The organism is Ruegeria sp. YTSC106 (genome assembly GCF_059609765.1).
In genome coordinates this window covers 54,879-109,167 of record NZ_JBXWMI010000012.1, presented here as the reverse complement: position 1 = coordinate 109,167, position 54,289 = coordinate 54,879, and the positions used below count along the sequence as shown (strand labels likewise).

Here is a 54,289-nt window from a genome sequence, read left to right as displayed (position 1 = left end):
TCCGCTGGCCTTTCTGGTCACTGACATCATGAACCGCGTCTATGGTGTGGGCCCGGCCCGCAAGGTCGTTTTCGCGGGCTTCGTCACCGGGGTGATCTGCTCTCTGATCGGCAGCCAGATCATGCTTCAGGGCGACGGCTTTACCTATGCTGCCGTGCCGCTGCGCATCGCCGTGGCCTCGGGCACCGCCTTCCTGATTGCGCAGCTGACCGACGTCACCGTGTTCAACGCCATGCGTGGCGGTCAATGGTGGCGCGCGCCGCTGGTATCGACTCTGGTAGGTTCAGCGCTGGATACCGCTTTGTTCTTCACCATCGCCTTCTCTGCCTCGGTCACCTTCTTTGGCGCCGATGCGGATGCTGCCATCAACTGGGCGTGGGAGCCCGTGCCCTTCATGCTGTCGGGTCCCGAGGCACCGCTGTGGGTGACGCTGGCCTTTGCCGACTGGTTGGTGAAACTGTCGCTGGCCCTGATCGCGCTGATCCCGTTCAAGGTGATCGTTGCGCGACTGACCGCTGCACAGCCTGCGTAAAAAAGTGCTTTGAGAATGGCGCATCTTGTGTCACGCTTCTTTCTAACCGCAACAGATAGAAAAGGAGGTGATCCAGTGTCAAGAAAGAGATTGGAGAGAGGTGTCGGAACAACCGGGGGGACCGCCTGCTAGGGCAGCCTTTGGCGGAGTGTTCGCTCCGGCTGGTCGATTGATCTAACCGACCCGACCTCCTGAACTTTCGAAGGGCCGTCCCGCCGGGGCGGCCCTTTCTGTTTTCACCCGTGCCAGTTATGGTCGAACCTATGTTGCGCATTACCGACGATATCACTCTGCAAGACTGGGAAATGACCGAGAGCTTTGTCCGCTCTTCCGGCCCTGGCGGGCAGAATGTGAACAAGGTCTCGACCGCCGTTGAGCTGAGGTTCGAGGCCGCGCGCTCCCCTTCTTTACCCGATCCGGTCAAGAACAGGCTGAAACGGTTGGCCGGGCGCCGCTGGACCAAGGATGGCGCGATCATCATCCAGTGTGAAGAAACACGGTCGCAAGCCCGCAATCGGGAAATCGCACGTACAAGGCTGGCCGAACTGATCACGCGTGCGCTGGTCCAACCCAAGCGGCGCATCGCAACAAAACCTACCTATGGCTCGGTCAAACGCAGGCTTGCGACGAAAAAGGCACGGGGTGACGTTAAGGCATTGCGAGGCAAGGTGTCCGAAGATTGATCTGGCATCTTGTCGGGGCGTTGATAGTCTGACCTTCAAAAGGTGCAGGAGAGTAACGCCATGAGGCTGGAGGGAAAAACCGCAATCGTCACTGGCGGAGCATCCGGGTTTGGTGCGGGGATCGTAAGGAAGTTCCAGGCCGAAGGTGCGCGCGTCATGATTGCTGACATCAATGGCGATGCTGCCCATGAGCTTGCTGGGCAGCTTGGTTCCGAAGCGGTTGCTCAGCAGGTCGATGTAAGCGCCGGTGCTTCGGTCCAAAAGATGGCGGATGCGGCTTTCTCAACTTTCGGCCATTTGGATATCCTGGTGAACAATGCCGGTGTGACTCACCTTCCGACGCCGCTCGAGGAGGTCAGCGAAGAAGATTTCGACCGTGTTTTCTGCGTGAACATGAAATCCGTCTATCTGACTGCCCGCGCGTTGGTGCCTCATATGAAGGCACGCGGGGCGGGTTCAGTGCTGAACGTGGCTTCAACCGCGGGCCTGTCGCCGCGCCCGAACCTGAACTGGTATAACGCCTCCAAGGGTTGGATGATCACCGCAACCAAAACGATGGCGGTCGAGCTTGCACCGTCCGGGCTGCGGGTGAATGCGATCTGCCCGGTCGCTGGGGAAACGCCATTGCTGAAATCTTTCATGGGTGAAGACACACCCGAAATCCGTGCCAAATTCCTGTCGACCATCCCCTTGGGCCGCTTTTCAACCCCTGAAGATATGGCTAATGCCGCCTGTTTCCTGTGTTCGAACGAGGCCAGCATGATCACCGGCACTGCGCTTGAGGTCGACGGCGGCCGATGCATCTGATCCGCTCTTCATCTGGCCAAAAATATCCCCGCCGGAGGCAGCGCGCGCCAGCGCGCTTTCCCGCTCAACCGCCGAGACTTACATGATCCCCGGACCAAGAAACCTGATCACGGATGTTCCCGGCCTGATAGTCGGCAACGCTCAGGACGGCGCTTTGAAATCCGGCACGACTGTCCTGACCGCCGCAGAACCGTTCGTGGCATCGGTCCACATTATGGGCGGTGCGCCGGGCACGCGCGAGACTGAACTTCTTGCTCCTGACAAGACGGTAACGCATGTGGATGCGATATCGCTGTCCGGCGGATCGGCGTTCGGGCTGGATGCCTGTTCCGGTGTCTCGGATGCATTGCGCCAGTTGGGTAAGGGTTTTCCGGTTGGTGATGTTGTGGTGCCAATCGTACCAGGTGCGATCCTGTTTGATCTACTGAATGGCGGCGACAAGACCTGGGATGTAAATCCCTATCGTGCCTTGGGGCGTGCTGCGTTCGAATCCGCGTCGGACAAGTTCGAACTCGGAACCGCAGGTGCAGGAACCGGGGCTCTGACCGCGATGCACAAGGGTGGGTTGGGCTCAGCCTCGCTTGTTCTGGACAACGGTGTCACCGTGGGAGCACTTGTTGCGGTCAATCCGCTGGGAAGTGTCACCACGCCGGGTGACACGCATTTCTGGGCTGCCCCATTTGAAGTGGACGATGAGTTTGGCGGATTTGGGCCTGATCCCAGTGCTGGACTTGGCTATCCAACGGTCAGTCGAAAAGCGCAGGTGATGCAGCCGGCGAATCCGGACAAGGCCAATACCACGATTGCCATCGTTGCGACTGATGCTGCCCTGACCAAACCGCAGTGCCAGAGGTTGGCCGTTGCTGCCCATGACGGTATTGCCCGCGCCATTGTGCCCGCCCACACGCCCGGCGATGGTGATCTGGTGTTCGGGGTCAGCACCGGCGCGCGGGTGATCACCTCTGATGCCGAACCAGGTGTCATCGGGCACGCGGCTTCGCTTTGCCTGGCGCGGGCCATTGCGCGCGCCGTTTTTCTGGCGACTCCGGCAGCAGGCGACTTATTGCCGTGCTGGTCCGGGGTACATGACAAAAGTTAAGGACACCCTATTTGTCGCAGTGGCACAGTGAGCGCGCGCGGCAATCTGCGCGTTGACTCTTTTTTGCGCCGACGGTCCATTCGGCGCAGCCATATTGTATCGGAGCAAAAGCTATGAATCGCATCCTCGCTACCGCAATCGTCGGTCTTCTGGCCCTTCCTGCTTATGCTGAAGGCGACGCTGAGGCGGGCAAGAAAACCTTCAACAAGTGCAAGTCCTGCCACATGATCGCTGACCCGGCAGGCGAAGTGATCGTCAAGGGTGGCAAAACCGGCCCCAACCTCTATGGAATCGCTGGCCGCACCGCCGGTACCGTTGAGGGTTTCAAATATGGAGACAGCATCGTTGCTGCGGGTGAGAATGGCCTGGTTTGGGACGAAACTACATTTGTCGAGTATGCTCAGGACCCGAAGGCATTTCTGAAATCCTATTTGGATGACACGTCTGCCAAGTCGAAAATGACATTCAAACTGAAAAAGGGAGGCGAAGACGTCTATGCCTATATCGCAAGTGTATCGGGTGAATAACGTCTGATACTGCGCACCTATACCCAAGGACCAAAGGCCGCAGCCCCTGCGGCCTTTGGTGCGATTGATAACATTGTAGAACAGCGACACTCTGATATCAGACGGCGTATCGCGAAAAAACGCCGCAACGCCACGCCGACCCGGCAACAGCTATGTTCAAAATCAGCGCCCGTCAGGCGGATTGGCAGCAGGAGAGGACAGATGGGTATCATGATCCCAGCTTGGGTCAATGGTGAGTTGAACCCTGTAGACAAGCTTGAAGTTCACGAAAAGGGACTCAAGCACAAGGCCGTATCGGTGTTTGTCGTTCGGGGTACCGAGATCCTGTTGCAGCGCCGGGCGCTCGGTAAATATCATACACCGGGCCTTTGGGCGAATACCTGTTGTACCCACCCGGATTGGGACGAAAGCTCGTCCACCTGTGCCGTGCGCCGCCTGCATGAAGAGCTTGGCATCACAGGTCTTTATCCTGAATACCGACACCGTCTGGAATACCACGCCGATGTGGGCAACAGTATGGTGGAAAATGAGGTTGTCGACGTCTTTCTGGCCCATGTTCGCGGCCCACTGAAAATCGCGCCCAACCCGGATGAAGTCATGGATATCCGTTGGGTCGATTACCACGATCTGTTGGCCGAAGTGGCACGTCATCCCGACCGGTTTACGCCCTGGTTGAAGATATACCTTCACAACCACGCCGACACGATTTTTGGCCCGGATCTGATCATTTCTGCCAAATCCTGACCGCAGTGGTAAATCCCTGCCTTGCAAGGGCGGCTCAGGCCGCCTAAATCAACGCGTTATGGCCAAACAGAAGACAGACCCGAATTACAAGGTAATTGCCGAAAACCGGCGCGCCCGCTTCGATTATGCAATCGAAGAGGACATCGAATGCGGTATCGTTCTGCAAGGGTCCGAAGTCAAATCCCTGCGCGCGGGCGGCTCCAACATCGCCGAAAGCTATGCCATCGTCGATGACGGAGAGTTGTGGCTGGTCAACAGCTACATCGCGCCGTATGAGCAGGCCAAAGTGTTCAAGCATGAAGAGCGCCGCCGTCGCAAGCTGCTGGTGTCCCGCAAACAGATGTCCGATTTGTGGAATGCAACGCAGCGCAAGGGCATGACGCTGGTGCCGTTGGTTTTGTATTTCAACCACAAGGGGCTGGCCAAGATTAAGATCGGCATCGCCAAGGGTAAGAAAACCCATGACAAGCGCGAAACCCAGGCCAAGCGCGATTGGTCACGGCAGAAACAACGCTTGTTGAAAGACCACAGCTAGAACGCCATCGCCGCCTGTACCGCGCGTTGCCAACGGTCATAGGCCGCATCGCGGTCGGCTTGGTCCTGCGTTGGCTCGAACCGGCGATCCAGCGCCCATGTTTCCGCAAACCCGGCCTGATCCGGGTAAATCCCGGCTTTCATGCCTGCCAGCCATGCGGCGCCAAGGGCTGTCGTCTCCTGCATTACGGGGCGGTCCACAGGCGCGCCAAGACAGTTCGACAGGCCTTGCATGGTCCAGTCAGACGCGCTCATCCCGCCATCGACACGCAGGATGACGTCGGCGTCGGCGCCCCAGTCTCCCTGCATGGCGTGCCACAGGTCGCGGGTCTGGAAGGCGATGCTTTCCAGCGTGGCGCGGGCGATCTCTGCCCGGCCTGAATTGCGTGTCAGCCCGAACATCGCGCCGCGGCAATCGGGTTTCCAGTAGGGTGCGCCAAGGCCGGTGAAGGCTGGCACAAGCACCACATGCTGGTTTGGATCGGCCTGAGCCGCAAGTTCGCCACTTTGCGGAGCTGAATCAATGATCTGCAACGCGTCACGCAGCCATTGCACGGCGGCCCCTGCGATAAAGATCGACCCCTCCAGCGCATAGGTTCGCTGGCCGTCCAGCTGGTAAGCGATCGTCGTCAGCAGGCGGTTTTTCGACTGAACCGGCTGTGCGCCTGTGTTCAGCAGCGCAAAGCAGCCCGTGCCATAGGTTGATTTCATCATACCGGGCCGAAAACAGGCCTGCCCGATGGTCGCGGCTTGCTGGTCGCCTGCTACGCCCAGAATAGGAATGTCGCCCCCGAACAAAGTGGTGGTTCCGAAATCCGAGGCGCAATCCTTCACTTCGGGCAAAAGGTTCATAGGTACATCCAGCAGATCGCAAATCTCGGCGCTCCATGCGCCCTTGTGAATGTCGAACAGCAAAGTACGCGCGGCGTTGGTGGCATCGGTTGCGTGAACACGGCCTTCGGTCAGCCGCCAGATCAGGAAGCTGTCGATCGTACCGAACAGCAATTCTCCGGCTTCTGCCCGCGCGCGGGCACCCGAAACGGTATCCAGCAGCCATTTGACCTTGGTGCCCGAGAAATAGGGATCCAGCAGCAGACCGGTCTGAGCGGTGACGTCATCCTCGCACCCGGCTTGCTTATAGCGGGCACAGATATCGGCGGTGCGGCGGTCCTGCCAGACGATGGCATTGTGGATGGCCTTACCGGTTTCTCTATCCCAGACAACCGTCGTTTCGCGCTGGTTGGTGATGCCTATACCGGCGATCTGATCCGCTGAAACACCGGTGGTTTCCATCACCTCACGGCACACATGCAAAACGCTGGACCAGATATCCTCGGGGTCGTGTTCAACCCAGCCTTCCTGCGGAAAGTGCTGAGGAAATTCCTGCTGGGCGGTGCCCACAGGCCGCATCTGCGTGTCAAACAGAATGGCGCGCGAGGATGTGGTGCCTTGATCGATTGCCAGAATATGGGTCATTTCCGCTCTCCCCCGGTATCGTTTTGCCGGACTTTAGCGCAAACAATGGCGCAGGGGCCAGTACAGAAATCAGGCCGGATTGACCGGAATATTGTCGATCAGGCGGACGCCGTCTGTCCAGGCCGTGACGAACAGGCGGGCTGGCTGGGTGGCGGTGGACAGGCTTTCCAGCGTCTCAGCACAGCGGAGGTCGATATACTCGACTTCGGTGAAACCGACATTCAGCAAAGTTTCCTTGGCATCCTGCGCCAGCAAGGCAAAGTCTGCTCCCTCGGCCAGATCGTCGGCCACCTGCCGCATAACGCTGTTCATTTGTTCTGCGATCCTCAACCCTTGGGGGGAAAGAAGAAGGTTGCGCGACGACATCGCCAGGCCCGACGGTTCTCGTACGGTCGGGCAGCCGATCACCTCGATTGGGATATTCAGATCGCGCGCCATCCGGCGGACAACCAGCAGCTGTTGATAGTCTTTTTCCCCGAAATAGGCTCGATCCGCTCGTGTTTGCAGGAACAGCTTGGCGACCACCGTGGCCACGCCTTCGAAATGTCCGGGGCGGAAAGAGCCTTCCATCACGTCGGTCAGACCGGCGACCGATACCGTCGTCGAAAACCCTTCCGGATAGACTTCCTGCGGGTCCGGCACATAGACCGCATCGACTCCGTACGGGGCAAGCTTTCGGGCGTCCTCATGTTCGGTGCGGGGGTAATTTGCCAGGTCTTCGGGGTTATTGAACTGCTTGGGGTTCACAAAGATCGTCACGATCACCCGGTCGCAGCCCTGTTTCGCGGCCTGTGCCAGTGACAAATGCCCCTCGTGCAAAGCGCCCATGGTCGGAACCACGCCGATGGTCTCACCGTTTCGATGCCAAGTGGTGGTTTTGGCACGCAGCTCGGCCAGAGAGCGCAAAATCGGTGCGGTCATGTCTTTTGCCCTTTGGCCGGAGCCTGATCGGCAAAGACGTGTTCGTCTGCCGGGAAGGTCCGCGCGCGGACTTCGGCGGCGTATTCCGCAATGGCCGTTTCTGCCAACGGACCCAGCTCGGCATAGCGTTTGACGAATTTGGGTTTGAAGGCGGTGAAAAAGCCCACCATGTCGTCCACGACCAAAATCTGCCCGTCACAGCCCGCAGATGCACCGATGCCGATGGTCGGGATCGCAATCTCTTCGGTGATCTGGTTCGCCAGACCTTGCGGTACTTTCTCCAGAACGACCGAGAACGCGCCAGCCTCGGTCACGGCGCGGGCGTCTGCCATGACGGCTTCGGCCTGCTCGTCACGGCCCTGCACCTTATAGCCGCCCAGCGTGTTGATCGATTGCGGCGTCAATCCGATATGAGCCATCACCGGGATGCCTCGTTTCACCAGAAAGCGGATGGTTTCAGCCATTTCGACCCCGCCTTCCAGTTTGACCGCGCCTGCACTTGTGTCCGCCATCAAGCGTGCGGCGTTACGAAAGGCTTGTGTCGGGCTTTCCTCATAGCTTCCGAAAGGCATGTCGATGACCATCATCGCCCTGTCCAGGCCGCGAGACACGGCTTGACCGTGCAGGATCATCATCTCCATCGTGACCCCCAGCGTGGAGTCCAGCCCGTGCAGCACCATACCAACGCTGTCACCGACCAGAACAAAGTCGCAATGCGCGTCCATCAGGCGCGCCATTGGCGTGGTATAGGCGGTCAATGAGACCAGCGGCTCGCCACCTTTTCGGGCGCGAATATCCTCGGCGTTCGGGGCTTTTTTGCGGGCGGTGGCGCTCATGGATCGCTCCTGCAGTATTATGTTGCAGTGCGGCATAGCAGATCGGACGGGGCCGAAGAAACCCCGGTTGCGCGAACATTCCCTTGATTGACCTCAGGTTTACAGGAAGACTGTCGGTAAAACGGCCCTGAAAACAAGGGCACAACCAGTTTCAGTAGGAAGAGTTCACATGACCAAATTCATGTTTCGGACATTTGCATCGACCCTGGCCGTAGGGGCCAGCCTGCTTGCCACGCAGGCTTTGGCCAAGTCGGACATCACTATCGCGATGCAGCTTGAACCCCCGCATATGGATCCGACAAGCGCCGCAGCGCAAGCCATCGATTCGGTGGTCTATACTAATGTTTTCGAAGGCTTGACCCGCTTCATGGGCGATGGTTCGGTTGTGCCCGGCCTTGCCGAAAGCTGGGAGATATCCGAGGACGGTACGGTCTACACCTTCAAACTGCACGACGGGGTGACTTTCCATGACGGCACGACCATGGATGCAGAGGATGTCAAATTCAGCCTTGATCGCGCGACCGCCGAAGACAGCGCGAATGCACAGAAGGCCCTGTTTGCCGGTATTGAAAACGTGGAAGCGACGGACCCGCTGACCGTCAAAGTCACCCTATCAGAGCCAAACGGAAATTTCCTGTTCAACCTGGCTTGGGGCGACGCAGTAATCGTCGCGCCCGAGAGCATTGAAAGCATCAAGACCAATCCAGTTGGCACTGGCGCCTATACCTTTGGCAACTGGGTGCAGGGTGACAGCATCACGCTGAACCGAAACCCCAATTATTGGGGCGAACAACCTGCATTAGAGACTGCAACCTTCAAGTTCATCTCGGACCCAACTGCCGCTTTTGCCGCCATGATGGCCGAGGATGTCGACGTATTTGACAACTTCCCCGCGCCAGAAAACCTGCCTCAGTTCGAGGCCGATCCGCGCTTTCAGGTTTTGGTCGGTTCGACCGAAGGCGAAACGATCCTGTCCACCAACAACAAGCAACCTCCGTTTGACAGTATTTTGGTTCGGCAGGCACTGGCACATGCCATCGACCGGCAGGCCATCATCGACGGCGCGATGTTCGGCTATGGTACCCCGATCGGAACCCATTTTGCGCCGCATCATCCGGCGTATGTCGATCTGACTGGCAATTCGGCTTACGACCCTGAAAAAGCAAAGGCGTTGCTGGCAGAGGCAGGATTCGAAAACGGGTTTGAGACCACGTTGCATCTGCCGCCGCCGTCTTATGCCCGCCGTGGGGGCGAAATCATAGCGGCGCAGTTGGCCGAGGTCGGCATCACTGCCGAGATCATCAATGTGGAATGGGCGCAATGGTTGGAAACGGTGTTCAAGGGCAAGGAGTTCGGCCTGACCATTGTCAGCCACACGGAGCCTATGGATATCGGCATTTATGCGCGCCCTGATTATTACTTCCAGTATGACAGCACGGACTTTCAGGCGCTGATGGACACGCTGAACACCACCACCGACCCCGAAGAACGCACCCGTTTGCTGGGTGAGGTACAGCGCCTTATTTCAAGCGACTATGTCAATGGGTACCTATTCCAGTTGGCCAAGCTGGGCGTTGCGAAAGTCGGAGTTCAGGGCCTTTGGGAGAACGCGCCCACCGCCGCAATCGATCTGACTCAGATCAGCTGGTCTGAGTAACAGTACAGCCCGCGCCGCGCTGGGCGGCCCGGGCCTTCCATTGTGTCAGGGTGTTCTCACTCATGTTCTTGCTCCGTGCCATTCCCATCCTGGTTTTAGGTGTTTTCCTGGTGTTCAGTTCTTCGGTCGCCGCCACGGCTCAGAATGTGTTGGGTGGGCGGCTGGATGCCCTGTCCGGAACGCCCGAGAACCCGTTGGATGTTGGGATCGGCATTCGCATCGATCAGATCACCGGTGTTGATCAAAAGGCTGAAAACTACGGCGCGGTTGTGGTCTTGCGGGTGGAATGGACCGATCCTGCGTTGGCGTTTGATCCTGAGGAACAGCGGAGGGATGTCCGGGTCTTCAACCCGCCCGACCTTGCCAATCATGCCGCAAGTATCGGTTCTGTTCTGCCGGCTTTTGTCATTCACAATCAGCAGTCCAACAAATGGATTCACGAATCCGCTGCATCCCTGCGGTACGACGGACGGGTGCTGTATGTCGAAAAATCGTCTCTTACACTCCAGGCGCCACATTTTGATTTCCGAAAATACCCGTTCGACACGCAGGAGTTTCATTTCGAGGTCGTTTCGGTCTTTCCGTCTGAATACGTCACTTACCATCCGTTGAACGAATTCTCTGGCCTCGGAGATCAGCTGGGCGAAGAAGAGTGGATTTTGAACAATGCCCGGTTGGAAACGTCCAGGGTCCTGGGGCTATCCGGCAAAGAAAGCGATCAGGTCGCGCTTGTTTTTGAAGGCAATCGACATCTGACATACTACGTCATTCGGGTTTTCCTTCCGATGCTTGTCTTGATCTCGGTCGGCTGGGCGCTGTTTTTTCTGGATGAATACCGCCGGAGGATCGAGATTGCAGGCGGCAACCTTCTGGTCTTTGTCGCGTTCAACTGGGCAATATCCGCTGATCTGCCCAAGCTGGGTTATCTGACTTTTCTGGATTTTGTCCTTCAGTGCATGTTTCTGATGACCGGGGCGCTGATCGTGTTCAACGTCGCACTGCGACGACTGAAAGTGTCCGGCAAGGAGCGAACGGCGCGAACCCTGGACAACTATGCGATCAAATGGATCTATCCGCTGGGGTATGCCGCGATCGTGGCCTATGCGGTTTCTGCTTTCCTTCTGGTGCCTTAGACGCTGGACCCGCGCGTGATGTGACCCTAACGTGGTGCCAATGCTCCGCTACGTCCTCAAACGACTGATTTCCTTGCTTGTCAGCCTGGCCGTCGCCTCGGTGGTCATCTTCGCGGTGATTGAGGTCGCCCCGGGTGATCCGGCGTCGTTCATGTTGGGTGTCAACGCGCAGGAGGACACGCTGGCCGCTTTGCGGGTCGAGCTGGGTTTGGATGGGTCCAAGATACAGCGATACTTCAATTGGGTGGGCGGCATGCTGGGGGGCGATTTCGGCACCTCATACACCTACCGCACGCCAGTGTCGCAGATGATCGCGGACCGGCTTTGGGTGTCGTTACCCTTGGCACTTTACGCTCTGACTCTGTCCACCTTGATTGCCTTTCCGGCCGGAATCTATGCGGCTGCGCGTCGGGGCAAACCGGGGGACCTTGCAGTGATGGGGGCGACGCAGCTTGGGATTGCTGTGCCCAATTTCTGGTTTGCGATGATGCTTGTGCTGATCTTCGCCATCAACCTGCGTTGGTTCAATGCAGGCGGGTTTGTGGGTTGGGGCGACGGAGTGTTAGCGGGCCTGCATTCGCTGACCTTGCCTGCTGTGGCTCTTGCCCTGCCACAGGCTGCGATTCTGGCGCGTGTCATGCGGTCGGCTTTGCTGGACATTCTGGGTGAGGACTTCATGCGCACGGCTCGGGCCAAGGGCCTGTCCCGCCGTCAGGCCCTTTGGCGGCATGGGGTGCGAAATGCGCTGATCCCGGTGCTGACCATCATAGGCTTGCAGTTTTCCTTCCTGCTGGCGGGATCGATCATCATTGAACAGGTTTTCTATCTGCCGGGTCTCGGGCGGCTGGTGTTTCAGGCCATTTCTGCCCGTGACCTCATCGTTGTTGAATCGGTCGTGATGCTGCTGGTCTTTGCCGTGATAACTGTCAATTTCCTTGTCGATCTTGCTTATGCGGCCGTGGACCCAAGACTGAGGAGCAGGACATGAGCCGGAACCTGATCCTTGGAGCTTTGCTGTCGTCGCTGGTGGTTCTGGCCGCGTTGGTCTCGTTCGTCTGGACCCCCTACGACCATGCCGTGCTGAACATTCCCGATAAATTGCAGCCACCAAACGGGCAGCATTGGTTTGGAACCGATCATTTCGGCCGCGACATGTTCTCGATGATCATGGTCGGTGCACGTACGTCGATTGCGGTGGCGCTGGTGGCCGTCGGCATCGGCATGGCACTTGGCGTTCCTCTTGGCCTGGCAGCGGCCGCGCGCAAAGGCTCATGGCTGGATGAGGTCATCATGCGTGGCAACGATCTGGTCTTCGCTTTCCCGTCGCTGGTGATCGCCATCCTGATCACGGCAGTCTATGGCGCCGGAGCGATCAACGCCATTGTTGCGATCGGCATTTTCAACATCCCCGTCTTTGCCCGGATCACCCGCGGGGCAGCTTTGTCACTTTGGGAGAGAGAGTTCATCCTCGCCGCCCGTGTGTCGGGCAAAGGAGTGGCGCGGATATCAGCGGAACATATTCTGCCTAATGTCGCCAATCTGCTGATTGTGCAAGGGACCATCCAGTTCAGCCTTGGTATTCTGGCCGAAGCGGGACTGTCATATGTCGGCCTGGGCGCGCAGCCTCCGACGCCCAGCTGGGGCCGGATGCTTGCAGATGCGCAGACGATGGTCAGTTTTGCCCCGCATTTGGCTCTGATTCCGGGGCTGGCGATCATCGTTACAGTGCTGGGTCTGAACTTGCTGGGCGATGGTCTGCGCGACTGGCTTGACCCTCGGATCAGGGTGGCGCGGGCATGAGTTTGTTGCAGATTGAAAACCTGTCGCTGATGATCCACGGGACACCGATCCTGAAACAGGTCAGCCTGTCCATTGCCCCTGGTCAGATCGCGGCCGTGACAGGTGAAAGCGGCTCGGGCAAATCGATGACCGCTTTGGCGGTGATGCGATTGCTGCCGCATGGGGCCAGCGTGGAAGGTGCGATCCGGCTGGACGGTCAGGATCTGCTGACACGGTCAGAATCCGATATGTGCACTTTGCGCGGTGCGGCCATGGGGATGGTGTTCCAGGAACCGATGACAGCGCTCAATCCGGTGAAAACCATCGGTGAACAGGTGATGGAAACGATCCTGATCCACAAGGCGATGCCCCAGCCTCAGGCCCGAACACGCGCCGAAGAGGTGCTGACCCGCGTCGGCCTGCCACCTGATCGGCTCCCCCTTTCACGCTACCCGCATGAGCTGTCCGGCGGGCAAAGGCAACGCGTGGTAATCGCTATGGCCATCGCTCTGCGCCCCAAGCTGTTGATCGCGGACGAGCCGACGACAGCGCTGGACGTCACGACACAGGCGCAGATCCTCGACCTGCTCAAGGGGCTGGTGCGCGAATATGACATGGGGCTGCTGATGATCACCCATGATCTGGCCGTTGTCTCTGATATGGCGGATCAGATAACCGTCATGCGCCACGGAGAAGTGGTTGAAAGCGGGGCCACACAGCACCTGCTGCGTCATATGCAACACCCCTATTCCCGAATGCTGTTCGAGGCGTCTGGCCATCAGGTCACTTTGCCGGAACCCGCGCAACCACAAACGTTGCTGGAGGTAAGCCAAGTTGTCCGGGACTACCGCCTGCCCCGAAAAGGCCTGTTGGACGCGCCGCGCCATCACCGGGCAGTGGATGGTGTCAGTTTCTCCCTCAACCGGGGGGAGCGGTTGGGTTTGGTAGGTGAATCCGGATGTGGAAAATCGACCCTAACGAGGGCAATATTGGGCCTGGAGGACGTTCAGTCCGGCCAGATCCAACTGGGTGGTCAGCCGGTTTTCACTGGGCACAAACCCAACCTTGCAGTCCGCCGGAAGATGCAGGTGGTGTTTCAGGATCCATATGGCAGCTTCAACCCCCGCCACCGTGTCGCGCGCCTGATCACCGAGCCTTTCCATTTGCTGGACGCCCCGCCAACCGGATCAGAACGACAGGATCGGATATCTGAAATTCTGACGGCCGTCGGCCTCGGCCCCGACGACGCGGGCAAGTACATCCATGAGTTTTCGGGCGGGCAACGACAACGGATCGCTATTGCACGCGCCCTGATCATTCGGCCCGAACTCATATTGTTCGACGAGGCGGTTTCGGCCCTCGATGTTTCGGTCCGTGCTCAGATCCTCGATCTGCTCGCCGAACTGTGTGAAGCCTATGACCTGACCTATCTGTTCATCAGCCATGACCTGAGCGTTGTCCGCACGATCACCGACCGTGTGATGGTGATGCAGTCCGGGCGGATCGTTGAACAGGGTCAGACAAAGCAGGTGTTCGAAGACCCGCAGCACCTGTACACGCAAAGCCTGATTGCCGCTGCGCCCCAGTTGCCCGAGATAAAGTCACTGACGGCGTAATATCTTTATTTAGAGCCTGATTGGAGGCCCAAAATGACTCAGAAAACTTGGTTTGATCCCACCTTGTGCCTGATCGGCGGGCGCTGGACCCAAGCGGATACGGGCGACAGCCTGCCTTTGATCAACCCTTCGGACGGGACCGAGATTTGCCGAATCGCCCGAGGGTCCGAGGCGGATGTCGACGCGGCGGTCAAAGCTGCCCGATCTGCGTTGAAGGGTGATTGGGGGCGAAAGACGGCCTTGGAGCGCGGCCGTATCCTGACCCGGTTGGGCCAACTGGTGCAGGAACGGGTGGACGATCTGGCGCGGCTTGAGGCGATGGATGTCGGCAAACCGCTGACGCAGGCCCGGGCAGACGCGGTCGCCCTGGCGCGCTATTGCGAGTTCTACGGCGGTGCAGCGGACAAGGTGATGGGCGAGACCATTCCCTATCTCGATGGTTACACCGTCTATACCCTGCGCGAACCGCATGGAGTGACGGGCCATATCGTGCCCTGGAACTATCCGATGCAGATTATCGGGCGTTCGGTCGGGGCGGCGTTGGCCATGGGCAATGCATGTGTTCTGAAACCTGCGGAAGAGGCCTGCCTGACCGCGTTGGCCTTTGCCCATCTTGCGCAACAGGCAGGGCTGCCAGCCGGAGCATTGAACGTCGTGCCCGGTCTGGGGGCCGAGGCGGGTGCGGCGCTGTCCGGACATTCGGGTGTAAACCACATCTCGTTCACCGGTTCTGTTGCCACAGGGGCCCTTGTGCAGCAGGCGGCGGGACGCAATGTGGTGCCCGTGACGCTGGAACTGGGCGGGAAATCCCCGCAATTGGTTTTTGACGATGCCGATCTGGATGCAGCGCTGCCGTTTCTGGTGAATGCGGGTGTCCAAAATGCGGGTCAGACCTGTTCCGCCTCATCTCGCATCCTGGTGCAGCGGGGCGTCTATGAGCAGGTCAGATCGCGCATGGCCAAGGCCTATGAAGAACTGACCGTCGGGCCGGCGATGCAGGATCTGCGCGTTGGGCCGTTGATCTCGGACCGGCAGAGACAGATTGTCAGGGGCTTTCTGAAAACAGCCACGGACCTGACTATCGCTGCGCAGGGGCAGATTGTCGATGACGCGCCAGAAACCGGAGCCTATGTCCGGCCCACTTTGTTCGCAGACGTGCCACCAGATCATCAATTGGCACAGGCCGAGATTTTCGGCCCGGTTCAGGTTCTGATCCCGTTTGACACCGAAGAACAGGCTCTGGCCATAGCGAATAGTACGGAATACGGCCTGGTCGCCAGCGTCTGGACGCGGGACGGTGCGCGACAGATGCGGTTGGCGAAAGCGCTGCACTCAGGTCAGGTTTTCATCAACAACTACGGTGCAGGCGGCGGCGTTGAACTGCCATTTGGCGGGGTGGGAAAATCCGGACACGGTCGCGAAAAAGGGTTTGAGGCTCTGTACGGGTTTTCACAGCTGAAGACAGTTGCCGCTTTTCACGGATAGCATTTACCCAGGCAGTTTAGATCAGCTTTGCTTCCAATGTATGATTGCCCCAAATCTGTGATGTCCGCGTGGCAGAATGCCCACTGAACCAACCTCCGACGACCTCGTCGGCAACCTTGGCACTGGCGGGGAACTTTTGTTTGCCGCCGTCCGCCAGGATCACCAAGTCAAACCAGACCCGAACTGAATACGGCGCATTGATCCGGCCTGAATTCAGGTTGTACTTGTGCCAGTGTACCGGGCAGCTTAGGAAAACGACCTTGTTGAATTGTGCCCCCATCTCGGCGGCTTTCATGACGACATTGCAGCCGTGGCTGTGGGCAACCACATCGCAGCCGTGATAAGCCTCAAGATCTATCCAGTTTTTCAGGTGTTTGGCAGCAATATGTCGGCCGCGGTCGGACCACCGGCCCTCCCATTCATAGTAGTTCTGCCCTGAAAAGATGTCGTTGCGATGCGGCTTGATGTAATTATGCAGATCTCCGACATGGGGATAGTACCATGTGGGGTCGGGATTGACTTCGAAGTGCGTGCCATGAACAAGAAGCAACCCCGGGACACCGGCTTTCTGTTGCGCGGGCGCCGGTGGAACCTTCGAACCCAGCGGGTCTGAAATCAGAGCGGACGACAGCACAGTAAGCAAATCTTGCGAGAGCGGCTCCAACTGCGCCCAACGTGCCGTAAACACACCAAGCCAAAGACGTGGCGGAAAAGATTCCGGCGAATACAGTTTGAGGCATGAACTCAGTGCGGCAAGAGCAACAATTGAATCAGGGGCTGCCAGACCAAGCTCCAAAGCAGCGTCAATATGTTCGAGGTTCGGCTGTTCTTCTGCTGCTCTGATCGCCTCGAACAAACGTTGGTAATACCCCTCAGGCTCTGGCGAAGTAAGCAGGTCAACGGGCCTTAGGTCGCCGGGGCCAACAAAGAAACGCATGTATTCGTGGGCGGATATTTGGCGGTCGTCAATTGGCCGGAATCCGAGCATGACAAGCTGTTTGGACAGAACGGCATCGTCAGTTTCTTCCAAATCGCGGTCCAACAGGAAAAGGTCGCTGTCATTGTTTTCGGCTTGCAGAAACTGCGCGCGGGACATCAGGTATGCGGCGTAGGAAAAAAGTGAAAGCTCGTCTCGGGATCCGCGGGTTTCGTAGAAGTTCTTTGGTTCAAATATCATTGTATCTCAACCTTAATGCTCGTTGGGAATGCTTTCCAAACTAGCATCAGGTGAGTTGCTGACAAATGTTGAACTCGCCGCCGTGGTTCAGACGATCACTTCGATCGCCTTTTGCTCTCCGACATCAAATACCCGCTTATAGCGCTCGATCTGGTCTTTCGGCCCCATCGCTTTTTCCGGGTTGTCCGATAGTTTCACCGTCGGGCGTCCATTGGCCGATACCGCTTTGCAGACCAATGAGAACGGCGCCAGCGCGTCATTGGGAACGAGCCCGCGAAAATCGTTGGTCAGCAAGGTTCCCCAACCGAAGGAAATATTGGCGCGGCCCGCAAACTGGGCATGCAATTCCTGAATTTTCTCTACATCCAGACCGTCAGAGAAAATGATCCGTTTCCGTGTCGGGTCTTCACCGCGCGCTTTCCACCAGTCGATGGCAACCTCGGCTGCCGCTGCCGGGTCTCCGCTGTCGATGCGAATACCGGTCCAACCCGCCAGCCAGTCAGGAGCATTGTCCAGAAACCCCTTGGTGCCATAGGTGTCGGGCAGGATGATGCGCAGGTTGCCGTCATGCTCGTCATGCCAGTCGCTGAGCACGTCATAAGGGGCTTGCGCCAACGCTTCATCCGTGTCGGCCAGCGCGGAATAGACCATGGGGAGTTCGTGCGCATTGGTGCCGATGGCCTCGACCTCGCGTCGCATGGCGATCAGGCAGTTCGAGGTTCCGGTAAAGGATTCGCCCAACCCTTCGATCATCGCCTGCACGCACCAATCCTGCCACAGGAAGGAATGCCTCCGTCTGGTGCCGAAATCCGCGATCCCAAGCCCGTTTATCGAGCTCAACTTTTCGATCTTCTCCCAAACTCGGGTCATCGCGCGGGCGTACAGCACCTGCAATTCGAACCGGCGCATATCGTTCAGCACAGCGCGCGAGCGTAATTCCATCAACACCGCCAGCGCGGGGATTTCCCACAACATGACCTCGTGCCATTTGCCTTCAAAGGTCAGTTCATATTGGTCACCTGTGCGTTCAAGGTGATAGGGCGGCAGGCGCATATTCTCGAACCACTCCATGAAGTCGGAGCGGAACATCTGCCGTTTCCCATAGAACATGTTGCCGCGCAGCCAGGTGCTTTCCCCCCGGCTGAGGCTGAGGGACCGGATGTGATCCAGCTGTTCCCGCAGTTCGCCTTCATCGATCAAACGCGCCAGAGGTACGTGATTCGACCGGTTGATCAGCGAGAATACAACGTCTGTTTGGGGCTTGTTTCGAAACACTGACTGGCACATCAGCAGTTTGTAGAAGTCAGTATCGATCAAAGACCGTACAATCGGGTCAATCTTCCATTTGTGATTGTAGACGCGGGTCGCGATGTCGACCATGGGGAACTCCTGCGATTTCCGTAGTTAGATCAATCGACTCCGGAAATGGCAAGAGTCGCTGATTTGGTGACAATGCCAGTTTGACGTCACAATACCGGCATATTGTGCATTGTTTTCACCGGTTAGTGAGAAGAGGGGATGGAAAGACGAAACTGAGTTTGTAAATGGGTATCGAGTACGATTTTGATATTGTTAACGTAGCGTTGGATGATTTAGACCCCGAAAAGCTGGGGGCTGACTCTGATACGGAACGCCGGGTGTGTGCAGTGTTCCGAGATATCAGAGCCGCGGACGCGTTGCGTGGAACATCACCGAAAATCCGCAAGATTTTCCTGGATGCCGGATTCAGTCTCGAGTCGCGCAACAGCGGCATTGTGCCTGGTGTGTTTCCAGCCGAAGATCAGGCGGATCGGGTGCGAATTCTGCGGTCGCTGTTTGAAAGCATCAGGGCGCGTGGAATTCAGGGTGAATATTGCGGCGATTTCAACCTTTGGGATTTCCTGCACTATGTGCGAACAGCGCAGCCCATGGCGGGGATCGTACGCAGCCGGCCGATGCGCGTTCCGTCACCACCGTCAAGCCAGACCAACCCGGAACGTCGCACTGTACCTGGACGCATTGGGTTTGCGCTGGGTCTGGCTGTTGTCCTGTTCGTAATGATCAAGCTTTTGGCCGCCGCAGGTGCGACACCTTAGGTCAATACGACTCCGGCGTTCCGCATCGCCTGCTCGGCTGCTGCCAGCGAACCGTCCATATCAATCGCGCGGCAGGCATCCATGCGAACTGTGACTCCGAAACCCAACCGGGCGGCGTCCACTGCGGAAAAGTGGACGCAGTAATCGGTGGCCAATCCCACAAGGGTCAAATGGTCGATGCCTCGGGTATCGAAATAGCCTTTCAGACCTGTCGGTGTCTGGTGGTCATTCTCGAAGAACGCGGAATAGCTGTCGATGGCACCGTGGAACCCTTTGCGAAGGATCAAATCGCCATCCGTGCGCAATTCGGGATGAAAACCCGCGCCCTGGGTGCCTTGTACGCAGTGATCGGGCCACAAAACCTGTGGGCCGTAGGGCAATTCGATCAATTCGAACGGGTTTTTGCCATCGTGGGAGCTTGCGAACGAAGAATGCCCTGCAGGATGCCAGTCCTGAGTCAGGATCACGGCGTCGAATTCGTCCATTATGGCGTTTATCGGTGCGACGATCTCGTCCCCCTCTGCCACAGCCAGTGCGCCACCGGGGCAAAAGTCGTTCTGGACATCGATCACGAGCAGGGCATGGGTCATGGCGGTCTCCTGTATTTACTCTATCGGTAGGCGGCGGCGCGCAGGGCGTCAATGCAATCCCTTGCGACTCTGGGTCTGCGAAGGTAGATCGCGCATATGTACACAATCGCTGCCCTCTATCACTTTACCCGTTTCGCGGATCCAGCCGCGTTGCGCGACCCCTTGCTGGACCTGTGCCGTAAGCGGTCCGTCACCGGTACGCTGCTGCTTGCACAGGAAGGGATCAACGGCACAATTGCTGGCCCGCGTGCCGGAATCGACGCCGTGCTGACACTTATCCAATCCTTGCCGGGCTGTGCTGATCTGGAGTGGAAGGAAGCGACCTCGGACCATCCGCCTTTCGGCAAGATGAAGGTGCGGTTGAAGAAAGAGATCGTGACCATGGGTCAGCCCGATGTCGACCCGCGCGCCCGTGTCGGTAACTATGTCGACCCGCAGGAGTGGAATGACCTGATCCGTTCTGAAGATGTCGTGCTGATCGACACGCGAAACGATTACGAAGTGGCAATCGGGACGTTTGAAGGCGCAATAGACCCTGAAACAGCCAGTTTCCGCGATTTTCCGGCATGGTGGGAACAGAACAAGGACCGCTTTCACAACAAGCGGGTCGCCATGTTCTGCACGGGCGGTATCCGTTGCGAGAAATCAACCAACTACCTGCTGGGTCAGGGGGTCGAGGATGTCTATCACCTCAAGGGCGGTATCCTGCGGTATCTTGAGGAAATGCCCGCTGAAGACAGTTCGTGGCAGGGGGAATGCTTTGTGTTCGACAATCGTGTTTCGGTTGGTCACGGGCTTGTTGAAGGGCCGCACAAGCTCTGTCACGGCTGCCGGCGTCCAATCCTTCCGGAGGATTTGAAGCGCCCGGAATACGAGCATGGCGTTTCATGCCATCAATGCATCGATGAGACCTCCGAGGCTGATAAAATGCGCTTTCGCGAGCGGCAAAAGCAGATTCTGCTGGCGCGCGAACGGGGTGAGGCGCATCTGCGGCAGGACTGAATTCGGGTTGCAGGCCTTTGCGTTAGATCGGATGATCTGCTCGCAGGCCAGATTGAAGGGGCGTTCATGCACCGCAAACCCACGACTTTGGATGAATGGAAATCAACCCTGATTGCAGCGTTGGGGCTGGTTCTGGCGAGCTTTCTTGCCTGGTATGGTCTTTCGCGCCTGAGCGAGGCGGCTGCGGGCGACACGATTGGCACAATCGCTTCGGTTGGCCTGTTGATCTGGCTGGTGTCGCAGTCTTGGTATTACATGACCCAGGTGAAGTCGCCCCACAGGCTTTTGTTTCTGATGGGGGTGTCGTTCATACAGGTTGTCCCCTTCCTGTTCGCCGCGGTTTACGGCGCCTTCGGATACAACGACCACTGTGTCATCGGCGCAGAGGGTCCGGGTGATATTCTGTATTTTTCCTACGTCACCTTCACAACCGTCGGATATGGCGACATGTCCCCGACCGGTCTGTGCCGGGGGCTCGCCGTGTCCGAAGCCGTGACAGGATATATCCTGCTGGGAATGTTTGTTGCCGCAGCTGTTTCGCTTTACGCCCGCAATCACAATCAGGAAAGACCCTAATAAGGGCTATTTGTTCTGATCGATCCAGCGAGACATCATTTTCTTGTCACGGAAACACTCGGACGGGATCGGGCGGCGTTTACTGCGTGAAATCCGCTCGGCAAATGCAACCTGCTTACCTGTCGGGTAGTTGTCGAATTTCGAAGAGCCACGCGGTTTGTGGGCCGAGATCCAATCAGACAAGAGCCGCCGGTCACGTTGTGCTTCAACCGGGATCTCAAGTGCCGATTGCTCGGCGATCGCGCGCGCATACCGCATTTGCCGGTCAGTCACCGGAAGCAGGTGGTAATCATTGTTCGGCCCGTTCAGGGCTGCGTGACGTGCTTGCTGGGTCATCGGTTTTTCCTCTGACTGAGTAGAACATAAATAGAACATCAACCAAAAATTTCAAGGTTTACGGGGTCTGGCAGGCGTAAAGTCGCCCTTTTGATGAATTTATTGACTGATCAATCAATAACCGATAGGCCGATTTTCAACGGACCATTTGTCCCGTCCAGACGGGTGCGAAACAAAAGGACACGGTATGAATTTTCAGCCCAGAGCCAGCCATTTCATTGACGGCGAATATGTCGAAGATGCAAACGGCGCTGCCCTTGAAGTAATTTACCCCGCAACAGGCGAAGTGATTGCGCGTCTGCATTCAGCGACGCCGGCGATCATAGATAAGGCTCTGAATAGCGCAAAAAATGCTCAGGCGGCTTGGGCGGCACTGTCCGGGACGGAACGTGGCCGAATTTTGCGCCGCGCGTCCGATATCATGCGCGAACGCAACTACGACCTGTCCGTTCTGGAAACCCATGACACAGGCAAACCGATTCAGGAAACCACAGTGGCCGACGCCACCTCGGGTGCAGATGCGCTGGAGTATTTTGGTGGATTGGCCGCCTCTCTGACAGGAGAGCATATTCCGCTGGGCGGGGGTGATTTCGTCTATACTATCCGCGAAGCGCTGGGCGTTTGCGTCGGGATCGGCGCCTGGAACTATCCCACGCAGATCGCCTGCTGGAAAGGTGCCCCGGCGCTTGCTTGTGGCAATACGATGGTATTCAAGCCTTCGGAAACTACGCCCCTTTCGGCATTGAAAGTGGCTGAAATTCTGGTCGAGGCTGGCGCACCCAAAGGCGTCTACAACGTGATCCAGGGTTACGGCGATGTCGGTGCTTCGCTGGTCACCGATCCGCGTGTGGCCAAAGTCTCTTTGACTGGTTCAGTTCCGACGGGCCGCAAGGTCTATGCTGCCGCAGCGGATGGCATGAAGCACGTGACCATGGAACTCGGCGGCAAATCCCCGATGATTGTCTTCGAAGATGCCGACATCGAAAACGCTGTTTCAGGTGCGATTCTGGGCAATTTCTATTCTGCGGGTCAGGTCTGTTCCAACGGCACTCGCGTCTTTGTACAAAAAGGTATCAAAGAGGCCTTCCTGAAGCGCCTGTCCGAACGTCTGGTCAACGCGAAAATCGGCGATCCAATGGACGAGGACGTCAGCTTTGGACCGATGGTCAGCAAGAACCAGATGAACATCGCCCTGAGCTATATCGAAAAGGGCAAAGCCGAAGGCGCAAGATTGATTTTTGGCGGCGAGCGGATCGACCGGGACGGCTATTATTTGCAGCCCACGGTTTTTGCTGACGTCACTGACAACATGACCATCGCGCGCGAGGAAATCTTTGGCCCTGTCATGTCGGTGCTGGATTTCGAGACCGAGGCAGAGGTGATGGCCCGCGCCAATGACACCGAGTTCGGTCTGGCCGCAGGTGTCTTCACGAACGATCTGACCCGGGCGCATCGAATCGTGGCCGGATTCGAAGCAGGTACTTGCTATATCAACACCTACAACCTTGCCCCGGTCGAGGCGCCGTTTGGCGGGTCGAAAATGTCCGGTGTCGGACGCGAGAACTCGAAACTGGCGATCAACCATTTCTCGGAAATGAAAACCGTCTATGTCTCGATGAATGATGTTGAGGCTCCGTACTGAATCAAGGACGGTTGTCCGCTGTTATTGACGTCTCTGCTGCAGGTGTCTGATGCCGGGAGCAGAGGAAACGCCCTGCCAGCCAGTGGCTGGGTATACTGCTCTGACAACACCGATGCCTGCCAGCGTGTTGAAAAAGTGGGTTTTGCAGAATTTGTGTTCAAAGACGCGGTCATCCTCAGCCGATTGGCCCGGCCCGGTGAGGATACTCGTCCGCGATTTTTCTGGCCACTGAACTCATTGAAGACGCGGAACCTTTGCCGCCGTATTTTGCTGATATGGCGTCTCGTTTTCACATATCTGCCGTAAATGCCACAGCACCGGTTGTTTCACGGGCGGTCAGCCGACGTGACCTTATTGATCGAGGAATGTGGCCTGAAATTCGGCGGCCTGTTCTTCGGCGTCATGTCTGGAACCTGGCATCTCTGAAAAAGGCTAGAGCCATATTTGCATCCCCGCCTGATCGGGCGTCCTGATTGGATCGGCCTTGAAGCAACGGCACAAGGCTTCCAGCGCTGCCAGAAGTTGAAACGCATCGCAGGGTATACCGGAGTCGGGAACTGCGTTCACTTTTCCGGGTGTAGCCGGAAAAGTCGCGAAATACGTCATTCTATCCCGACAGCGCTCAACATCTCTTCGATTCGCTGACGGGCGGACTGGCTGTCTTTCAACAGGTTTTCCGCGTCCGCCAGCGGTCTTTCCGCCGACCGTACCGGCAGGTCAGACAAGGCTTGGGTGGCTTGTTTCAATGCCGCGTATTTCCCGCCCGTAGGCTCCAGCCTCTCATCCGACACCCCGGCCAGCCAGAAATAGCGGTTTGCCGCTTCGTTTTGTTCGAGGCCTCGGAACATATCACCTGCGGCTGCAAAATCTTCTGTTGAAACCATCGCTTGCGCGCGCAAGGCAAGCGCCTCATCGGAATTGTCATCAGCCAGCTCCAACAGGGCTTGATGGGGGTGCCCCGACAGCAGAGCGGCCCGAGCCCGCAACCGAGCCCGATCCAAGCGCCGCGACTGATCTTCCGGTCTGTTCGCCAGCGCGAATGTCTGCTCAGCAAAGCCCAGATCAGCAAGGCGGCTGGCCAATGCAATTGCAGTTTCGGTTGTTAATACGGCAACCATGTCCGGCTGCATTACCTCCATCGTCTGGTGTAGAAAGGTTGCGTCGTCCGATCTTTCGGAAAGCAAATGCAGATGCCGATTGACGGCGCTGTCGCTATCGGGGCCGGGTGGCAGCGCTTTGATCACGTCGAAGGCGCGGTCGAATTCCTGGCTCAGGCTCAGAGCGATCGCATAGGTACGGTTCATAATCGGACCCAGTTCCGATCGCCTGAACTCGACCGCATAAGACGCCGCCAGATCAAGTTCCTGGGAAGAAACGGTTTTGCGTTCAGACCAACGTTTTCCCACCAAGCGCGCCAAAGCCAGCGGAGACTCAGCCGCGGCGTGGGTTGAGGTTATAACTTCGGTCAACAATTCTTCTTCACGTTCACTGTTACCTTCCGCTTTGGCAACGCTGGCTTTGGCCTGAGTGACACTGGGCGTTGTTTCCGGTTCTATCCGGTCAACGGAACGAATGACTCTGCGTGCAGCCTCCAGTTGTTGAGCGCTCACAAATATTTGTGACAGCCGCGGCCCTAGCAGGCGGCGAAGATGATCCGGCAGTCTTGCAAATGCGTGCTCGATAGCTTCAATATTTGCGTCAGGTGCCAGTTCCTTTTCGGACAACACAGCCCAAAGCGCAGCATCACTTTCACATCGTTGCAGGCCAATGAATGGACTCATCGGAAGCGTCGCCCGGTTATCAACAACCCGCGCAATTGCTGAAATTTGTTTGGTGCCGTCTGGCGGTGTCTCCACCAACTTCAAAACACTCAGCGCTTCGGCCCCGAAGCCGTACGAGGTGTAGAGCTTAGCCAGTTTCAGAGCCTTTTCGTCGTCAACTTTGTCAAACTCTTTGTACAGTCCTAAGCGGAGTGCCGACACTTGGCTTGGAAAAGGTGCTTCCCCTGACCAGGACGCAAAATTCAGCCCGCCATTTGAGATACAGGCAGGTCTTGGATCAATTGGTTGCAGCTCTTCGTTCAGAATGTTCTGCAAATCGTCCAAAACCGTGGTCAGACGCACGTTCGAATTCAATTGGGATGAGACAGCTGTTGTATCGGGTGAGATGGTATTGCGCGGCCCGACAGGTGCAAGCTCCAAGTCCAGTAACTTGCGATCGGTCCCTTGCAAAAGACGGATCGACAGCTGGTCCTTTATCCCTTGCTCAGTCATGGTGAGGAGTGGCAGATTCAACCCTGTGTCGATGTATGGCGGCGTGGCTTCGGCTGTTCTCCCGCTCAAGGGTGGCGGAATATCCTCAAGAAGCGGCGGCAAAAAATCCTCTGGCATGATGTCCAGTACGATCATCGAATTTCTGTACAGAAACGCCGACGCTACGCAGTTGCATCCGAATTCCATCTCCAATGCGCTGCCGGGGCTTTTCTGTGACAAGGAGGTCAGGCGGTTCGTGGTCAAACGCCCAAAAACCGAGTTAGTTTCGAATGTCACGTCGTCCAAAGCAATTGTTATGCTTGCGCCGTTCTTGCGTTGCGCCAGCACCCAACCAGTATCCGGTGGCACGTCGAAAACCAGACGTGTGTATCCGTCATGCTCTCCGGATCGCACCACCACTTCCTGTGCGGTCACGACATTTGCAGCCGTGACTAAAACCGCTATCAGAAATCCGATACGCTTCATGCTGCAGCCTGCTTGAGCTCTTTTAAAGCGTCCTCCAACTCCGAAAAGCCGGGGCGGTTGTGAGTTGGGGTATTTTGGCGTCCAACCTCGATGCACATGGCGGTATTATGATTATGAAGATTGGCAACCAGCACTTCCTTGATCAATTGATAGAAGTGGTTGTCTTCTTCAGCCACGGCTTTCAATTTGCCAGCGAAGGGGCCGACCAGACCATAGGCCAGAAAAACGCCCAGAAACGTACCCACCAGGGCACCCCCGATCAATTTCCCCAGCACTTCGGGTGGCTGATCGATTGATCCCATCGTCTTGATCACGCCCAAAACCGCAGCAACAATCCCCAGCGCGGGCAGGCCATCTGCTACTGTCTGAAGCGCATGGCTGGAGTGCATGGCATGATGAAAATTTGCCTCCATGCGCTTCTCCAGAACCTCTTCAACCTGGTGTGGGTCGTCATAGTTCATTGCCGCTGACCGCATCGTGTCACAAATCAGGTCGACGGCCTCTTTGTCGGATTGAATCTTGGGGTATGCAGAAAACAAGCTGGAGTTTTCAGGGTCTTCAACATGCTGCTCAACCTCCACGGGGTTGGCGCGGGCAATACGGATCAACGAAAACAGAAGACATAGAAGGTCGCGATAGTCTTCGGGTTTCCATTTCGGGCCTTTGAACACTTTGCCCATGTCTTTGATCGTATGTTTCACGCCACCCATGTCGTTGCTGATCAGAAAGGCTCCTACGGCCGCACCGCCGATCATCATCATTTCGAATGGAAGGGACTTCATGATGATGGTCATCTTGCCGCCTGCCGCAAGATAGCCCCCGAAGACCATTACGAAGATGACAACAATTCCAACAATTCCAATCATTTGAGATCTCCAGATGAGTTCGGTGCAAAACCGGGCAACACAGGCGATTATTCCTGCGGGGCCGAGGCGTTGCGACCGGCCATGACAACGCTGATCGTGTAGGCAGCTTCGGGACTTAGGCCCGCCAGTACGCCAGCCGCTGCGTCCGCCGGCATGCGGGACAAGAACCCTGCGGCAAAGGTCGGGTCCATGGTTTCAAACAATGCGGCTGCGTCCTTTGGTTTCATGTTCTGGTAAACATCCGTTAAGCGCGCCAGATCGTTCTCTGCCGCCCTGTCTGCAACCGCCAGTGTGTCGCGCAGGGAATCTTCCGCGTCCTTCAAGGCCGTCAGGCGCGTTTCAACGGCTTGGGTTGCGATTTCCAGTGCTTTTTCCTGATCGCGTAAATCATCCTCTCGCTGTTTGACGCGTTTCTCCCGGCTCAAAAGCTCTGCCAGCACAACCTGAACATCGCGTGTTTCGGACGCGGCAGGCTTGTTTTCCACGGCTTCGGGTGTCACCGGTTTGGCGAGCGCAGGTCCCGCCTCCAAGCCAAGGCGAATGGCTGCCGAGCCGATCATCAGCAATGAGATGACGGCAAGCACACCACCGCGCGGGCGTGTATTGTGTTTGGCGTTCCGCGCAAGGCTCATACCTGCGCCTCGCTCTGCTTGCGGTCATGCCGGAAGAACATCAGGCCCTCTGGCGCTTTGGGTGGCTCTTCACTCGCACCAGTTTCGACCGGTTCCGCTGTTTTCTCGTGCCCGGTGCCCATTTCCTCTTCAGGTTGAGGCTCGTCTTGGAGAGACTTTGCTTTTTCCGGGGCAGCAGTTTCTTCTTCGGGGATGATATCATGCAGAGATGCCATCATGAGTTCCAGGCGCTGTGCCACGGTTTCAGCCCTTTGCGTCAGCGCCTTAAGCTGATCACCCGATTGATCAGAGGCGTTTCGCGCGCTGTCCAGGGATTTCTTCAGCTCTTCTGCCTGGGTCGACAACACGGCCACTGCACCACCGACGCCTTTTTCAAGATCGGTGAACCGCTTGAGGCGGCGCGACAGCACAAAGCAATAAAGACCCGCGCCCAACGCACCGGCGACCAGCAAAATATCCGCAATCAGCTCCAATTCCGCCTCCTAATTCAGCACAATTTCCATCACCAGCACATCGCGAACGCGCCCTTCGCCGACGACTATTCCAATGCGTCGCAGCAGGTGACCTCGGATGCGCGTCAATGCCAGTGAATCCTCCAGGTCCTTCAGCTCAACGGCTCGCAGGTAACCGTTCAGGACATCCATGATTCGTGGCTGCATTTTTTTCACATCATCCATGTACGGCGCGTTAACTTCGAGCTGTGCGTGGAACTTCAAATGCCGCGACTTGCCGGAATTCACCGATACAACGACCGGCGGCAGATCAATAAACCCGACATCTGCCAGCGCTTTGGCAGGTTCGTCTTTCGCCCCGTCTTTGTTGGTCTCAACTGCGGCTTTGCCGCCCAGCGGAATCAATCCGGACGATGTCAGGAAATACCCGCCCGCAGCTCCGACGACCGCAAGGATCATCCCGATTAGCATTCCCTTTTTCCCTTTTTTCTCGGTGGGTTCCGCCAGTTTGTAGGTTGCGTCGGTCATGACGTCCTCATTCATCCGTTCTGTCTCTGTCATAACCGTGCAGGGACTAACCGATTGTTAAGAGCAATCGTCCAAACAGAGGATGCGTCGGGCAGAATGCCGGCGAGTCGGAGGTGAGCGTGCAGCAGATCGGAACTGTCTGGGCTAGTTTGGACAGGCGTAAACAAATCATTGTCGCTGGCGCGGTTGCGCTGGTGTTTCTGGGTATCCTCGGAATGTCGCGCCTTGTGACTGCTCCGTCCATGACGTTGCTTTATGCTGGTCTGGAAAACGGTGCCGCTGGGGATATAGTACGAGCGCTGGACCAGCGTGGCGTCACATATGAGATCCGGGGCGGATCGATCTACGTCTCCGGTGCGCAGCGCGACGAGTTGCGAATGACCCTGGCCAGCGAAGGCCTGCCCGCAAACGGCAACAAAGGGTACGAACTGCTTGATTCGTTAAGCGGGTTTGGCACCACGTCTCAGATGTTCGATGCTGCTTATTGGCGCGCGAAAGAGGGTGAACTGGCGCGGACTATTGTCGGCAGCCCGCATGTCAGTCAGGCGCGCGTCCATATTGCCAATGGGACAGCAAACCCGTTTCAGCGCAGTGTGGCACCAACGGCTTCGGTTTATCTCGTGCCATCCGGAAGCGAAATTACCGGTGATCAGGCCAAGGCTATCCGGTTCCTTGTTGCCTCGGCTGTCAGTGGGCTGACGCCAGAGAACGTAACGGTGATTGATTCACAAGGGGCTGTGATTGGCGGGCAAGATACCACAGCGACAACAGACACCGCCGATGACAAGTCGCGTCAGTTGCGAGAACGTGTTCTGCGTCTGGTCGAGGCGCGTGTCGGTACCGGCAATGCTGTGGTCGAGGTCAGTGTGGATACCGAGACCAAGACAGAATCCATTCGAGAGAGGCGCTTTGATCCCAAGGGCCGCGTGGCGATCAGCACGGATGTCGAAGAACGCTCGGACAGTGCTCGAAATCAGTCATCGGATGTTACTGTGGCGTCAAATCTGCCTGATGGTGACGCGGCAGGCGGAGATGAATCCAACTCGACGGCCACCCAGACTCGTGAGCGGGTGAACTATGAAGTCTCCGAGACAGAGCTGGAAGTACACAAGGCCCCCGGCGCGATCAAGCGTCTGACGGTTGCGGTTCTGGTCAATGGGACAAGATCGGTGGATGCGTCCGGATCCGAAGCATTTACGCCCTTGCCTCAGGAAGAGCTGACCGCTCTAGAAGAACTCGTGGCTTCAGCAGTCGGGCACGATGCGGCGCGCGGGGACGTTATCACACTGAAATCCATGGATTTTCCCTCGGTTGAGCCGCAGGGTACTCTGGTGACCTCGTCGTTCTGGCAGAACATCCATCTGGATGCCATGTCCTTGATACAGATGGCTGTGCTGGCTCTGGTTTCGCTGGTGTTGGCGCTGTTCGTGATCCGCCCGATCCTGACGAAGCCAACCTCGGCACCGGCGTTGCTGGCTGCTGCGGATGGGGCGAATTCGGGCGCATTGGCTCTGACTGGTGAAATCGCGCCGGAGGAACCGGCAGAGTTCTCTTCCTTGCCAGCAGAGCGCAGTGTCCCGGCCCTCGGCTCGAGCGCCACGGAGGATCCTGTTGATCGGCTGCGCGCCATGATCGGTGACAAGCAGGAAGAGACTGTCGAGATCCTGCGCAGTTGGCTTGAAGAAGGCGAGGAGCGGGTGTGATGTCGATTGCCCATCTGCTTGAGGATTTCACCACCCAGACTGGTACCGGGCCCGTTCTGCTTCTGGATGAGGACGCGCTGGAAGAACAACGGCTCTCTGCCTTTGAAGACGGGTATGGGGCCGGTTGGGAAGATGCCTCTCGGGCGCAGGAACAAAGTCGCGGCCAAATCTCGGCTGAATTGGCCAGGTCGCTTCAGGATATGTCTTTCACCTATCACGAAGCAATCACCCGCATGACCCTGTCTCTGGAGCCCATGTTCGCCAGTCTGGTTCAGACCGTACTGCCTGAGATGGCCGAGCGCGGCTTGGCTGCCCGCCTTGTGGAACAACTCTGTGAAATGGCGTGTTCCCGGGCAGAGCAGCCGATGCAGATTATGGTGCCGCCGGGATGCGCCGAAAAGGTTGCAGCGCTGTTGCCGCAAGACTTGCATCCCACTCCTCAGGTTATCGAACACTCTGAGCTGGAGCCGGGTCAGGCCCGCCTTGAGGTAGGCACAAGCAGGCGTGAGGCCGATTGCACCGCGTTGCTCGCCGCCATCGCACAGATCTTTGACGCTTATGTCTTTGAGGCAAGAAAGGCTTTGTCCAATGAATGACACCCAGATTCCGAAAACTGAAAAACCCAACCCGTTCGATTCGGTCCCGATTGAAGTGACCGTTTCAGTTGGTCGCACGCGCCCACTGATCCGGGACTTGTTGAACATGGGAGAGAATGCAGTGCTGATCTTGGACAAACGTATCGAAGACCCGGTCGATCTCTATGTTGGGGATCAGTTGGTCGCACGCGGGTTGCTGGAGGAAATGGAGGGCGATCAGGCGGGGCAGCTTGCAGTGCGCCTGACCGAGATTGCGGATTTGCAAAACGGAATTGGCTGATGCGCTATGTGACCTGGCTGGCTTTGGTGGTCATGTTGATGCCCTCACTGGCCGCAGCTCAGGATTTGACCTTGTCTTTGGGCGAAGGCGGATCGATTTCCGCCCGAACAATCCAGCTGATTTTTCTGATAACAGTGCTGAGCATCGCTCCGGGGTTGGCGATCATGATCACCTGCTTTCCATTCCTGATCACTGTTCTTTCAATCCTGCGGCAAGGGATCGGCCTGCAACAATCTCCACCCAATATGCTGTTGGTCAGCCTGGCGTTGTTCCTGACCTATTTCATTATGGACCCGGTGTTTTCCGAAGCATGGGCCACAGGGATACGCCCGATGATAGAAGAGACGATGGAGGTGGAGTCAGCATTGGAGCGCGCGTTAGAGCCGTTCCGCGCCTTCATGGCGGCGCGACTCGATGCGGACACGTTTTATGCCATGGCAGCTTTACGTCCCGGCGGCGAGGCTATGGAGTTGTCCGCACAGGCACCGTTGTCGGTTTTGATGCCATCTTTCATGCTGTCTGAAATCGCGCGGGCGTTTCAGATCGGGTTTCTGATTTTTCTGCCGTTTCTGATCATCGATCTTGTCGTGGCTGCTGTATTGATGTCGATGGGTATGATGATGGTGCCACCGGCCATTGTATCCTTGCCATTCAAGTTGGCTTTTTTTGTGATCGCCGACGGGTGGGCTTTGATTGCGGGTGCATTGGTGCGCAGTTATATGCCGTGATCTCGACATATAGCCGAGGCGCGCTGAAAAAACAGGCGGTCAGACGACTCTGCCCCACTTTCTTCAAAGGAGGTTTTCAACGCCCAAACGTAAAAGAAACGATTCAGCCGGTCTTTTTCAGGTCTTTGATCAACTGGTCCAGGTTGCCTTTGCGGGCATCCAGCATCGCGCCGATTTCGGTGCGTTCGGTCAGCAACAGGTTCACGCCTTCGATGAACATGTTGTAGAATTTTTCACGCCCCGACTTGTCCGAAACAAGGAAAGTTACGTCAAACGGGGCCGAGCCGCGCAGTTTGACTGTTGTGCGCACTTCATATCCGGCCTTGATCTTGCGGGCATTGCGCACGTTGACCTCACCGCCGATGAACTCACGGAAGCGGCGGCCATATTTGCGCGAGATATAGCTCTGAAACGCCTTGGTAAATTGCTTCAGTTGGGATGGGGTGGCTGTGCGAGCATCCGCGCCGAGGGCATAGCGTGCCATGATCGGGACGTCCGCATATTGCACGAATATCTTCTCAAAATCACGCAACATCGCTTTTTCCGACTTACCCGATTCGATAACCCGGTTGATGTCGTTGACCACGCTGCTGACCAGTGCCTTGGCCGTTGCCTCGGTCTGGGCAAACGCGGACTTGGGCAGAACGGCCAAGGCCAGACCGGCTGCGACAAAGTGACGGCGGTTCAACTCGTTATTCAGCATAAGGGTCCTCGTAGGGGTCTAAATAGGGGTCCCTGACCGGGTCTGTCCCGGTTTCGGCATAGGGGTCAGAGTACAAATCCAGATATGCGTCTTCGTCATCTCTTGTCAGTTCGAAGCGGCGGTTTTGCAGATAGATCAGGCGGGCCTGTGCATAACTGTCTGCGCTTTCATAAAGAATTGAGTCCACGGTATCCGAGAACCGACCACGATCGCCCATCCGGCGAACGACTTCGGCATAGACGCCCAGGTTGTCGGCGGGTCGGACCGGGGTAAAGTTGATCGGATTCGAGAACAGGTTGATCACGACCCCGATGGCATCCCTTTGGGTCGACGGGCCATAGAAAGGCAATTCAACATAAGCCCCTTCGCCGACACCCCAGACGTGCAGGGTCTCACCGAAATCAGTATCAACGGGCGGCAGGTTCAGCTCATCTGCGGGCGCGGACAGGCCAAAGCCGCCCACGGTCATGTTGATCACAAAGCGCAGCAGCGCATTGCCCATCTGTTTCGGGTTGCCCTGAAGCAGGTAGTCGACCGCCTGTCCGGGCAGCGAGATGTTTTCGGCGAATGTGCTGAAACTGGTAACCATAGGATCGGGAACGATCTTGACGTACCCTTTGGAAGCAGGTCGAAACAGAAACCGGTCAACGCCCAGATTGAACTTATGAATACCCCGGTTCGCGTTTTCATAGGGGTCAAACACGTCATTGCGTGAGGCGTCTTCGGGAGGCGTGGTTGCACAGGCGGACAGAATGGCCATGAGCGACAGTACAACCAGGTGTTTCAGGCGAAATCTGCTCGACACGATCTTTGCTTCTCCCAAATGCCCGGCATCCGTTCTGTCGGGCCAACAATCACAATTCACCAATACTTACACGCCGGTAAGGCACAAGTTCTTGTCACATAGTCGTTTCAGATCTCAAATGAAACACCTAGCGTGTAACCTGTCCGTCAGGTCCGGGTAAAGCAATTGAGTATCTACAAGTCATAATAAGTAAAGATATGCTCAGATCGCGTGCAAGCCGGAAATTGCCGTATTCCGTCTTTCCACGGCTGTGCTTCCCGGTTAGCGTCCGGCAGAGTCAATCAAGGAAGGACCCTCTCAATGAGCATCGCTGCAAAACTGGAAAGCCTCGGTGTCACACTGGGCGACGCACCGGCGCCGGCGGCAAATTATGTGCCTTTCGTACGTGTGGGCAATATCGTGTATGTGTCCGGCCAGATATCGAAAACGGATGAGCTGATCACTGGCAAGCTGGGCGACGACATGGATGTCGAAGCCGGAGCCGCTGCGGCGCGTGTCTGCGCGATCAATCTGCTGGCACAGGTCAAGGCGGCCTGTGGCGGAGATATCGACAAACTGGTGCGTGTCATCAAACTGACCGGTTTCGTGAACTCGACCGGAGATTTCACCGCACAGCCGCAAGTGATCAACGGCGCATCCGACTTCCTGGTCGAAGCGCTGGGCGACGCCGGTCGCCACTCGCGTTCCGCCGTTAGCGCTGCGTCACTGCCTTTGGGCGTGGCAGTTGAGATCGAAGGTATATTCGAGATCGAATGATACCGCCCCTGCCAGCTGCGTTTCTGCAGGCCCCAATTGCCCATCGGGCGTTGCACGACGTCTCGAAAAACCGTCCGGAAAACAGCCGGGCGGCCATTCGTGCTGCCATTGATGCCGGTTACGGGATTGAGATTGATCTTCAACTTACAGCTGATGATCGTGCCGTGGTATTTCATGACTATGATATGGCGCGTCTGACCGGTCAGTCCGGTCCGGTCCGGCAGGTGTCGGCGGTTGCGGCGTCCAATACCACTCTGTTGTATGGCGAGGACGGCATTCCAACGCTGGATGATGTGCTGGAAATCGTGGCAGGCCAGGTGCCGCTGCTGATCGAGTTGAAGGATCAGGACGGCGCCATGGGTATGAATATCGGTGCCCTCGAGCACGACACCGTGCGCGCATTGCAGGGGTACGAAGGTCCGGTGGCGCTGATGTCCTTCAATCCCAACTCGGTTGCGGAACTGGCGCGGCTGGCCCCGCATCTGCCGCGCGGCATCACAACTTGCGCCTATGAGCCCAGTGTCGAACTGTTGTCGCAAGACGTGTGTGATCACTTGCGCGATATTCCGGATTTCGATCGTGTCGGGGCCGGTTTCATCAGCCATGAGGCCGCTGACCTGTCCCGCGCACGTGTGGTTGAACTGAAGGCAAAGGGCGTGCCGATCCTGTGCTGGACTGTTCGGACGCCTGAACAAGAGGCAGAGGCCCGCATGGTTGCCGACAATGTGACCTTCGAAGGGTATCTGGCTGCGCATTCAGCTTGAACCTTGGCGCCTCGGTCACAGATAAAGGGCTGGCGCGGAGGGTACATGGATCAGGCTCAAATCGAAGTTCAGGTACTTGGGTCACTGTCGCAGATTTCGGCGACCGAGTGGGATGCCTGCGCCTGCCCTGAGGCTGCCGATGGTGGACGGCCCCTTGATCCCTTCACCACGCATCGCTTTTTGCTGGCGCTTGAGGAAAGCGGCTCGGTCGGGCGTGGCACGGGTTGGCAGCCGCAATACCTGACGGCCTTTCTTGACGGGATCCTGATCGCAGCGGCCCCGATGTATGCCAAATCGCACAGCCAGGGCGAGTACATCTTTGACCACAGCTGGGCCCATGCCTATGAAAGCGCAGGCGGGCGGTATTATCCCAAACTGCAAATTGCGGTGCCGTTCACACCCGCAACGGGGCGTCGGTTTCTGGTGCGCCCGGGCTACGAGCGAATCGGAATGTCGGCTTTGGTGCAGGGTGCCGTTCAACTGGCGGCTGATAACCAGGTGTCATCGGTTCACGCGACCTTCTGCACAGAAGAGGAAGCATTGGCGGGGGAGCAGATGGGTCTTATGCTGCGCAGCTCGCAACAGTTTCACTGGCTGAATGATGGCTATGCTGATTTCGATGAATTCCTCTCCGCCATGTCGTCACGCAAGCGCAAGAATATCCGCAAGGAACGGGCGCAGGCCCATGGCTTTGGCGGTGAAATCCATACATTGACAGGCGATGACCTGCGTCCGGAACACTGGGATGCTTTTTGGCGGTTCTATCAGGATACCGGGGCCCGAAAATGGGGATCACCCTATCTGACGCGCCAGTTTTTTGACATCGCACAAGAGACGATGGCGAATGATATGGCGTTGGTTTTGGCTGAACGGGATGGGCATGCCATTGCGGGTGCGCTGAACTTCATAGGCCGCGAAACGCTTTTTGGGCGGTACTGGGGCTGCATTGAACATCATGCCTGCCTGCATTTCGAGCTGTGCTACTATAGGGCGATAGATTTTGCCATTGCCCACGGTCTGGCCCGGGTGGAAGCGGGCGCTCAGGGTGAACACAAGCTGGCACGCGGCTATTTACCGACGCGCACGCATAGCTTGCACTGGGTCGGTGATCCGGGTTTTGCCGATGCGATCAAAAAATATCTGGACGCCGAAGGCCGCGCAGTGGGAGAAGAGATCGAGATTCTGACGGATTACGGCCCGTTCAGGAAATCGAACCCGGAGGAACAGCAATGACTGAACTTTTGTCCGCCGAGACCCGTGGCCCGCTGCTGGACCCGCTGTTCAAAAACGGCTGGACCATGGTCGAAGGCCGCGACGCGATCACCAAGACCTTCATTTTCGACAACTTTGTGCACGCATTTGGCTGGATGACGCAAGTGGCGATCTGGGCCGAGAAATGGAACCACCACCCAGAATGGTCCAACGTCTACCGCACAGTCGAGGTGGTCCTGTCCACCCATGACGTAGGTGGCCTGTCGTCACTGGACGCCAAGCTGGCTCGAAAGATGGACAGTCTGTGCTAACGGTCGTTGCCTGAACCTTGGCCACCGGCCAGGGACGCGGCTGTGCCCATCTGCTTGAATTCCGCAGGCGTCACGGTGCCTTCGCTGACATCAATGGATCTTGGGATGCCCGTGGTCTTGTTCCCGATCTGGCGCACACTGCGCGCTGATGGGTTGATATCCAGACACCGGTTTTCGTAGCAGGTCAGGCCAGACAGATTGATCTGAATGCGGGCCTGCCCGTCCGGCCCCGTCACGACCGGAGCCTGCGGCGCATCGCAGGCCGCGACCAGCGCCAAAGCGCCCATTCCAATCCATATTTTCATACCAAGCTCCTTGAAAACGGGCTTAGTCCAGTTGACCATTGCCGTTCTGATCTGCCGCGCCGAAATCTTCATTCATCTGTGCATCATATTCCGATCTTGAGATAAAGCTGTCCTTGTTGCGGTCAACATTCTGGAACTGCTTTATGTCCAGAAACGGTTTGGCCTCGGCCTGACCCAATGTGCCGTTCTTGTCTTCGTCCATGGCCTGAAACGCATAGTCCGAAAAAGCGTCGAATTCGTCTTTGGACAGGAACCCGTCATTGTTTGCGTCGATGGCGTTCAATTCTTTTTCATGCAGTTCAGCCACGGTTTCGGCATTGGTCGCCGAGGCCAAAAATGCAGCCGTGAATACAAAAATCGCCTGTTTCATTTCCAATCTCCTCAGCATGCAAATCTTTGGCCTTCAAAGCCACCGGCGGCGGCGCCGGCTGCTGTCAGGATCGTCTTGCCCGATCCGCCGCCGAACTGGTTGCCGATTGCACCGCCGATCAAGGCACCGCCCAATGTGCCGCCAAGGCAGGCAATCTCGTGCTGTCGTGCAGCTTGCTGTTGCGGGGTTGGGGCCGGTCCGCAGGCTGCCAGTAGGGCCGCGCCGGTCAGGAAGGATAAAAACAACTTAAGTTTCATAAAAAAGCTCCCCAAATTATGCGTCGAGTATTCGCGCATTGGGGCGCTGCTTCAAGTTAAATTGGGTTCACGCGGCCCCGGGCAAACCGGGGCCGGCCAAATTCAGATCACCTCCAGCAGGCCTTCACCCGCTGAGATCTCGCAGGCACCGGGGTTTTCTTCCAGATTCAGGGCCGTGACCTTACCGTCCTCGACCAGCATCGCATACCGTTTGGAGCGTGCGAACAAACCCACAGGCGGGGCGTCGAAATCCATGCCGATGGCCTTGGTGAATTCTGAAGCCGCGTCTGAGACCATGGTCAATCCCGCCGCGGTCGCGCCGGTGGATTCACCCCAGGCCTGCATGACGAACGGGTCGTTGACCGACAGGCACATGATCTCTTCAACGCCTTTGTCGTCGAACTGTTTTTTTGTACGGATGAAGCTTGGCACATGTGCGGTGGTGCACGTACCGGTATAGGCGCCGGGCACAGCGAAAATGACAACCTTGCGTCCTTTGGTCTTGTCTGAAATCCGAACCTCTTCCGGCCCGTTTGCCCCCATCTGGATCAGTGTGGCCTCGGGTAGGGTGTCTCCTGTTGAAATCATTTTTTAGCTCCTGTCGTTTGGATTTGCAGAATTGGGCTTAAGCGCAATATAGGTGGTCCAATCAGAGAGACCACGGGAAAACTGCAGGGTGGGCAAAGCATGAGCCATATTGTCGTGACTGGCGCAGGGCAAGCGGGCGCGTCTTTGGTGGCGCGGCTGCGCAAGGACGGGTTCGGCGGAGAGATTACTCTGATCGGGGCCGAGCCGCATCTGCCATATCAGCGCCCGCCATTATCCAAGGCCTATCTTCTTGGAGAGATGGAGCTGGAGCGCCTGTTCCTGCGCCCCGAAAGCTTCTACGTCGAAAACAACATCACTTTGCGTCTTGGCCAGCGCGTGACCGGCATCGATCCCAAGGCCAAAACGGTTACTCTTGGGGATGAGGTCATCCCGTATGACGAACTGGCGCTGACCACCGGGTCAGATCCGCGCCGCCTGCCTGCTGCCATCGGAGGCGATCTGGACGGTGTCCACGTGGTGCGCGACCTGGCCCATATTGACGAGATGGAACCCAAAGTGACCGAAGGCGCCCGCGCGCTGATCGTGGGTGGTGGTTACATCGGGCTCGAGGCCGCCGCTGTCTGCGCCAAGCGGGGCGTCAAGGTCACTCTGGTCGAGATGGCCGACCGCATCCTGCAACGGGTTGCAGCACCCGAAACCAGCGACTATTTCCGCGCGCTGCACAGCAAATATGGTGCCGACATTCGCGAAGGCGTCGGGCTCGATCGGCTGATCGGCAAAAACGGCAAGGTTGTGGAGGCCGTGTTGACCGACGGCACAAAGCTGGAGGTGGATTTTGTTGTGGTCGGTGTGGGTATCGTGCCCTCTACTCAACTGGCCGAGATGGCAGGGCTGGAGCTGGACAACGGCATCAAAACCGATGCCCATGGCCGGACCTCTGTTCCGTCGATCTGGGCGGCGGGCGATTGCGCCTCTTTCCCCCATGGCGAAAGTCGTATCCGTCTGGAAAGCGTCCCGAACGCCATCGACCAGGCTGAAATCGTGGCGCAAAACATGCTGGGTGCGGCCAAGGTTTACGTGGCGACCCCATGGTTCTGGTCGGACCAGTACGACGTCAAGCTTCAGATCGCGGGCCTGAACACCGGATATGACCGTGTGGTGACCCGCAGGGGCGAGGGTCAGACCATGTCCTTCTGGTATTACAAAGGCGACAGGCTGATTGCTGTGGATGCGATGAATGATCCGCGAGCATACATGGTCGGCAAGAGATTGATCGAAATGGGCAAGACAGCTGATCCCGAAGTTGTGGCAGACCCGAACGCGGACCTGAAACCGCTGCTTAAGGCGTGAGGATCATTGCCGGAGAATTCCGGGGCCGCGCCCTCGCCTCGGTCGGCAAGGGTGATGCGGGCGCGCATCTGCGCCCCACCACCGACCGCGTGCGTGAAAGCCTGTTCAATGTGCTCAGCCACCAGATCGAATTTGACGGTTTGCGGGTGCTGGATCTGTTCGCGGGAACCGGGGCACTGGGGCTGGAGGCACTGTCGCGGGGCGCGTCGCATGTCACCTTCGTTGATGACGGGCGGGTGGCTCACGGGTTGATCCGCAAGAACATCGATCTGACCCGCAGCGCCGATCGTACCGACTTGATCCGCCGCGATGCAACCCGGTTGGGCGACAATACCGGCGCGCCTTATGATCTGGTTTTTCTGGACCCGCCTTACGGGAAATCCATGGGGCAGAAGGCCGTCGCCGCCTTGGCCAATGGCTGGATCGCGGATGATGCATTGTTGGTTTGGGAAGAAAACGCCCGGATGCAGGCGCCGGCCGGATTCACATTGCATGATAGCCGCAGGTATGGCGACACGCATATTTCTTTGATGTGGAGAGGTGTTCCAGATTGAATCGCTCTGCGCGGTTTGGTGGGTAACATGGGTGGGCAATGACGGGAAAGCCTGGATAGGCCGACCGCGAGGCGAAATAGGGGTTCCATATGCACGATCTTGTCATTTTCGACTGCGACGGCGTTTTGGTGGACAGCGAGGTGATCTCGAACCAGGTGCTGGTGGACAATCTGGCGGATTATGGCCTGCATCTGGCGCTGCATGAATGTATGTCGCTGTTTGTGGGTGGAACGATGGTCGGCGTGCGCGACAAGGCCCGCGCGATGGGTGCCCTTCTGCCCGAAGACTGGATAGATCAGATCTATGCCGAAACCTACGACCGCCTGCGTGCAGGTGTGCCATTGGTGCCCGGTATCGCAGACCTGCTTGAGGGGCTGGATCAAAAGGGTATCCCCTTTTGCGTCGCGTCGAATGGCAGCCCGGACAAGATGAAGATCACACTGGGTCAGAACGGGCTTTGGGACCGGTTCAAAGACGTGATGTTCTCGGCCCATGTGCTGGGCACCGGAAAGCCGGACCCAAAGATGTTCCAACTGGCCGCCGAGCACTTTGGTGCAAGGGCTCCGGTGGTGATCGAAGACAGTCATAGTGGTGTCACGGCTGCAATCCGAGCCGACATGCGTTGCCTCGCTTATGCGCCTCATGGAGGCGGTGAAAAGCTGGCGGATCTGGGTGCCGAAGTGATCACGGACATGTCGCAGGCGCATGGGTTGTTGGGACTTTGACCCGCGGTTGTGCTAAAGTGCGGGTATGGATCGCACCCTGACACCTTTCGCCTGGATCTTTTCCAGCGATGCAGAAGCTTCCACCAGCCCAGAGCGCAAACCCATGCGTGCGCCGGTCTTCATCCACGACGCGGTCACGCCGTGGGGGGACGAAACGATGCTGTTGAAACTTTTCCGCGAACAGGCCGCGGATCAAGAGGAATAGGTCGGGTGGTATTTGCCGCCGGGAGACAGGGTAAAGATCTCGACCCCATCTGAGGTGACGCCCACCGAATGTTCGAACTGTGCCGACAGTGATTTGTCGCGGGTCACGGCAGTCCAGTCATCGGCCAGCGTCTTGGTTTCGGGACGACCCAGATTGACCATGGGTTCGATGGTAAAGAACATACCCTCTTCCAGAACGGCACCGGTGCCCGGGCGACCATAGTGCAACACGTTCGGTGGTGCGTGAAAAACGCGACCCAGACCATGACCACAGAAATCGCGTACAACGCTCATCCGATGAGCTTCGACATAGGACTGAATTGCGTGGCCGATGTCACCAAATGTATTGCCCGGCTTGACCATCTCGATGCCCTTGAACAGCGCGTCATGAGTCACCTGAATCAGCCGTTCCGCCTTGCGCGGCAGCTTGCCCGCGACATACATGCGCGAGGTGTCGCCGAACCAGCCATCGACGATGACTGTCACGTCGATATTCAGAATGTCGCCATCCTTCAGCTTTTTGTCGCCCGGAATGCCATGGCAGACAACGTGGTTCACGCTGATGCAACTGGCGTGCTGATAGCCTTTATAGCCTATGGTGGCCGAGGTCGCGCCGGCGTCTTCGACCATCTGCGTGATCAGCCCGTCAATGGCGCCCGTGGTCTGCCCCGGGAACACATGTTCGGCAATATCATCCAGAATCCGCGCCGCCAAAGCCCCCGCCGCGTGCATCCCGGCGAAGTCGCTTTGTTCATAGATGCGGATGCCGTCTTTGGTCAGGCGGCCACGATGTTCTTTCATCGACGCTAAGCTCCAAATGTTTCGCGCAGCATTCCTTTTACGCTGCTTGTGCAGAAAGTTCCAGAGGGTGTGCAGTGGTGGGTGTTTTTCAGTTAATTGGGTTTAATACAGAGACTGATAAGGGCACTTGTCGATCAAGGCAGACGAAAGTGAGTTGGGAATACGCCGACACTGCTTCCGGGGCCAACAAGAATAATCTGCCTTCCGGTTTGCAGACGTCTGCGAATACTGTTCGGGACATCACAAACGACGTTAATGGCACGCGCCGTGTCTTTCAGAGCGATCGGCCTAGGGCACTTCCGAGAATCTCCCATATTGGGATCACTAACAACAAATGTTATTTCTACCGTGTGAAAAGAGGGAAGAGAAACAACCATCGGGATCGTCGCTGCCACTACAAGAAACCCCGCAAACGCGCCTACCAAAGGCATGAAAAATATAGACAATGTTGTTTTTATTGGCTCTGAGAGTTGGATGCCTTCCGATAAGCTAAGATGAACCGCCCAAAGCGCCAATGCCGCAGAAAGCGCGCCGACGACACATGCTGGCCAAAAGGTCCAAGAAACCCAAGTTGGAGAGGGGACAAACCCTACACCAAAAAATCTTGCCAATACAGGTATGCCACCCAAACTCATTAGAGTCAGTGAGATTGTTCGAATACGCTTTTCTAAGCGGGTGTTCTCGGTCTTCGGTAGGGCCGTCATTAAGTTGTCCTTTGAGAAACCTAGGCAAATTCGATAGAAATGATCGGGTTCATCTGAGTTTTCTCTCAACAATTGATTGACGAGTTTACCAAAATACCCCTTGGCGAAATACGCGTTCCGTAAACCAACCGTTCAACACCTTTCGCCCGTGCGCCCTCAAAGGCCGCAGCGTAAGCCGGGTCGATATCTGCGGCCAGCGCAAACCGGTCGCAATCCGTACGTTGCACCAGATACAGCATGATCGCCCGGTGCCCTTGCGCGGCCATCGCGGCCAGTTCAACCAGATGTTTGGTGCCGCGCGCGGTGACGCTGTCGGGGAACTCGGCCAGACCGGGTTGGCGGGACAGGGTCACGCTTTTGACTTCGACATAGGCATCTGGCAGGTCCGGCCCGGTCAGCAGAAAATCGATGCGGCTGTTTTCGCCGTATTTTACCTCGGGCCGGACGATGTCATAGGCGGCCAGTTCGGGGATTTCGCCTCTTTCCAAAGCAACACGCAACGCCCGGTTCGGAACCGAGGTATCGACCCCGGTAAAATGCCCGTTCTCATGATCGACCAGCCGCCATCCGAATTTCAGCTTTTTCTTCGGTTCGTCGTTTGGCTCCAGCCAAATCTTTTCGCCGGGCTCGGCCAGCCCCATCATCGACCCCGGATTGGCGCAATGGGCCGTAACCTCTCGCCCATCTTCAAGCGTGCAATCGGCCAGAAAGCGTTTGTAGCGGCGGATCAGGCGGGCGGGAACAAGAGGGGTTTCAAATCGCATGGTTCAGGGCCTATACCTGCCCCCAAGGACGATCAAGAGGGGAGAGCGCCATGGCCAATCCAACCGCAGCAATGCTGGTGATCGGGGATGAAATCCTGTCGGGTCGCACCCGCGATGCGAATATGCATTTTCTGGCGCAGGAGCTGACAAAACACGGCATCGACCTGAAAGAGGTCCGCATTGTCAGCGATGACGCCTCCGCCATCGAAGCGGCCGTCAAAGTGCTGTCCGACGCCTATGACAATGTCTTCACCAGCGGCGGCATCGGCCCGACCCATGACGATATCACGGCCGATTGTATTGCCCGCGCTTTCGATACACCAATTGATGTGCGGGATGACGCGCGCGCGCTCTTGCAGGCCCATTACGACAAATCCGGGCTGGAACTGAATGCCGCCCGCTTGCGCATGGCGCGTATTCCAGACGGTGCGACGCTTATCGAAAATCCGGTTTCAACAGCCCCCGGATTCACGCTTGCGAACGTGCATGTCATGGCAGGTGTGCCTTCTGTTTTTCAAGCGATGGTAGCGAGCGTTTTGCCAACATTGACCGGAGGCAGACCTTTGTTGTCGCAAACTCTGCGTGTAGATCGCGGAGAAGGTGATATCGCCGCAACCCTGTCGGCCTTGGCCGAAGATTTCAGCGACCTGTCCATCGGTTGCTACCCGTTTCAGATCAACGGTGCCTTCGGGGCCAACGTGGTCGTGCGCGGCACCGACGGAGGCCGGATCGACGCGGCCACCACCCGCCTGGCGAAAGAGCTTGAGCTTTGAGCGATAACTGGGCGGAAATAGTCGACGGAACCTGGCCCGCCGTACGCTATCAGCGGCTTGGCCCGTTTCTGCTGCGTGAGGGGCAGGGCGGAGGGTCGCGCGTATCAGCGGCCAGTGCACTGGGTCCGGTCAATGAAGACGATATCGACGCCGCCGAGGCCGCAATGCAGGCCATGGGGCAGAAACGCATCTTCTGTCTGCGCCCGGGGGATGAAGCCCTGGATGCAAAGCTGGCCCAGCGGGGCTATGATATTCTTGACCCGGTGAACATCTATGCCTGTCCCGTCTCCAGACTGACCGATCAGCCAATCCCACCGGTCATGGTGTTTTCGATCTGGGAACCGCTTGAGATCATGCGCGACATCTGGGCCTCGGGCGGGATCGGACCCGAGCGGATCGCGGTGATGGAACGCGCCAAGGGCCCCAAGACAGGGTTTTTGCTGCGTCACAACGACAAACCCAGCGGCGTGGCTTTTGTGGCGATGCATGCAGACACTGCAATGGTCCACGCGCTTGAAATCCTTCCCGAACATCGCCGACAGGGGTTAGGCCACTGGACCATGCGCGCAGCAGCATTCTGGGCGCGGGATCACAGTGCGCAGAACCTCAGCGTGATCTGCACCAAGGCCAATGAGGGCGCCAACGGTCTTTATCGTGCCCTCGGGATGGAGATCGCGGGCGAATACCATTACCGTCATCTTGTCTGAACTGAAGAGGCCGCCGTGACACAAAAAGACATGCCCACCGCGCTGAACCTGCCCATGGTTGATCCGCTGCCGCCGGAAACGCAGAAATACTTTGATATCTGTGTCGAAAAACTGGGCATGGTGCCGAATGTGCTGAAAGCCAACGCATTTGACATAGACAAGCTGAGCACATTCACCGCGATGTATAACGACCTGATGCTGGCTGACAGTGGGTTGACCAAGCTGGAACGCGAGATGATCGCCGTAGTCGTCTCGTCGATCAACAAGTGCTTCTACTGTCTGGTCGCGCATGGGGCGGCGGTGCGTCAGCTTTCGGGCAATCCGCAACTGGGTGAGATGCTGGTGATGAACTACCGCGTCGCGCCGCTGGAGCCACGCCAACGGGCGATGCTGGACTTTGCCGCAAAGATGACAACCGCCAGCGCAGAGATCGAAGAGCCCGACCGACAGAAATTGCGAGACGCCGGATTTACTGACCGGGACATTTGGGACATCGCCAATGTCGCCGGGTTTTTCAATATGTCAAACCGGGTGGCCAGCGCAACGGCGATGGTGCCCAACGAAGAATATCACGCACAGTTTCGATGATCCGCATCGCCGCCCTTATAGCCCTACTGATGACAGGATCTGTTGCCGCGCAGGACCTGACCCTACCGGCCAGTGCCCGTCAGATCAGTGATCGGACGTCTCCGCTGGACAGCTATGATCTGCCAACGGGGCCGTATGCGAATGGCTCTGTGCCCGCAGACACTCTCGAAGGGCGCGTGGAACGCTATACGTGGCGGCTTCAGGCAGGGTCGAGCACGACATTGCAGCTTCTCGCCCCGCTGCGGGAACAGATCGAGGCGCAGGGATACAAGATCCTGTTCGAATGCGACGCGCGGGCTTGCGGTGGTTTCGACTTTCGCTTTGGCACCGAGGTCGTGCCAACCCCGGATATGTATGTCGCCATTCAGGATTACCGTTTTCTGTCGGCGATCAAAGGGTCGGTTGCCCTTAGTCTGCTGGTCAGCCGCAATCCCCCGGATGGCTATGTGCAGATGATCCGGGTGACGCCTCAAGATGCACCGGACTCGGACCCTGTGGTGGTCGAGCAAGCCGTAGAGGGTACGGTCGGGTTGCTGGAGGCCTTGGCGACAATGGGCCACGTGATCCTGGATGATCTGCATTTCCCAACGGGCGAGGTTGCCCTGGGCGAGGGACCGTTTGACTCACTGACCTTGTTGGCCGGATACTTGACCGACAACCCGAAAACGCGTCTGGCACTGGTGGGGCACACTGACGATACTGGTGCCTTGCAGGCGAATATTTCGGTCAGCAAAAGCCGGGCCGAGGCGGTGCGAACCCGCCTGATTGATGCACATGGCGTGGCACCCGACCGAATCGAAGCGCAGGGTGTTGGCTATCTGTCTCCGCTTACATCGAATGCAACCCCGGAAGGGCGCGATCTGAACCGTCGGGTCGAGGCAGTATTGCTCGTCAACTGATCCACCACAGGTACAGCGGCAATCCTACGGTGATGTTGAATGGAAACGACACCCCCAGCGACAAGGTCAGATAGATCCCGGCCTCGGCCTTTGGAAGGGCGATCTTCATCGCGGCGGGAACCGCGATATATGACGCCGAGGCTGACAGCACCATGAACAGGAACAAGCTGCCCTGTGGCAGTCCGATCACCGCACCTACCGCCCAGGCCATCACTGCGCCGATCAGGGGCATCAAGACACCAAAGGCGAACAGGCCAACCGACAGCTTGTCTCGATTGCCGATCAGGCTGCGCCCTGCGGACAACCCCATATCCAGCAGAAACAGGCACAAGATACCGGTGAAAGGCGTAACGATGAAGGGCGCGATCATCTGCATACCTTCGTCGCCGGTGATGGCTCCGATCAGGAAGGCACCGGTGAGCAGAACAATCGAGCCATTGGCCAGCAGATCGCGCCACAGCTTGTCATCCTTGACACCATTGCTTCCGGTCCTGTGCGCCAACCAAAGCGCCGACAGGATTGCAGGCACCTCCATCGCAGCCGCAACGGCCACCATGAATCCGTCATGGGACAGCCCAACCAGATCCAGCAGACTGGTGGCGGTGACAAAGGTGACGATCGAGATCGAACCATAGTGCCCTGCAACCGCCGCAGCGTTCAGCGCATCCAGCTTTGTCATCACCCTGAGCAGGCCAAAGGCCACGAAGGGGATGGCAATGGACAAAGCAACACCGCCCAGCAGTGTCAGGAACAGTTGCAGGTGAATGCCATGCGCAGCCAGACTGGCACCGCCCTTGAACCCGATGGCCAGCAACAGGTAAAGCGACATGAACTTGGCCGCGCCCGCCGGAATGGACAGGTCACTGCGTACAAAGGCCGCCAAAAGCCCAAGAGCAAAAAACAATATGGTAGGCACCAGCAGATTGCTGGACAGTGTCTCGATCACTCCGGGCATATTTGACTCCTGACCCCTCGTTTTCGGGTTAGGTGCCTTGCAAAACAGATTTCGCCAAATACTATCTTTCTAAGTTATAAATAGTTTCAGGCTATGAAATGCGCCCGACATTGCGGCAGTTGGAATACATCGTTACCGTCAGTCGCCTTGGGCGATTCAGTTTGGCTGCCGAGGTGCTGAATGTCAGCCAGCCCAGCCTGTCGACGCAAATTGCGACTGTAGAACAAGAACTTGGCGTTCGAATCTTTGATCGTAACCGTGGTGGAATCCAGGTGACGACAAAGGGTGAAGAGTTCATCTTGCGCGCGCAAAAGATCCTGGCAGAAGTCAAGGACCTGCGCCATGCAATGTCGAACGATATGCCCGTCGGAGGAAGGTTGCGACTGGGGGTATTGCCTTCGATCGGGCCCTATCTGTTGCCGCAAGCCATCAAACAGGTGCACCAGATTCGCCCCGGATTGCGCATTGTCGTGCGCGAGGAAAACACACTGGATCTGGAACAGGGTCTGAAATCCGGTCGATTTGACCTGATATTGTCCACGCCCGAAGACCATCCGAATACCGTGCAACATCGTTTGTTCAACGAACCTCTCTGGGTCGCGGTTGCCGTTGATGACGTTCTGGCGCGGGATTTGCAGGGTGTCAGTGCCACAGATCTTCAGAACCGGATTTTCCTCACCCTGGATCAAAGTCACCGCCTGTCGCGCATCGTCTATGCATTGGCGGCAGAATGCGGTGGGGTGGTTTCGGATGAGTATGAAGGCACGACACTTGATTCCATTGTCCTGATGGCGGCTTCGGGTGTTGGTGTTGCGGTACTGCCTGATCTTTATGCTCGCAGACAGGGGATTTACCGCGACGAGGTGCGGTTGCGCCCACTCTCCATTGCCAATGCAAATCGCGATATCGCCCTTTTGGCACGCAGTTCCGAAACACCGCCGCGGGGTCAGAATGTGCTGACCGACAGCCTGCGCTCTTCCGCCCGGTCCATGGGGCTGTCGGTGATCGGTCCATAAAAAAGGCCCGCACTTTTACATGCGGGCCAAAGGTTGGTCTTCAGGGAGAAATTACCAGTCCATCGGACCCTTCTCGTGGAAAGAGTCGACGAGGAAATCAATGAAAGCCCGCACTTTGGGTTGTGTAAAACGGCCGGGCGGGTAGACCGCGTAAACGCCTTGAACTTCGTCGGGCAGGGATGGCATGGCATCAACAACCAGCCCTGCCTTCAAGGCTTCTGCGTAAAGATAGCTGGGCAAATACGCGATACCCAAGCCGGAAACCGCCGCGTTCAACAGGGATTGGCCATCGTTTACGCTCAACCATCCGGCCGTTCGAACCTGACGCTTTTCGCCGGATGGCGCGGTCAGTTTCCAGACATTGCCCGAGGACTGGCTGGAATAATGCAGCAGCTTGTGTTCGTTCAGGTCGTCGATCTTCTGTGGGCGGCCGAATCTTTCGACATAACTGGGCGCGGCGACCATGCGTTTGACGGTTTCGGTCAGTTTGCGAGCCCGCAGCGTGCTGTCTTCCAGCTCACCAATGCGGACGGCCACGTCAAATCCTTCCGAAATCAGTTCGACGTAACGATTGTTCAGTACCATGTTCACAGTGATGTCGGGGTAGGCCGCAAGGAACTCGGACAGCACAGGTGACAAGTGATTTACGCCGAAATCCGTGGCAACGCTGATGCGCAAAAGACCAGATGGGGCTGATTGCATCGACGTGACCAGTGAATCCGCTTCTCCTGCATCATTGAGAACGCGGCGCGCGCGGTCATAATAGGCCAGCCCGATTTCTGTTGGTGACACCCGGCGCGTGGTACGGTTCAACAGTCGCGCTCCCAGACGTGCTTCAAGGCTCGATACGTGTTTGGACACGGCTGATTTGGAGATGCCCATCTTCTTGGCCGCATCGGTGAAGCCACCCTGGTCCACCACATTGGCGAAGGCTTCCATTTCGGTCAGTCGGTCCATACTCGTTCCCCAGATCTTGATTTCCGTCCTGACTATGGCGCTGAATCTGGGCGGAAACGGGGCAGACATGGGATAATATCAGGGATTTGAATCGGATCGTTTGCGTATGGGAAACGCAGAAACAGTGGTTTCCAATCTCGCCTCAGGCATTGTGATGCTGTGTTTTCTGGGCAATCGCGCTAAGCTGTTACCTTGAGAATGGCATTTTTGTGACCAGGGAGAAGATCATGAAGACCTTTTTCGCCATTGCTGCTCTTTGCCTTTCGGCGGGTTTTGCACACGCCGGAGGAGAGACCCCATCGAATCCCGATGCAAAGGTCTATTTCGTCAACCTGTCGGACGGTGACACCGTGCAATCACCGGTCACGGTTGTCTTTGGCCTCAGCGGCATGGGTGTCGCTCCAGCGGGAACCGAGAAAGAAAATACCGGACACCACCATCTGCTGCTTGACCGTCCCCCGCTGGGTGAGGGCGAGGATGGTGCAGATGAGTTGGCCAATGGTTTGCCCGCCGACGACAACCACATACACTTCGGAGGCGGTCAGACCGAAGTGACGCTGGACCTGCCATCGGGCCAGCACACATTGCAACTGGTTCTGGGCGACGCCGGGCACGTGCCACATGCCACACCGATTGTATCCGAAGTGATTACGATTACCGTGGAGTAGTCCGCATGCCCAGTCGCAGGTTGAACGTGTCCGGGGCGCCTGCGTTGGTCGCAGGTCTACGGAGTCCCTTGGCGTAGATCGCGGCCGCATCGATGAAGTCATACTTGCGCAACAGATCGTAGGCGACCTGAACATGTTCGGCATGTCCGAACGTCGTATTGTCGATGGCATGTGCCTCAAACGCGCTGGTGATCTCGGCGCTCATTTCTCGTCCTACTTGAAACGGTGACCGTCCTCGGCCGTCCAGTCGAGGTCATAGACGGTTTTGAGCTGCTTGATCTTCTCCAGCGTTTCCTTGGAAAAAGCCGGTTTGTTCTCGAAGCTGTGCAGGCGATGCCCTCGATCAGATAACCAAGGGTCATGTCCAATGACTCCGCCAGTCCCATGAGGACCTTCAGCAGGCGTTTTTCAATTCGAATTCCTGTTGGTGCGTTCTAATTTATGACTCATGTGATACATACGTACACTGATAACATCTAAGCCAAGCAGCACAAAAAAAGCCGCCTCATTAGAGACGGCTTTCCTCGACGTAACTTGAAATTCGTTTCAAAACGTAGCGGCCAGACGTGTGCCCTGATTGATTGCGCGTTTGGCGTCCAACTCTGCGGCCACATCCGCACCGCCGATCACGTGTGGCGTGACTCCTCGTTCGATCAGTGCATCTGCCAATGACCGCTCTGAAACCTGACCTGAACACAGTACAACAGTGTCAACAGGGATTACAGTCGGGTCGGCGCGCTCTTCTCCGAACGAGACATGCAGCCCCTCGTCATCGATGCGCTCGTAATTCACGCCGCCCACGAAGTTCACGTCCTTCATCTTCAGCGTCGCGCGGTGAATCCAGCCGGTGGTCTTGCCCAGCCCCTTGCCATGCGCCTGTTTCTTGCGCTGCAGTAGCGTGATCTGGCGCTTGGGCGCCTCGGGCTGCGGGCCTTCGGGCGCCAGGCCTGCGCGGTGCTGCTCGGGATCGGCGACGCCCCACTCCTTCATCCACAGGGGCAAGTTGGTGGTGGGCGAGTGGCCTTCCTCCAGCAGGTATTCCGACACGTCGAAGCCGATACCGCCCGCACCGATCACGGCCACCGATTTGCCCACCGGAGCCTTGTCGCGCAGCACGTCGATATAGTTTACGACATTGTCGCGATCCTCTCCGGGGATCTGCGGGTCGCGCGGATTGACGCCGGTGGCGATCACCACCTCATCGAACCCGGTCAGATCATCGGTGCCAACCTCGCGGCCCAGTTCGACCTTGACGCCCAGCGTGTCGAGCATGGTGCTGTACCAGTCCACCAGCCCCCAGAACTCTTCCTTGCCCGGCACCTGCTTGGCCAGGTTCAACTGCCCGCCGATCTCGTCGGCCTTGTCGAACACGGTCACGTCATGGCCGCGCTGGGCGGCGGTCATCGCCGTGGACAGGCCCGCCGGACCCGCGCCCACGACGGCCACGCGCTTGGGCGCGTCGGTCTTTTCGATCACCAGCTCGGTCTCGTGGCAGGCGCGCGGGTTCACCAGGCAGGAGGTCAGCTTTCCGCTGAAGGTGTGGTCCAGACAGGCCTGATTGCAGGCGATGCAGGGCGCGATCTTCGTGGCTTCGCCGGCAATCGCCTTGTTCACGAAATCCGCATCCGCCAGCATCGGCCGGGCCAGCGAGACCATGTCGGCGCAGCCCTCGGCCAGCACCTGTTCGGCCACGTCCGGCGTGTTGATCCGGTTCGAGGTGATGACTGGAATCCCCACCTTGCCCATCAGTTTTTTGGTCACCCAGGCAAAGGCCGCCCGCGGGACGCTGGTGGCGATGGTCGGAATCCGCGCCTCGTGCCAGCCGATGCCGGTGTTGATGATCGTGGCCCCGGCTTGCTCGATCCGCTGCGCCAGCTGCACCACCTCGTTAAAGGTCGAGCCATTGGGCACCAGGTCGATCATCGACAGGCGATAGATGATGATGAAATCACTGCCCACTGCCTCGCGGGTGCGGCGCACCACTTCCAGCGGCAGGCGCATCCGGTTCTCATAGGATCCGCCCCAGCGGTCGGTGCGCTTGTTGGTATGGGTTACCAGGAACTGGTTGAGGAAATACCCTTCCGACCCCATGATCTCTACCCCGTCATAGCCCGCCTTCCGGGCCAGCACGGCGGCGTTCACGATATCGCTGATCTGTTTCTCGATACCTTCTTCGTCCAGCTCGTTCGGTGGGAAGGGCGAGATCGGCGACTTCACCGGGCTGGGCGCCACGCATTTGGGGCCATAGGAATAGCGACCCGCATGCAGGATCTGCATGGCGATCTTGCCGCCCGCCTGATGCACCCGGTCGGTGACGATGGAATGGTTGGCCACATCCTTGTCGCTGGTCATCATCGCAGCGCCGGGCAGGACCGAGCCTTCAAGGTTTGGCCCAATTCCGCCCGTCACCATAAGCGCCACACCACCGCGAGCGCGCGCTGCATAAAACTCGGCCACCCGGTTCCAGTCGCCGGTTTCCTCAAGCCCGGTGTGCATCGAGCCCATCAGCACGCGGTTTTTCAACGTGGTAAAGCCCAGATCCAGCGGGGCCAGCATGTTTGGGTACGCAGTCATGGCGAAACTCTCCCTCCCGAATTTGCGTGTTAGATTGACGTTCGCGTCAACTTTGTCACGCGAAACCCCACGTCACCCTCTTTGCTGTTGCGCCGGTGATTGCTAGAGGTGGTCGAAACAACCCGATGAGGCCGCGCATGACCCCCGAAGAAATCGCCAAACTGCCCTATCGCCCCTGCGTCGGGCTGATGTTGATGAATGCCGAGGGCAAGATTTTCGTCGGCCAGCGCAATGATCGCCACAAGGACGCCTGGCAAATGCCACAGGGTGGCGTGGACAAGGGAGAAGACCCGCGCGACGCAGCCTTGCGCGAGCTGTGGGAAGAAACCGGCGTGACTGCGGATCTAGTCGAGGTCGTGGCAGAGACCGATGGCTGGCTGCCCTATGATCTTCCGCACGACATCGTGCCCAAGATCTGGAAAGGTCGCTATCGCGGGCAGGAACAGAAATGGTATCTGCTGCGCTTTATCGGGGCAGATGATCAGATCAATATCGCGACCGATCACCCCGAATTCTCACACTGGAAATGGCAGGCGCTTGATCGGTTGATCGAAGAGATCGTACCGTTCAAACGCACGGTGTATGAACAAGTGCTGAAGGCTTTTGACAGCTACTTGGGCAAAAAGGCCTGACGCTTGGGAAAGTTGGACATTTTCCAGGCTGGCCTTTAGCGCTGAGCCGTTCATAACCGGCCTGTCATGACTCAAACGACCTATCCCAGCCCCGTACGCGCGCATCGCTCTGCCGACATGGTCGTCCATGTGTTCGGGTTGTCCCTGATCCTGACCGCTGGCAGCCTGCTGATCATGAACGCCTATCAGCGTTTGGATTCCGCGCTGCTTCTTGCGGTCATTGTTTATGTTCTCTGTGCGCTTGCGTCGAACCTTGCGTCCTGTGCCTATCATTTTGCGCCCTGGCATGACCGTCGCAAACTGCTGCGTCGTATCGACCATGCCGCGATTTATCCCAGCATCTGCGGGACATTCACGCCGTTCTTCGTTCAGGCGGGCACGACATGGACCATGACGCTGCTATGGGTATGCTGGAGCCTGACCATCGCAGCCGTCTGGAACAAGATAGCAAATGAAACGGTCAAATCACGATGGTCGACAGCGTCATACCTTGGTTTGGGTGGCATTGGTCTGGGGGCAATCCCAGACATGACCACTGTTCCCACAGCCACACTTTGGTGCATTGTGGGTGGCGCAGCCAGTTATGTTATCGGAACGATGTTTTACGCCCAAAAGACACTACCGTTTCGTTACGCGATATGGCACGTCTGGGTGAACCTGGGCGGAGTTCTGATGTTTGTTGGAATCTGGCTGGCGCTGTTTTCTTGATAAACGGCAGGGCCGGGGCGTGGGTGCCCCGAACCGTTTTCAGATCAAATCAAGAGGGTCCTGATTTGAGGTCACATCAACCCTTCGGCGTGCAGCAATTCCTGCATGTTTGCCTCGGGGCGTGGGCCGATATGGCTGATGACTTCGCGGGCGCAGACATTGCCGATGCGGGCGCAGGTCTCGTAATCCCGACCCGTGGCCATGCCGAAAAGGAAGCCCGCCGCAAACTGGTCGCCTGCGCCTGTTGCATCAACAGGGACAATCTTTTCAACCGGCACGTCAATGCGGGTGTCGCCGTTCAGAACGGTCACACCGTCGCCTGAGCGGGTGCAGACCACCAGCGGACAGATCGCGGCCGTCTTGGCCAATGCTTCTTCCAGATCGTCAGTTTCGAACAGTGATTTGATCTCGGCCTCATTGCCGATCACGAAGTCCAGCTCATTTTCGATCAGCAGCAGGAAATCGACCCGGTGACGTTCCACGCAGAACGGGTCGGAAATGGCGATGCCGGCCTTGCCGTCACTCTTATGGCAGGCGCGCGCGGCCTCAAGGAATGCCGCCTTGCCTTTTTCCTTGTCGAATAGATACCCCTCGAGGAACATGATCTGGCTGTTTCCAGCGACCTCTTCTGAGACATCCTGAGACGACAGTTCCGAGGAAATGCCCAGATAGGTGTTCATTGACCGCTCACCATCGGGCGACACAAAGATCATCGAACGTGACGTCGGCAATTCACCACCGGGTACAGGTGGGTTCACGAAATCGACGCCATCCTCGTTCATCGCATCTGCATAGAAACGGCCCAGCGCGTCATCGTGAACCCGGCCGATGAACGCAGCATCCAGCCCAAGTGCGCCTGCGCCCGCAATGGTATTGGCCACCGAGCCGCCCGGCGTTTGAACACGGCTTTCCATCGAGGCGTACAGCA

Annotated in this window: 63 protein-coding genes (2 of these 63 only partly in view); 37 read left to right on the top strand and 26 right to left on the bottom strand. The window is 57.5% G+C overall.

The window, feature by feature from the left end:
• From AC2FEB_RS16635 to smpB, 7 genes are all read left to right on the top strand, one after another.
• A protein-coding gene (locus AC2FEB_RS16635) for a queuosine precursor transporter (RefSeq protein WP_117871650.1) crosses the window boundary here: on the top strand, window positions 1-532 show its 3' portion. Its footprint begins 116 nt before the window's first position; 532 of the gene's 648 nt are visible here — the last part of the coding sequence; the start codon falls outside the window, past its left edge; it ends in the stop codon at window positions 530-532.
• A gap of 263 nt (window positions 533-795) precedes the next feature.
• Entirely contained in the window at window positions 796-1,215 is a 420-nt protein-coding gene (arfB, locus tag AC2FEB_RS16630; protein ID WP_117872938.1) for an alternative ribosome rescue aminoacyl-tRNA hydrolase ArfB, read from the top strand.
• A 60-nt stretch (window positions 1,216-1,275) separates the two neighbouring features.
• Complete coding sequence (locus AC2FEB_RS16625; protein ID WP_496674543.1) at window positions 1,276-2,022, top strand: SDR family oxidoreductase; 747 nt, start codon at window positions 1,276-1,278, stop codon at window positions 2,020-2,022.
• 82 nt (window positions 2,023-2,104) lie between these two features.
• Window positions 2,105-3,121, top strand: coding sequence for a P1 family peptidase (locus tag AC2FEB_RS16620; RefSeq protein ID WP_496674546.1), 1,017 nt, complete (start codon window positions 2,105-2,107; stop codon window positions 3,119-3,121).
• A gap of 113 nt (window positions 3,122-3,234) precedes the next feature.
• Entirely contained in the window at window positions 3,235-3,648 is a 414-nt protein-coding gene (locus tag AC2FEB_RS16615; protein WP_496674549.1) for a c-type cytochrome, read from the top strand.
• 201 nt (window positions 3,649-3,849) lie between these two features.
• Window positions 3,850-4,392 carry an isopentenyl-diphosphate Delta-isomerase gene (gene idi / locus AC2FEB_RS16610; RefSeq protein WP_496674552.1) on the top strand — a complete coding sequence of 181 codons (543 nt, stop codon included), beginning with the start codon at window positions 3,850-3,852 and terminating at the stop codon, window positions 4,390-4,392.
• Window positions 4,393-4,450: 58 nt separating this feature from the next.
• Window positions 4,451-4,927 (top strand): SsrA-binding protein SmpB, encoded by a 477-nt coding sequence (smpB, locus tag AC2FEB_RS16605; protein WP_117871661.1) that lies wholly within the window; start codon window positions 4,451-4,453, stop codon window positions 4,925-4,927.
• Here the strand turns inward: smpB and glpK are convergent.
• The 3 genes from glpK to panB form a co-directional block, all read right to left on the bottom strand.
• A complete protein-coding gene (gene glpK, locus AC2FEB_RS16600; protein WP_496674556.1) occupies window positions 4,924-6,402 on the bottom strand; it encodes a glycerol kinase GlpK in 1,479 nt (492 codons plus the stop codon). The genes smpB and glpK overlap by 4 nt on opposite strands.
• A gap of 69 nt (window positions 6,403-6,471) precedes the next feature.
• Window positions 6,472-7,323: a pantoate--beta-alanine ligase gene (gene panC / locus AC2FEB_RS16595; protein ID WP_496884221.1), complete on the bottom strand. Its 852-nt coding sequence runs from the start codon at window positions 7,321-7,323 to the stop codon at window positions 6,472-6,474.
• Window positions 7,320-8,159: a 3-methyl-2-oxobutanoate hydroxymethyltransferase gene (gene panB, locus AC2FEB_RS16590; RefSeq protein ID WP_299899610.1), complete on the bottom strand. Its 840-nt coding sequence runs from the start codon at window positions 8,157-8,159 to the stop codon at window positions 7,320-7,322. The genes panC and panB overlap by 4 nt, the downstream gene beginning before the upstream one ends.
• A 169-nt stretch (window positions 8,160-8,328) precedes the next feature.
• Here panB and AC2FEB_RS16585 point away from each other — a divergent pair, with 169 nt between their 5' ends.
• The 6 genes from AC2FEB_RS16585 to AC2FEB_RS16560 all read left to right on the top strand — a co-directional run bounded on the left by AC2FEB_RS16585 (window position 8,329) and on the right by AC2FEB_RS16560 (window position 15,829).
• On the top strand, window positions 8,329-9,816 hold the full coding sequence (locus AC2FEB_RS16585; RefSeq protein ID WP_496674563.1) for an ABC transporter substrate-binding protein: 1,488 nt from the start codon (window positions 8,329-8,331) through the stop codon (window positions 9,814-9,816).
• Window positions 9,817-9,878: 62 nt separating this feature from the next.
• A complete protein-coding gene (locus AC2FEB_RS16580) occupies window positions 9,879-10,949 on the top strand; it encodes a ligand-gated ion channel (RefSeq protein WP_496674566.1) in 1,071 nt (356 codons plus the stop codon).
• Between the two features lie 40 nt (window positions 10,950-10,989).
• Window positions 10,990-11,937: an ABC transporter permease gene (locus AC2FEB_RS16575; RefSeq protein ID WP_299899604.1), complete on the top strand. Its 948-nt coding sequence runs from the start codon at window positions 10,990-10,992 to the stop codon at window positions 11,935-11,937.
• Window positions 11,934-12,749, top strand: a complete 816-nt coding sequence (locus AC2FEB_RS16570; RefSeq protein WP_496674569.1) for an ABC transporter permease — start codon at window positions 11,934-11,936, stop codon at window positions 12,747-12,749. Before AC2FEB_RS16575 ends, AC2FEB_RS16570 begins: the two co-directional genes overlap by 4 nt.
• Entirely contained in the window at window positions 12,746-14,344 is a 1,599-nt protein-coding gene (locus AC2FEB_RS16565; RefSeq protein ID WP_496674572.1) for an ABC transporter ATP-binding protein, read from the top strand. The genes AC2FEB_RS16570 and AC2FEB_RS16565 overlap by 4 nt, the downstream gene beginning before the upstream one ends.
• A 33-nt stretch (window positions 14,345-14,377) precedes the next feature.
• Window positions 14,378-15,829, top strand: a complete 1,452-nt coding sequence (locus tag AC2FEB_RS16560; protein WP_496674574.1) for an aldehyde dehydrogenase family protein — start codon at window positions 14,378-14,380, stop codon at window positions 15,827-15,829.
• Window positions 15,830-15,845: 16 nt separating this feature from the next.
• On the opposite strand, the gene AC2FEB_RS16555 is transcribed toward AC2FEB_RS16560, so the two are convergent.
• Both AC2FEB_RS16555 and pncB read right to left on the bottom strand, forming a co-directional pair.
• Window positions 15,846-17,006, bottom strand: coding sequence for a hypothetical protein (locus AC2FEB_RS16555; RefSeq protein ID WP_496674575.1), 1,161 nt, complete (start codon window positions 17,004-17,006; stop codon window positions 15,846-15,848).
• Between the two features lie 87 nt (window positions 17,007-17,093).
• Window positions 17,094-18,386: a nicotinate phosphoribosyltransferase gene (gene pncB / locus AC2FEB_RS16550; protein ID WP_496674577.1), complete on the bottom strand. Its 1,293-nt coding sequence runs from the start codon at window positions 18,384-18,386 to the stop codon at window positions 17,094-17,096.
• Between the two features lie 164 nt (window positions 18,387-18,550).
• Here pncB and AC2FEB_RS16545 point away from each other — a divergent pair, with 164 nt between their 5' ends.
• Entirely contained in the window at window positions 18,551-19,081 is a 531-nt protein-coding gene (locus AC2FEB_RS16545) for a hypothetical protein (RefSeq protein ID WP_117871685.1), read from the top strand.
• Here the strand turns inward: AC2FEB_RS16545 and pncA are convergent.
• Window positions 19,078-19,671: a bifunctional nicotinamidase/pyrazinamidase gene (gene pncA / locus AC2FEB_RS16540; RefSeq protein WP_496674579.1), complete on the bottom strand. Its 594-nt coding sequence runs from the start codon at window positions 19,669-19,671 to the stop codon at window positions 19,078-19,080. The genes AC2FEB_RS16545 and pncA overlap by 4 nt on opposite strands.
• A gap of 96 nt (window positions 19,672-19,767) precedes the next feature.
• Between pncA and trhO the strand changes: the two genes are divergently transcribed.
• Both trhO and AC2FEB_RS16530 read left to right on the top strand, forming a co-directional pair.
• Window positions 19,768-20,673 carry an oxygen-dependent tRNA uridine(34) hydroxylase TrhO gene (trhO, locus tag AC2FEB_RS16535; RefSeq protein ID WP_496674581.1) on the top strand — a complete coding sequence of 302 codons (906 nt, stop codon included), beginning with the start codon at window positions 19,768-19,770 and terminating at the stop codon, window positions 20,671-20,673.
• Between the two features lie 66 nt (window positions 20,674-20,739).
• On the top strand, window positions 20,740-21,249 hold the full coding sequence (locus AC2FEB_RS16530) for a potassium channel family protein (RefSeq protein WP_496674583.1): 510 nt from the start codon (window positions 20,740-20,742) through the stop codon (window positions 21,247-21,249).
• Between the two features lie 6 nt (window positions 21,250-21,255).
• Here the strand turns inward: AC2FEB_RS16530 and AC2FEB_RS16525 are convergent, their stop codons facing one another.
• Window positions 21,256-21,585, bottom strand: coding sequence for a hypothetical protein (locus AC2FEB_RS16525; protein WP_299636900.1), 330 nt, complete (start codon window positions 21,583-21,585; stop codon window positions 21,256-21,258).
• 187 nt (window positions 21,586-21,772) lie between these two features.
• Between AC2FEB_RS16525 and betB the strand changes: the two genes are divergently transcribed.
• Complete coding sequence (betB, locus tag AC2FEB_RS16520; RefSeq protein WP_496674585.1) at window positions 21,773-23,227, top strand: betaine-aldehyde dehydrogenase; 1,455 nt, start codon at window positions 21,773-21,775, stop codon at window positions 23,225-23,227.
• Between the two features lie 602 nt (window positions 23,228-23,829).
• Here betB and AC2FEB_RS16515 read toward each other — a convergent pair.
• Genes AC2FEB_RS16515 through AC2FEB_RS16495 form a run of 5 tightly spaced genes read right to left on the bottom strand, consistent with a single transcriptional unit; the run spans window position 23,830 to window position 28,443 of the window.
• Window positions 23,830-25,965: a hypothetical protein gene (locus AC2FEB_RS16515; protein ID WP_496674587.1), complete on the bottom strand. Its 2,136-nt coding sequence runs from the start codon at window positions 25,963-25,965 to the stop codon at window positions 23,830-23,832.
• Window positions 25,962-26,831 carry a flagellar motor stator protein MotA gene (motA, locus tag AC2FEB_RS16510; RefSeq protein WP_496674589.1) on the bottom strand — a complete coding sequence of 290 codons (870 nt, stop codon included), beginning with the start codon at window positions 26,829-26,831 and terminating at the stop codon, window positions 25,962-25,964. The genes AC2FEB_RS16515 and motA overlap by 4 nt, the downstream gene beginning before the upstream one ends.
• A gap of 47 nt (window positions 26,832-26,878) precedes the next feature.
• Window positions 26,879-27,463, bottom strand: a complete 585-nt coding sequence (locus AC2FEB_RS16505; RefSeq protein ID WP_117871704.1) for a MotE family protein — start codon at window positions 27,461-27,463, stop codon at window positions 26,879-26,881.
• Window positions 27,460-27,936, bottom strand: a complete 477-nt coding sequence (locus tag AC2FEB_RS16500; protein ID WP_117871706.1) for a hypothetical protein — start codon at window positions 27,934-27,936, stop codon at window positions 27,460-27,462. Before AC2FEB_RS16500 ends, AC2FEB_RS16505 begins: the two co-directional genes overlap by 4 nt.
• 9 nt (window positions 27,937-27,945) lie before the next feature.
• A complete protein-coding gene (locus AC2FEB_RS16495; protein WP_496884220.1) occupies window positions 27,946-28,443 on the bottom strand; it encodes a flagellar basal body-associated FliL family protein in 498 nt (165 codons plus the stop codon).
• Window positions 28,444-28,562: 119 nt separating this feature from the next.
• On the opposite strand from AC2FEB_RS16495, the gene fliF reads away from it, so the two are divergent.
• From fliF to fliP, 4 genes are read left to right on the top strand one after another with little or no spacing between them, the layout of a single operon-like run.
• Window positions 28,563-30,146, top strand: coding sequence for a flagellar basal-body MS-ring/collar protein FliF (fliF, locus tag AC2FEB_RS16490; protein WP_117872939.1), 1,584 nt, complete (start codon window positions 28,563-28,565; stop codon window positions 30,144-30,146).
• Complete coding sequence (locus AC2FEB_RS16485) at window positions 30,146-30,742, top strand: FliH/SctL family protein (protein WP_496674592.1); 597 nt, start codon at window positions 30,146-30,148, stop codon at window positions 30,740-30,742. Before fliF ends, AC2FEB_RS16485 begins: the two co-directional genes overlap by 1 nt.
• Window positions 30,735-31,022, top strand: coding sequence for a FliM/FliN family flagellar motor switch protein (locus AC2FEB_RS16480; protein ID WP_117871713.1), 288 nt, complete (start codon window positions 30,735-30,737; stop codon window positions 31,020-31,022). The genes AC2FEB_RS16485 and AC2FEB_RS16480 overlap by 8 nt, the downstream gene beginning before the upstream one ends.
• A complete protein-coding gene (gene fliP / locus AC2FEB_RS16475; protein ID WP_496674594.1) occupies window positions 31,022-31,750 on the top strand; it encodes a flagellar type III secretion system pore protein FliP in 729 nt (242 codons plus the stop codon). Before AC2FEB_RS16480 ends, fliP begins: the two co-directional genes overlap by 1 nt.
• 103 nt (window positions 31,751-31,853) lie before the next feature.
• Here the strand turns inward: fliP and AC2FEB_RS16470 are convergent, their stop codons facing one another.
• Both AC2FEB_RS16470 and AC2FEB_RS16465 read right to left on the bottom strand, forming a co-directional pair.
• A complete protein-coding gene (locus AC2FEB_RS16470; RefSeq protein WP_117871718.1) occupies window positions 31,854-32,453 on the bottom strand; it encodes an MlaC/ttg2D family ABC transporter substrate-binding protein in 600 nt (199 codons plus the stop codon).
• On the bottom strand, window positions 32,443-33,213 hold the full coding sequence (locus AC2FEB_RS16465) for an MlaA family lipoprotein (protein ID WP_496674704.1): 771 nt from the start codon (window positions 33,211-33,213) through the stop codon (window positions 32,443-32,445). The genes AC2FEB_RS16470 and AC2FEB_RS16465 overlap by 11 nt, the downstream gene beginning before the upstream one ends.
• A gap of 345 nt (window positions 33,214-33,558) precedes the next feature.
• On the opposite strand from AC2FEB_RS16465, the gene AC2FEB_RS16460 reads away from it, so the two are divergent.
• Genes AC2FEB_RS16460 through AC2FEB_RS16445 form a run of 4 tightly spaced genes read left to right on the top strand, consistent with a single transcriptional unit; the run spans window position 33,559 to window position 36,301 of the window.
• A complete protein-coding gene (locus AC2FEB_RS16460) occupies window positions 33,559-34,014 on the top strand; it encodes a RidA family protein (RefSeq protein ID WP_496674596.1) in 456 nt (151 codons plus the stop codon).
• Complete coding sequence (locus AC2FEB_RS16455) at window positions 34,011-34,778, top strand: glycerophosphodiester phosphodiesterase family protein (RefSeq protein ID WP_496884219.1); 768 nt, start codon at window positions 34,011-34,013, stop codon at window positions 34,776-34,778. Before AC2FEB_RS16460 ends, AC2FEB_RS16455 begins: the two co-directional genes overlap by 4 nt.
• Window positions 34,779-34,823: 45 nt before the next feature.
• On the top strand, window positions 34,824-36,011 hold the full coding sequence (locus tag AC2FEB_RS16450; protein WP_496884218.1) for a GNAT family N-acetyltransferase: 1,188 nt from the start codon (window positions 34,824-34,826) through the stop codon (window positions 36,009-36,011).
• Complete coding sequence (locus AC2FEB_RS16445) at window positions 36,008-36,301, top strand: 4a-hydroxytetrahydrobiopterin dehydratase (protein ID WP_152459417.1); 294 nt, start codon at window positions 36,008-36,010, stop codon at window positions 36,299-36,301. Before AC2FEB_RS16450 ends, AC2FEB_RS16445 begins: the two co-directional genes overlap by 4 nt.
• Here the strand turns inward: AC2FEB_RS16445 and AC2FEB_RS16440 are convergent.
• From AC2FEB_RS16440 to AC2FEB_RS16425, 4 genes are all read right to left on the bottom strand, one after another.
• The gene (locus AC2FEB_RS16440; RefSeq protein ID WP_496674601.1) at window positions 36,298-36,606 is read right to left on the bottom strand and encodes a hypothetical protein; all 309 of its coding nucleotides are present in this window, start codon (window positions 36,604-36,606) and stop codon (window positions 36,298-36,300) included. The genes AC2FEB_RS16445 and AC2FEB_RS16440 overlap by 4 nt on opposite strands.
• Window positions 36,607-36,628: 22 nt before the next feature.
• Window positions 36,629-36,976, bottom strand: a complete 348-nt coding sequence (locus AC2FEB_RS16435) for an EF-hand domain-containing protein (RefSeq protein WP_299636883.1) — start codon at window positions 36,974-36,976, stop codon at window positions 36,629-36,631.
• A gap of 11 nt (window positions 36,977-36,987) precedes the next feature.
• Window positions 36,988-37,233 (bottom strand): glycine zipper 2TM domain-containing protein, encoded by a 246-nt coding sequence (locus AC2FEB_RS16430; protein ID WP_117871731.1) that lies wholly within the window; start codon window positions 37,231-37,233, stop codon window positions 36,988-36,990.
• Window positions 37,234-37,335: 102 nt separating this feature from the next.
• Complete coding sequence (locus tag AC2FEB_RS16425; protein WP_299899552.1) at window positions 37,336-37,821, bottom strand: peroxiredoxin; 486 nt, start codon at window positions 37,819-37,821, stop codon at window positions 37,336-37,338.
• A 99-nt stretch (window positions 37,822-37,920) separates the two neighbouring features.
• Here AC2FEB_RS16425 and AC2FEB_RS16420 point away from each other — a divergent pair, with 99 nt between their 5' ends.
• The 4 genes from AC2FEB_RS16420 (at window position 37,921) to AC2FEB_RS16405 (ending at window position 40,616) form a co-directional block, all read left to right on the top strand.
• Window positions 37,921-39,132: an NAD(P)/FAD-dependent oxidoreductase gene (locus AC2FEB_RS16420; RefSeq protein ID WP_496674604.1), complete on the top strand. Its 1,212-nt coding sequence runs from the start codon at window positions 37,921-37,923 to the stop codon at window positions 39,130-39,132.
• Window positions 39,129-39,686, top strand: a complete 558-nt coding sequence (rsmD, locus tag AC2FEB_RS16415; protein WP_496674606.1) for a 16S rRNA (guanine(966)-N(2))-methyltransferase RsmD — start codon at window positions 39,129-39,131, stop codon at window positions 39,684-39,686. Before AC2FEB_RS16420 ends, rsmD begins: the two co-directional genes overlap by 4 nt.
• An 89-nt stretch (window positions 39,687-39,775) precedes the next feature.
• A complete protein-coding gene (locus AC2FEB_RS16410) occupies window positions 39,776-40,411 on the top strand; it encodes an HAD family hydrolase (RefSeq protein ID WP_117871740.1) in 636 nt (211 codons plus the stop codon).
• A 25-nt stretch (window positions 40,412-40,436) separates the two neighbouring features.
• On the top strand, window positions 40,437-40,616 hold the full coding sequence (locus tag AC2FEB_RS16405) for a hypothetical protein (RefSeq protein ID WP_496674608.1): 180 nt from the start codon (window positions 40,437-40,439) through the stop codon (window positions 40,614-40,616).
• Here the strand turns inward: AC2FEB_RS16405 and map are convergent.
• From map to sfsA, 3 genes are all read right to left on the bottom strand, one after another.
• Window positions 40,604-41,416 (bottom strand): type I methionyl aminopeptidase, encoded by an 813-nt coding sequence (map, locus tag AC2FEB_RS16400; RefSeq protein ID WP_496674610.1) that lies wholly within the window; start codon window positions 41,414-41,416, stop codon window positions 40,604-40,606. The two genes, AC2FEB_RS16405 and map, sit on opposite strands and share 13 nt — an antisense overlap.
• 134 nt (window positions 41,417-41,550) lie before the next feature.
• The gene (locus AC2FEB_RS16395) at window positions 41,551-42,120 is read right to left on the bottom strand and encodes a hypothetical protein (protein ID WP_496674612.1); all 570 of its coding nucleotides are present in this window, start codon (window positions 42,118-42,120) and stop codon (window positions 41,551-41,553) included.
• A 65-nt stretch (window positions 42,121-42,185) separates the two neighbouring features.
• On the bottom strand, window positions 42,186-42,884 hold the full coding sequence (gene sfsA / locus AC2FEB_RS16390) for a DNA/RNA nuclease SfsA (protein ID WP_496674614.1): 699 nt from the start codon (window positions 42,882-42,884) through the stop codon (window positions 42,186-42,188).
• A 50-nt stretch (window positions 42,885-42,934) separates the two neighbouring features.
• Between sfsA and AC2FEB_RS16385 the strand changes: the two genes are divergently transcribed.
• From AC2FEB_RS16385 to AC2FEB_RS16370, 4 genes are read left to right on the top strand one after another with little or no spacing between them, the layout of a single operon-like run.
• Window positions 42,935-43,657 (top strand): competence/damage-inducible protein A, encoded by a 723-nt coding sequence (locus AC2FEB_RS16385; RefSeq protein ID WP_496674616.1) that lies wholly within the window; start codon window positions 42,935-42,937, stop codon window positions 43,655-43,657.
• Entirely contained in the window at window positions 43,654-44,364 is a 711-nt protein-coding gene (locus AC2FEB_RS16380) for a GNAT family N-acetyltransferase (protein WP_117871754.1), read from the top strand. Before AC2FEB_RS16385 ends, AC2FEB_RS16380 begins: the two co-directional genes overlap by 4 nt.
• Before the next feature lie 30 nt (window positions 44,365-44,394).
• The gene (locus AC2FEB_RS16375) at window positions 44,395-44,952 is read left to right on the top strand and encodes a peroxidase-related enzyme (protein WP_496674706.1); all 558 of its coding nucleotides are present in this window, start codon (window positions 44,395-44,397) and stop codon (window positions 44,950-44,952) included.
• Complete coding sequence (locus AC2FEB_RS16370; protein WP_496674618.1) at window positions 44,949-45,851, top strand: OmpA family protein; 903 nt, start codon at window positions 44,949-44,951, stop codon at window positions 45,849-45,851. The genes AC2FEB_RS16375 and AC2FEB_RS16370 overlap by 4 nt, the downstream gene beginning before the upstream one ends.
• Here AC2FEB_RS16370 and AC2FEB_RS16365 read toward each other — a convergent pair.
• Window positions 45,844-46,806, bottom strand: coding sequence for a sodium-dependent bicarbonate transport family permease (locus AC2FEB_RS16365; protein ID WP_496674620.1), 963 nt, complete (start codon window positions 46,804-46,806; stop codon window positions 45,844-45,846). The two genes, AC2FEB_RS16370 and AC2FEB_RS16365, sit on opposite strands and share 8 nt — an antisense overlap.
• A gap of 98 nt (window positions 46,807-46,904) precedes the next feature.
• On the opposite strand from AC2FEB_RS16365, the gene AC2FEB_RS16360 reads away from it, so the two are divergent.
• On the top strand, window positions 46,905-47,822 hold the full coding sequence (locus AC2FEB_RS16360) for a hydrogen peroxide-inducible genes activator (RefSeq protein ID WP_496674622.1): 918 nt from the start codon (window positions 46,905-46,907) through the stop codon (window positions 47,820-47,822).
• 51 nt (window positions 47,823-47,873) lie between these two features.
• Here AC2FEB_RS16360 and AC2FEB_RS16355 read toward each other — a convergent pair whose 3' ends face one another.
• Window positions 47,874-48,779, bottom strand: coding sequence for a LysR family transcriptional regulator (locus tag AC2FEB_RS16355; RefSeq protein WP_117871765.1), 906 nt, complete (start codon window positions 48,777-48,779; stop codon window positions 47,874-47,876).
• Window positions 48,780-49,006: 227 nt separating this feature from the next.
• Between AC2FEB_RS16355 and AC2FEB_RS16350 the strand changes: the two genes are divergently transcribed.
• Window positions 49,007-49,447, top strand: coding sequence for a DUF4399 domain-containing protein (locus AC2FEB_RS16350; RefSeq protein WP_117871767.1), 441 nt, complete (start codon window positions 49,007-49,009; stop codon window positions 49,445-49,447).
• Here AC2FEB_RS16350 and AC2FEB_RS16345 read toward each other — a convergent pair.
• Complete coding sequence (locus tag AC2FEB_RS16345) at window positions 49,434-49,652, bottom strand: hypothetical protein (protein WP_496674624.1); 219 nt, start codon at window positions 49,650-49,652, stop codon at window positions 49,434-49,436. The two genes, AC2FEB_RS16350 and AC2FEB_RS16345, sit on opposite strands and share 14 nt — an antisense overlap.
• A gap of 341 nt (window positions 49,653-49,993) precedes the next feature.
• The gene (locus AC2FEB_RS16340) at window positions 49,994-52,021 is read right to left on the bottom strand and encodes an FAD-dependent oxidoreductase (protein WP_496674626.1); all 2,028 of its coding nucleotides are present in this window, start codon (window positions 52,019-52,021) and stop codon (window positions 49,994-49,996) included.
• 137 nt (window positions 52,022-52,158) lie between these two features.
• Between AC2FEB_RS16340 and AC2FEB_RS16335 the strand changes: the two genes are divergently transcribed.
• The gene (locus AC2FEB_RS16335; RefSeq protein WP_117871775.1) at window positions 52,159-52,653 is read left to right on the top strand and encodes an RNA pyrophosphohydrolase; all 495 of its coding nucleotides are present in this window, start codon (window positions 52,159-52,161) and stop codon (window positions 52,651-52,653) included.
• Between the two features lie 66 nt (window positions 52,654-52,719).
• Window positions 52,720-53,361: a PAQR family membrane homeostasis protein TrhA gene (gene trhA, locus AC2FEB_RS16330; RefSeq protein ID WP_117871777.1), complete on the top strand. Its 642-nt coding sequence runs from the start codon at window positions 52,720-52,722 to the stop codon at window positions 53,359-53,361.
• A gap of 71 nt (window positions 53,362-53,432) precedes the next feature.
• On the opposite strand, the gene AC2FEB_RS16325 is transcribed toward trhA, so the two are convergent.
• On the bottom strand, window positions 53,433-54,289 hold the 3' portion of the coding sequence (locus AC2FEB_RS16325) for an adenosine kinase (RefSeq protein ID WP_299899522.1). The gene runs 133 nt beyond the window's last position; only the last 857 of its 990 coding nucleotides appear in the window; its start codon lies beyond the right edge, outside the window; its stop codon occupies window positions 53,433-53,435.

Coding starts and splice junctions, on each gene's coding strand:
- AC2FEB_RS16435 (WP_299636883.1), bottom strand. CDS start 36,976: ATGAAACAGGCGATTTTTGTATTCACGGCTGCATTTTTGGCCTCGGCG.
- AC2FEB_RS16455 (WP_496884219.1), top strand. CDS start 34,011: ATGATACCGCCCCTGCCAGCTGCGTTTCTGCAGGCCCCAATTGCCCAT.
- AC2FEB_RS16450 (WP_496884218.1), top strand. CDS start 34,824: ATGGATCAGGCTCAAATCGAAGTTCAGGTACTTGGGTCACTGTCGCAG.
- AC2FEB_RS16580 (WP_496674566.1), top strand. CDS start 9,879: ATGTTCTTGCTCCGTGCCATTCCCATCCTGGTTTTAGGTGTTTTCCTG.
- arfB (WP_117872938.1), top strand. CDS start 796: ATGTTGCGCATTACCGACGATATCACTCTGCAAGACTGGGAAATGACC.
- AC2FEB_RS16405 (WP_496674608.1), top strand. CDS start 40,437: ATGGATCGCACCCTGACACCTTTCGCCTGGATCTTTTCCAGCGATGCA.
- AC2FEB_RS16410 (WP_117871740.1), top strand. CDS start 39,776: ATGCACGATCTTGTCATTTTCGACTGCGACGGCGTTTTGGTGGACAGC.
- AC2FEB_RS16365 (WP_496674620.1), bottom strand. CDS start 46,806: ATGCCCGGAGTGATCGAGACACTGTCCAGCAATCTGCTGGTGCCTACC.
- AC2FEB_RS16360 (WP_496674622.1), top strand. CDS start 46,905: ATGCGCCCGACATTGCGGCAGTTGGAATACATCGTTACCGTCAGTCGC.
- AC2FEB_RS16465 (WP_496674704.1), bottom strand. CDS start 33,213: ATGGCCATTCTGTCCGCCTGTGCAACCACGCCTCCCGAAGACGCCTCA.
- idi (WP_496674552.1), top strand. CDS start 3,850: ATGGGTATCATGATCCCAGCTTGGGTCAATGGTGAGTTGAACCCTGTA.
- AC2FEB_RS16530 (WP_496674583.1), top strand. CDS start 20,740: ATGCACCGCAAACCCACGACTTTGGATGAATGGAAATCAACCCTGATT.
- AC2FEB_RS16625 (WP_496674543.1), top strand. CDS start 1,276: ATGAGGCTGGAGGGAAAAACCGCAATCGTCACTGGCGGAGCATCCGGG.
- AC2FEB_RS16425 (WP_299899552.1), bottom strand. CDS start 37,821: ATGATTTCAACAGGAGACACCCTACCCGAGGCCACACTGATCCAGATG.
- AC2FEB_RS16570 (WP_496674569.1), top strand. CDS start 11,934: ATGAGCCGGAACCTGATCCTTGGAGCTTTGCTGTCGTCGCTGGTGGTT.
- AC2FEB_RS16525 (WP_299636900.1), bottom strand. CDS start 21,585: ATGACCCAGCAAGCACGTCACGCAGCCCTGAACGGGCCGAACAATGAT.
- trhO (WP_496674581.1), top strand. CDS start 19,768: ATGTACACAATCGCTGCCCTCTATCACTTTACCCGTTTCGCGGATCCA.
- AC2FEB_RS16620 (WP_496674546.1), top strand. CDS start 2,105: ATGATCCCCGGACCAAGAAACCTGATCACGGATGTTCCCGGCCTGATA.
- pncB (WP_496674577.1), bottom strand. CDS start 18,386: ATGGTCGACATCGCGACCCGCGTCTACAATCACAAATGGAAGATTGAC.
- panC (WP_496884221.1), bottom strand. CDS start 7,323: ATGACCGCACCGATTTTGCGCTCTCTGGCCGAGCTGCGTGCCAAAACC.
- AC2FEB_RS16395 (WP_496674612.1), bottom strand. CDS start 42,120: ATGACGGCCCTACCGAAGACCGAGAACACCCGCTTAGAAAAGCGTATT.
- AC2FEB_RS16575 (WP_299899604.1), top strand. CDS start 10,990: ATGCTCCGCTACGTCCTCAAACGACTGATTTCCTTGCTTGTCAGCCTG.
- AC2FEB_RS16335 (WP_117871775.1), top strand. CDS start 52,159: ATGACCCCCGAAGAAATCGCCAAACTGCCCTATCGCCCCTGCGTCGGG.
- panB (WP_299899610.1), bottom strand. CDS start 8,159: ATGAGCGCCACCGCCCGCAAAAAAGCCCCGAACGCCGAGGATATTCGC.
- AC2FEB_RS16480 (WP_117871713.1), top strand. CDS start 30,735: ATGAATGACACCCAGATTCCGAAAACTGAAAAACCCAACCCGTTCGAT.
- AC2FEB_RS16420 (WP_496674604.1), top strand. CDS start 37,921: ATGAGCCATATTGTCGTGACTGGCGCAGGGCAAGCGGGCGCGTCTTTG.
- AC2FEB_RS16355 (WP_117871765.1), bottom strand. CDS start 48,779: ATGGACCGACTGACCGAAATGGAAGCCTTCGCCAATGTGGTGGACCAG.
- AC2FEB_RS16495 (WP_496884220.1), bottom strand. CDS start 28,443: ATGACCGACGCAACCTACAAACTGGCGGAACCCACCGAGAAAAAAGGG.
- motA (WP_496674589.1), bottom strand. CDS start 26,831: ATGATTGGAATTGTTGGAATTGTTGTCATCTTCGTAATGGTCTTCGGG.
- AC2FEB_RS16615 (WP_496674549.1), top strand. CDS start 3,235: ATGAATCGCATCCTCGCTACCGCAATCGTCGGTCTTCTGGCCCTTCCT.
- AC2FEB_RS16485 (WP_496674592.1), top strand. CDS start 30,146: ATGTCGATTGCCCATCTGCTTGAGGATTTCACCACCCAGACTGGTACC.
- AC2FEB_RS16370 (WP_496674618.1), top strand. CDS start 44,949: ATGATCCGCATCGCCGCCCTTATAGCCCTACTGATGACAGGATCTGTT.
- AC2FEB_RS16565 (WP_496674572.1), top strand. CDS start 12,746: ATGAGTTTGTTGCAGATTGAAAACCTGTCGCTGATGATCCACGGGACA.
- glpK (WP_496674556.1), bottom strand. CDS start 6,402: ATGACCCATATTCTGGCAATCGATCAAGGCACCACATCCTCGCGCGCC.
- AC2FEB_RS16555 (WP_496674575.1), bottom strand. CDS start 17,006: ATGATATTTGAACCAAAGAACTTCTACGAAACCCGCGGATCCCGAGAC.
- fliP (WP_496674594.1), top strand. CDS start 31,022: ATGCGCTATGTGACCTGGCTGGCTTTGGTGGTCATGTTGATGCCCTCA.
- trhA (WP_117871777.1), top strand. CDS start 52,720: ATGACTCAAACGACCTATCCCAGCCCCGTACGCGCGCATCGCTCTGCC.
- AC2FEB_RS16340 (WP_496674626.1), bottom strand. CDS start 52,021: ATGACTGCGTACCCAAACATGCTGGCCCCGCTGGATCTGGGCTTTACC.
- pncA (WP_496674579.1), bottom strand. CDS start 19,671: ATGACCCATGCCCTGCTCGTGATCGATGTCCAGAACGACTTTTGCCCC.
- AC2FEB_RS16350 (WP_117871767.1), top strand. CDS start 49,007: ATGAAGACCTTTTTCGCCATTGCTGCTCTTTGCCTTTCGGCGGGTTTT.
- AC2FEB_RS16375 (WP_496674706.1), top strand. CDS start 44,395: ATGCCCACCGCGCTGAACCTGCCCATGGTTGATCCGCTGCCGCCGGAA.
- AC2FEB_RS16505 (WP_117871704.1), bottom strand. CDS start 27,463: ATGAGCCTTGCGCGGAACGCCAAACACAATACACGCCCGCGCGGTGGT.
- AC2FEB_RS16445 (WP_152459417.1), top strand. CDS start 36,008: ATGACTGAACTTTTGTCCGCCGAGACCCGTGGCCCGCTGCTGGACCCG.
- map (WP_496674610.1), bottom strand. CDS start 41,416: ATGAAAGAACATCGTGGCCGCCTGACCAAAGACGGCATCCGCATCTAT.
- betB (WP_496674585.1), top strand. CDS start 21,773: ATGAATTTTCAGCCCAGAGCCAGCCATTTCATTGACGGCGAATATGTC.
- AC2FEB_RS16440 (WP_496674601.1), bottom strand. CDS start 36,606: ATGAAAATATGGATTGGAATGGGCGCTTTGGCGCTGGTCGCGGCCTGC.
- AC2FEB_RS16585 (WP_496674563.1), top strand. CDS start 8,329: ATGACCAAATTCATGTTTCGGACATTTGCATCGACCCTGGCCGTAGGG.
- smpB (WP_117871661.1), top strand. CDS start 4,451: ATGGCCAAACAGAAGACAGACCCGAATTACAAGGTAATTGCCGAAAAC.
- sfsA (WP_496674614.1), bottom strand. CDS start 42,884: ATGCGATTTGAAACCCCTCTTGTTCCCGCCCGCCTGATCCGCCGCTAC.
- AC2FEB_RS16515 (WP_496674587.1), bottom strand. CDS start 25,965: ATGAAGCGTATCGGATTTCTGATAGCGGTTTTAGTCACGGCTGCAAAT.
- AC2FEB_RS16545 (WP_117871685.1), top strand. CDS start 18,551: ATGGGTATCGAGTACGATTTTGATATTGTTAACGTAGCGTTGGATGAT.
- AC2FEB_RS16560 (WP_496674574.1), top strand. CDS start 14,378: ATGACTCAGAAAACTTGGTTTGATCCCACCTTGTGCCTGATCGGCGGG.
- AC2FEB_RS16460 (WP_496674596.1), top strand. CDS start 33,559: ATGAGCATCGCTGCAAAACTGGAAAGCCTCGGTGTCACACTGGGCGAC.
- AC2FEB_RS16470 (WP_117871718.1), bottom strand. CDS start 32,453: ATGCTGAATAACGAGTTGAACCGCCGTCACTTTGTCGCAGCCGGTCTG.
- AC2FEB_RS16385 (WP_496674616.1), top strand. CDS start 42,935: ATGGCCAATCCAACCGCAGCAATGCTGGTGATCGGGGATGAAATCCTG.
- AC2FEB_RS16345 (WP_496674624.1), bottom strand. CDS start 49,652: ATGAGCGCCGAGATCACCAGCGCGTTTGAGGCACATGCCATCGACAAT.
- AC2FEB_RS16430 (WP_117871731.1), bottom strand. CDS start 37,233: ATGAAACTTAAGTTGTTTTTATCCTTCCTGACCGGCGCGGCCCTACTG.